This is a genomic window from Bacillus sp. NPDC094077 (genome assembly GCF_050279465.1).
Taxonomy (GTDB): domain Bacteria; phylum Bacillota; class Bacilli; order Bacillales; family Bacillaceae_G; genus Bacillus_A.
Window position 1 is genome coordinate 646501 of sequence record NZ_JBNNUF010000002.1, and the last position, 57671, is coordinate 704171.

Here is a 57671-nt window from a genome sequence, read left to right on the forward strand (position 1 = left end):
ATTTTACACGAACAACACATTCAAACTATTATGGACGAAGTAAAAGAGCGTCAATCCTCTTATTACAATCGTCTTTTCTAAATAACTTATAAAGGGGTAATATCTAATGAAATTTAAAGTATTCTTTTTAACGATTACCATTCAAAAAAATAAATTATCTAAGGCTGAAATGCTTCATGAACGACAAATTAATCAGGCTATGGATTATGTAAAAGAAAGACAAAGTCATTATTGTAGTCATCTGTAATATCTATTTGAAAGGAGGAACTCACATATGAAACTTCACCTTTTCTTTTTAACGATTACAATTCAAAAAGAAACGATATCTCAAAATGAAATAGAACAAGAGCAACAATATAAACAAATGATTGATGAAATTCGTGATCGTAGAAGTAAGTACTACACTCACCTATAATCGTTTAAATATAAAAGATTGAAAGGAGTCGATTATGATGTTGATGGCACGATGTAAAGAAATGATTTGGATAGTTCAGAGGGATTCCACATAGGTTTTATAAAGCATATGTCACACAAGTTTATCGTTAAATTTAATATATATAACATACAATAATATCGTATTAATACACTTTTCAATGTTATTTAACAAACAAAAGATACACCACTTAAAAAGAGGTGTATCTTTCTCAACATATACTATTTCCGACTACTTCGTTTCGTCTTAAACAATCTTACTAAGTTTGAAACGACAGTTTTTGTTACTGCATACACTGGCACTGCTAAAATCATTCCGATAATTCCCGCAAAGTTACCTACCCCTAAAATTAAGATAATAATTGTTAATGGGTGGATGTTTAATTTTGAGCTCATAATACGCGGTGAAATAATGTTACTTTCAAACTGTTGGACAATTGTTACGATGATAATTACGTACACAGCTTGCATTGGAGATACGAACAGACCTACAATAACAGCTGGTGCCGCACCAATAAATGGCCCTAAATTAGGAATGATGTTTGTAAATGCTGCAATAATTCCTAAAACGAATGCATACGGTAAATCGATAATTAAATAACCGATGAAAGTAAAAGCACCTACAAATATACAAACGAGTGCTTGCCCTTGAATATATGCAGATAATGTTTCATTCGTTTCCTTAATGATGCGAAGCCCCTCTTCACGGTAAGACTCCGGTAATAAGCTAACCGCTTTTCCTGGAAAGGCATGGCCATCTTTAAACATATAAAATAATATGAACGGTACTGTAAATATAACTAACGCAACGTTCGTAATGATACCAAATAAAGCCGTTGCACTCGACGTAACTGTGTTTGGTATATCCTTTAAATATTCAATTACATTTTTTTCAATTGTTTCAATGGAAACGTAGTTTTGTGTAGATAACCATTCAAACAACCTATGATGAGATAAATCTTGTATGTATACTTTTCCCTCTTTAATATAAGTCGGCATATTTTTCACTAAATCCATTAACTGTTGCGAGATGGTTGGAACGACTACTCCAATTGCAACTCCAGTCAATGTAATGATAAATAGGTATAGTAGTAAAATAGCTAAACCTCTAGGTACTTTTTTATTCTCCATAAAGACTAACACAGGGTTAAATATGAAGTATAAAAATAACGCAATTAAGATTGGGAAAAATAATGTTGATATGAAGATACCAATCGGTTGAAAAAGAAACGATATTTTTGTGCAAATAAATATAATTCCTACAACCATCAGCACTTCTAATGTCCAAAAGTGCACTTTCGATTTCAAAAAAACGGCCTCCTTTAAACTAGCACTTCTCTTCATTGTACCAAAATAAACATGAATTTTACATATTATTTTCCTTTACAATATTCCAAAATACCAATAAATACACTACAATGAAATTACATACAAATTTGCAGGTAAAGGTGATTAAAATGACACAATGCATCATTTGCAGAAAAGATACGACAGAACTAAGTGAACAATATGTCATCCCAGAGATATTATGTGGATATTATTTCACAAACTCAATTTGTGATACTTGCCATGAACAAATGACAACAAATGTTGATCGTCCTTTAATCAGGCATAAACTAAGTCAATATAAGATTGAGCAAATGAAAAAACAAATCGATTCCCCTCTCTATACGAATGAACATGGTGAGGAACTTGCGGCTGCTGAGACTGATGTTGTCGAAGTAAGCGATGAAATTCTTTATTCTAATGCATTAATTATGAAACTATGTAAAAAGCACGATATTTCCCTACATAATGAAATTTGGAAAGAAGAACGTGTAACGAAAGTAGCAAGTTCTATTCAACGTGAATTACTATTAGATAACCGTAAATATAAAATGAGTGTATTAAAAATGGCTTATACATTCGCTGTACAAGCAGTTGATGGCTACTTTGAAGATCAAGATGCAATTGATATTTCTACCATTCTTTCAAATGCGGATTTCGCCGAACTAAAAGAAAAAAGTATTGTTCGTGATTTAAGTAAAAGCTCTTTATGGAATACGTTAAATACAAGTAGTGAAAACCATTACTTTATTTTACTAAGCGATAAAGATGGCCTGTTCTGTTTCATTCGTCTGTTTGATATCTTTGACGTTGTCGTTCATTTATCAGAAAAAAGATATGATCTTTCATCGCCGATTGTCGGAGTAAATAATGTAAATAAACAGGAATTTTATATCCAAAGTTTAAAACAGTATATGGATGGGTTATTTAAAGAAACAGCACCTACTATTTAATCAGAACATACGGTCTCCTTTCTTGATGAAAAGACACTGTGTTATAATAAGTATGAAAAGAACAATACAATCACATAAACTAATTATAAATTGTATATAAATAAAAAAGACTAGTGTGCGGCTACACACTAGTCCACGTAACTTAGCAGATTGGATTGTTCATTTATCCTATTTGTTTCTTACAAACAAAACAACCCACATTCTATTGGCATAGGTGGGTTGTTATTTTTTGAGCTTGTCTATTAAAACGACGACGAACGTTAATAATGCAACGAGAAACAGTCCACCCTGCAGTAACAACGCTATTTCACTCATTTATTATCACCCCCCTCCTACTCGGAGAAGTGATAATTGAACAACCAACCGCACCTTAAGTTACCATTTAATTTTACCATATTTTCTGATAGTTTACGATGAAAACCCGCAAGCTAGTTACTTGCGGATTTTTTATTTCTCACTATTTTTTTAATGCATATGCATCAGCTATCATTTCACCTGATATTTCTTTCGGATAAGATTTTTTAAAACCGTCTAACCGAACGATTTCAACCCATTCCTTCACCTTATTTTTTTACATACTTATCTTTTAACGACAAATCTGCAACAATATTTTCTTCAACTGTTAACCACAGGAACAGGCGATGCTCTTGGAATATAAATCCTTGTTTCTTATTTGGTTTTGTTATGTGCCCCCCGTCAATAACAACTTCTTCTTCAAAATCATTATCTAACCCCGCAATGATTTTAAGTAGTATGCAATTGTGTAACTTCCTTTCGGGATAGTTAACTTTGTATCATGTGCGGTCATTGTAAATGAATACTGAACCTCGTAAAATAACACGATACTTTGCGATTGCTTTTCAAGTAATAAGTAATTGTGATCTACTATAGTCGAGTCGTACCTGATTTTTCTTTCTATAATTTCAATTTTGATGTACATAATTTATTCATTATTTTGTTTCCTCTTATGCTATTTCTATCCTTAATTATATCCGTTTATATAGTGATAAAGAAGTATGTAGCTATTTATTATGTTTATATAACGTTATCTACAATTACACAATAAAAACTCCTTCTTTTTTAGAAGGAGTTTTTTACTACGCGTGATGAAATTTTATTGCATTACTCACGTTTTAACCTCTCCGTAACCGCATCATAAAATTTCCGTTCCTCATCAACATTTAAATGTACACGGCTCACTGTTTTAGTAAATCCGTATAACAACTGCGCTTTTATCGGTTCTCTTAACGTTATTTCAATGGTAGCAGGTTCTTTTATAAATTCCATAACAGTTGCGTTAAGAACCTCTTTCTCTTCTTCTTTCGTTAAGGATTCACCTTTATAAAACACAATGTTATTAACTTGTGTAAATGGTATAGCAACTTTCTTTCCTAATCCAATTTGGATGATTACTTTTTCTTCTGTAACGATAATTGGATTTTTACGCATCGCTTGTATTTCCGCTAAAAAGTACAACATTGCATATACGTTTAAAATGAATAAAATCCAAGCTATTACTGGATTCCATTGATGAAGTAAATAATGAAAACCTATACTTTCAATTGCTGTCGCGTGAATAATCATGATATAAACACCTATTGCACCGGTCTTTTTGTGATAGGAATAGGTGAATTCTCCATCTGGTACTTTTACACGCCATGATAAAAACGCATAATAGATTAATTTGCACTCGGTCAGTATTACATCTACTACTTTATTTCTTTTCATAGTAGCATCAACCGCTGCATCAATTGCATAAGAAAATGACGAATACTCTCTTATATATTCTTTATACCTATCTACTATTTTAGGAAGCATCCTAACAATTTTATATAGAAGGAATAATTCTAAACCTACAAATACAATTTCTCCTGCAACTATAATATAAGAAACGAATGAAAAAGCTTGTAAATAGTTGCTTGGAATAATAAATCTTGCAAATAAATAACCAGCTATAATGACAGGAAAAATGTATGTTAACGAATATCTTTTTCGAATAATAAAGAAATACGTGATAACTGGAATAACGAATAAGAAGTCTAATAACGAACCGAGCACTACTTCTTTCGGAGCAGCTGGTACAATAGGAAGGGCATACAATAAATAGTTTGACAGCATAATGATAGCTACAATTCCGATCCAAATGCTCTTTCGCCTTCGGGATATGGATACATTCATACGTTCGTTCACTCCTCTATTTAAACACCTCATTTAAATGGTCTTTATAAAATGAAATCGCACGTTCAAATTCTTTTACTTCGTCTACTTTTACGACTGTTTCAAGCAATAATTTCATTGCTTCTTCATGATCGTTTACGTTATATTTCGCTATTGATAAAAATATTTTCATCGGATCGTTCTCTGGGAATTTTTTCACCCCAGCTTCTAATACCGCAATCGCCTTTTCATACTCCCCTATACAACGATATGTACTCCCTAAACCGATATAAGCACCGCAGAGGGATTCTCCATCAAGTCCATTTGCAATCGCCTGCTCATAATACGGAACTGCTTCTATTTCCAGCCCCATGACATCGTGTATCCAAGCACATTGATACAGTACTTCTGCATCCTTTGTAAAGTTTGTTAATCCAATCAATATTTCTTTCGCCTGCGTATATTTTTTTTCATTTCTCAATTTAATAGCTTGCTTTAATAATTGTTCCATAGGATCCACTCCTAACCGATTATTCGATATGAATATCCAATGGCATAATTTATTACATATTATGCGGCTGAATCTTCTTCTACAATCTTTAATTTACAAAACTGTTATTCGGCCGCACAATCGTTCTAACTTACTGACTATTTCTTTCGCTGTTTCATCTTTTCCAGTGCATAATTTCACATTACCGTCTTTTCCAATTACGTGATGAACTGCAGCTCTGGAGTATAAAGAATGTGGTGAGTTCGCTATCATAACATTCGCCTTAGCTTCTTTCATTCTTTTATGCGCTCGTTCAAATAACTCTTCATCACTTACATCACTTTCTAATTTAAAACCGACGATAATCGTTTCTGGATCCCACTCTTTTATTTGTTTTAATACTTTCGGTGCCTTTTGAAAATGTATAATCGGTGCAATATCACTAGAAATTTTCCCATTCATATCAAGAGCATTACCATCTTGATCACAAATCTTCTCAACAATCCAATCTGATCCAGCTGCTGCCATAATGACTGCATCGACCTTTTCATGTGTAATTATACTTTTCATTTTATCTTGCAAATCAACAATTCCTTCAAATGGATGTAATTCTAATTGACTATTTACATCATTCGGTTTCTCAGCGAAATAACCGTGTAAATATATGACGTGCGCCCCTTTAGCTATGAGCTCTTCCGCGATTATTCTTCCAATCGTACCTTTAGCCATATTCGTATGTCCACGTACTTGGTCCCATTTTTCTAAGCAACCACCGCTCGTAATTAATACCTTTTTCCCCTTCATTGTAACCATCCCTTACTGATTTTTCTTACGAAACCATTCTGTTCCAAAGTCAACTATATCACGTTGCTTCATAAGACGGCACGTTGCATTCCCTATTTTTCCGTTTGTTACAGTCCCTTTCCGCTCAAATTCTACACCAATTTCTACAAACGTATCAGATTCGTAGTCCATTTCAACAAACTCTTTCCATACTCTTTCACTGTTTTCTAAAATAGGTGCTCCTACTTTTATTAACTCACATGCACCAGAACGTACTTCAGATAAATGAACAGACGTATTGGAATCATATCCAACACCAATTAGTAATATGTATCCGTCTAAATCGTATATTTTTCTTAATGGTGATTCCTCTCCAAAACTCATTGATAGCGAATGATTCATTGTTATTTCCTTTGCATGTTTCCCCCATGCAGCAAAACTTCCTAATGGATGATTACTGCGTACTACATTTGGGTATGTACGAAAACATTCAACTATTTCCCCCATTCCTCTTGTTGGCGTAATGCGTGGATCAAATGGTGGGACGTTATCACGGATAATCTGCCACCATTCTTCAGGTACAGGAGGTCTTGACCAATGTTTCGGATCGGATAAATCTGAAGATTGTGTTGGCATAATAATTGTTCCTTCTTCTGTAACAACTCTCATTAACGCTTCTACTACCGCAACCGCCCCGCCAGAGATCCACCCGATAGAACTTAATGACGAATGAACGATAATTGTCATTCCTTTTTCGACTCCTAATGCCTTTAAATCGTTTGTAATTGTTTCAATTGTATTCGGAAATTGTGTACTTGCTACTATTTCATTCATTTTCATATCGGTTCCCCCACTAACCCCATATATTAAATTTTAACCTTATATACAAATATATTATCATATTTTTCTTAATTTTTAACTTAATTATCCACTCTATTGTAAAATGAACAAGTACAATAGTAAAACACAATAAGCAAAGCCCTAGAATAGCTGACTTTACAGCTCTATCCTAGGGCTCTCTATTACGATGTGTGAAATACTATTTGCAGGTCACATTCAACCTCATATTTTTTGCTGTGGAAGAGTCTATTTTAAAATGATTTATATAGTTTCTTTTAATATCTGTAAATTATTTAAGATATTTATTAAGAATTCACTATTTTTTCATCATCTACTTCATATTTTACTAGGCAATCATTTTCAATGATTAGTTCCTTAGCAACTAAGTTACCTGTGACACGGTCCACTATTTTTTTATAAACTTTATTTTCCCTGTATACTTTACCATCTACTTTTTTTGTAAAACGATGATCTTTATTATTTACTCATTTCAACAATTTTTATATTACCTAATTCCATACCGAGAAAATTCAAATTATTATTCCTTTAATGAAATAATAATTACCGTTTTACATGCACATTATCCTTCAATCGTAACCCCAGTAAACATCGATAAGTTTCCCGTTATTTTCTCACCTACACGTAAAAATAAACCCGCTGCCCTTCCACTTATACAGTGTGAACCAATTAGTAGTTTACCAGTATACGGACCATCCCATGTGTCAATGGTATAGTCAGGCATTTCTATGTATTGCTGGTATATTTTCCGTTGTTCAAAGTAATAGTCGGTTTTATCTTCAGCTAATAGTTCATCATTTTCGTATATAGATACTCCGCCACCTTCACGCCCGTATAGGGGTTTTGAAACATATGATTCATTTCTTTCTAAAAATGGCTTATTTGTAAAATATGTTGGTAGGAAATATTTATTAATAATGTTTCGCTCTTCTTCTTCAAAGAAAACCGCTTCTTCGTAAAGCTTCCAAATTAATGCGAGTACACTTTTATTTTGCATAACAAACGCGGCTGGTGGGTTAATAATTTTCACTCTTCCTTGCGCAATATGATCTAAAAATTGCAAACCAATCCTTTTTCCATTCTTATCAACGTCCGACACTAAATACTCTATTGGATAAAGTCTATATAAATATTTAATTATTTCTCCGCTCGGCGTATATATGCCATCATCCGCAACAACGATATCTTGAATTCCTACATACTCCGTGGCGTGATTTAAGCAATAACTTCTTAAAAATTGAACTGTTTGACGGTCTTCATCGTGCCAATCATAACTAGTAAAATATATCGTTTCTTCATTACTTATATTATAGTCATGTTTAATTTGTTCCCACGCCTGTACTATATGCTCTTCAATATGATTCGGGTGATTTACATCGTGAAAACGGCACAACACTTCATTTGCGACAGACGGTTCTAAATAACCTGTTGGAGTGTCACAATTTACTTCTATTAATTTAATATCATCACCATTTACGATAAAATCAAATCTTGTGAAATATGAAAACAAACCAGTATGTTTCATTCTTGCAATTTCCCACGTTTCAGCTGGGAATCCAAGTTTTTGAAAATCTTCTGTCGTATTTACAATATATTGATACGTTCTATATAACACATACATAATTTCTTCTGTCGCTTTCGAGATAGCGGTATAAGTGTTTATCGGCATACGATACATTCCTGTTGCCATATATTGATTCCATTCTTCATTCTCTAATAGACTTGACCACGTAAACCCATTTCGACCAGCCTCTTCCGCAAGTGAAAACCATACTTTCATATACTCTTTCTGTTCTTGTTCTGTATACATGACTCTATTATCCTTTCGCTTTATGATCCCGCTGGCGTTTTCGCGTTCCCAATGCCACTTGAACCAGAATTTACTTTCGGCGTTTGTGTCGTAGATGATTTTGGCGTATTTGTATCTGGCGTCACTTTATTTGATGGATTTGGCTGTTGCTTATTTAAATCAACTTTATTTGAAGAATTGTTGCTGCTAGTTCCACCGTAATAACCTCCACCACTGCTGCCGCCAGTTCTCCTCTCATCCTTTTCACGATAAGGAATAACATTGTTTGTGTATGGTTTCTTCATTACATTTTGTTTTACTGTATAATTCATATTTGAGGTTCTGTTTGCTAATAAATATCCTGCTACGAATGGAAGTATCGGTAAATGCGAGTTTTCATGATAAGATGAAAATGACGGATTATTCCCCTTACATAACTCATCTTTTTCTACGTTTTCCGTTGTTGGGGCTTTATCATCACAATTTAATGTTTCTTGTTCATTTTCTTGCTTCGTACCATCTGTTTTAACAGCGGTACTTTCTTGTTGTGCATTTTCTTCTTCATAATCACCACAGCCCGTTAATAAAAAAGATGACACTCCTATTGAAGTAGCGATTTTTATAAATTTACTTTTATCCATTCTCATGTGTTATACACCTAATTTCTTTCATCTATAATTTTCCAGATACCTTTATTATATAATGTAAATATTACTTTTTTCAAACTATATTCCATATGCACATTTGCATATTTTTATGCTATTTTTCCAAATAACAATGAAATCTTTCTATTCCCGGATATTTTTCTCCTAAACTTTTAATCTCAAAACCACTTTTCTTATAAAATTCTACTGCTTCACCGTCTGTCTCTGCTTCTACATACGTCAATTGATGCATTCTTACTACTTCTTTTATCATTTGCAACGCAATTCCTTGATGACGATATTTTGGCATAACAGCAATGTGACATATCCTCGCTTTCGTTCCTCCAATTACTTCAAAACCTATACAAGCCATTTCTTCATATTTATAGAATGTACCTTTATTACTTTGATAAAATAATACTGCTTTATTTAAACTTATTTCACTTGGACCAACCGCATATTGTAGTACATTTAAAATTGAAATTTTCTCAATTTGATCAACGCGTTGTAAGTTCATACTCCAATCCTTTCTATGAAATAAGACTAGCTCTTTATAAAAAAGAGCTAGTCTTATTACGCTGTTATCTTTTCTTCTTTTTTCACAACTACCGCCACATAACTATGTAGTATCATTCCGACAATAACAAGGCTCATTCCAATCCAAGATAAAGATGACGGAATTGGAGCAGATAGCCAAATGAGCTCTCCTACTAGCGCAAATAAAACTTCACCAGACTGAGTGGCTTCAACTGTTGCTAGTTTTTGCGGATCATCTTTCACAAGATCTGTCGCAAAGAAAAATAATACTGTCGCAATTAAACCCGAACTAACGGCTACAATAAAACATTGAAAAACTTGGCTACTTGATGGTAATCCATTTGCAGATACTTCGTAACCAGATAAAATAAACCAAAATGGTAAACTTGCTAATGTCATACCGAGAACCCGCTGAAATACATCTAATTCCCCTTTACAAACTTGCATCATTTTTCGATTTCCAAGAGGATACGCAAACGCTGCAATAAGGACAGGAACTACACATAAAACAGTTTCACGGATTCCTAATGAGGAAGCATGTTCTACTTGCATTAGCACAACTCCGAATAAAATAATGCTCGACATAACTAATTCCTTCATCGGAAGTTTTTTATGTAGTGGGTCTACCGCAAAAAATGGTGTTAACAAAATCCCTGCAACTATCGTAATTTGCCATGTTGAGGCAACAAGCCAACCTGGTCCGAACGCTCCAGCAAAACTAAGCGGTGCATAAAACAGACCAAATCCAACAATACTCCATACCAACCATTCTTTCGGATTGTTTTTCATAAATTGAAAGAGTTGCTTTAAGTTCCCTCTATACATGACAATGAGTAATAGCATTGGAACCATAAAATAATACCGTAATGATGCACTCCAAATCCAACTTCCACCTTCTAAGTCCATCGCACGGTTTAAAACGAAGGTAAAGGCAAAGAAGAATGATGCCAATATCCCTACTGCAATAGCTTTCATTATAAAACCCCTTGTTTAGTTTCTTCTTATACTATACAGCAAAGTGAATATAATTAAAATTCAAGATTTTCACCTTTGATGTGATCTAGCTCTATATAATTTTCTCAACCGACTAATATGAGCTTGATGATATCGATTATGATCAGCTATATGCCATATCCCCCATCTTATAGTCGCATTTTCTCCCTTTTCATAAACCACTTCCCGTGTTAAATCTTTTTCTGTTAGTTTCATACATTCTTTATAAAACATATTTTGCACTGCTTCATAAGCTTGCATTAATTCTTGCAACGTTTGTTTTTTTAAACTTGGCAGTTCTCCTACTTCATTCAACATAGGTCCATATTTAATTTTAAGTGTCCGTGGAACTTCTTCTTCCTTTAAACGGAACACCCAATGTAAATCGACAACTGCTAAATGTTGAAGTAGTTGCCCTATGCTATTTTCATTATTTTCAGACCCTTTAAAGGATAGTTCGTTTTCTTCAGTACCTTCTACTAAATTTTGCAATCTTTTAAAGGTATCAGTAACTGTTGCATACAAAATCGCTACTTGCGGGTTCATATCTTTTTCTAAATAAAGATCTTTCATGATAAACTCCCTCTCTTAAAGGAACAATACCATATGTTCATCGTCACTATACACACCATTCACCTTTATAGCCCTTTTTTCAATTCCATACGTTTTAAAGCCCACTGATTCATATAGTTTTTTTGCTGGTTCGTTTGTGGAAACAACACCTAAGGTCAATTGCTCCAAGTCCATTTCTCTTGCTCTTTCAATTGCCTTACGTATTAAATCACGCGCAAGACCACTTCTTCGATTACTTGCATCTACATACATCGCAACGATATGTCCTTTATGCTTATATGCTTCCTTTTCTTCTGTTAGTAGAGTAACAACTCCAACTAAACGATTTTCTTTATTAAAAGCACCAAATGTAAAACTACTGTTAGATGAAAGATTACTAGCAACGCGTTCAAGAGGGTTTTCTTGGCGTACTGCTTCTTCATATGTCGTTACAAATGCTTCTGGATTTACTTGCAGTGCTTGTAAACGTAGTTCCCAATATTGCTCTGCATCCACTTTTGTAAGTAATCGAATCATTTTATCTATCCCCTTTTTAATTGACATAATATTTTTATATGCTATTAATTTTCGATTCATACTCTTCTTTTAATATACTGTAACGATAGCGATGAATGAATTTACCATGACGATAGCGATCATTTCTCATAATTCCTTCACAAACAAATCCAGCCTTTTCGTAACTCCTTCTCGCTTGTACATTATCTTCATCTACACGTAGCCAAATTTTCTCCAATTTGAACTGAAAGAATCCTATTTGTAGCATACTATATAGAGCTGCCATTCCATACCCTTTTCCCCAATACTCTTTCTTTCCAATTGCAATGCCTAGTTCTGCATTTTTATTTGTTTTATCAAAGTTTTTAAGGTCTACCCACCCAATGTGTATAGCTTTATCTGTAACTATAGCTCTTTGTTCATAACCATTCTCTCGACTAATACATGCTTCAATCCATTTTCTCGTATCGTCACGAGTGAACGGAGGATATTGGTCTGGTACGACTAAATGTTTTGTTACTTCCGTATCTAATGACCATTGATAGCGATCTTCTACATCATCTAGTGTCAATTCTCTTAATTGAACGAATGGTACATTCATATTGCTATCCCCTTTTCATTTGCCAATAAAAAATCCTTCGAACACTCTTCCTCCATACTGTGTTAACGTCTTTTCTACAAAATTAGTTAATTCACTTTTCCCTCCTGTTTTATAAAAATGATCAAAAGCCGCTACAAATTGGTCTGCATATTGTTCATCATATCTTCTTAACACTCTTATAAACCATTTTGAATTTCCAAGCCATTGACCATTTACTCTTAATACATATTCATGTACTAATTCCGCTAATAAATTGGCAATGAATAATTCTTCTTCTCTCTTAGATGCACCAATAAAATCATCCAAAGTATCCGTAATAAAATACCTTTTCTGCTTCATCGTCTCTTCATTCCATTTTTCTGGACCTTTAGTTAATAGATTATTCGCTTCCTTTTTTAACATCTCAACAATTTCATGTTTTCCTTTTAATATAACCCCTTCGGAAACTAATTGAGGTAAAGAAGGTCTCCCGCGATCACAATCCATTTTAAAAAAGGTTTTATACGTTTCAAAATTATGTACGAATACTTCAACAGGCCATCCATTACTATAGAAGGATTCCCTATAACAAGATGACAAACTATTATCTACTATTACTATATCAAGATCAGATGTTTTTGTCGCTTCACCTCGTGCAACACTTCCTCCCAGTAAAGCAACATCACAATTTGGAAATTGTGATGTAATTATGCTTTGTGCCGCTTCAATTGGTTTCATACTCTTTTCCCCTTCTCTTATTTTACTTTCTTTTTTCGGCTCTTTCTCTCGCCTTTTTTATATATGCTTCAGCATCTGGTGTTTTACATGACGTTGCACCGTGATCAACCTTTACTTTTCCAATTTCACGAGCAATTTCAACTGCTTGTCGTTCTAAGTATTCATTACGAATTCCAATCGCGATTAAAGCGCTATTCATAGCTTCTTTTTTTCTATTTTTTTCATTATGTATATGGATTTTAATCTCTTTTAAATACGGTAAGAAGAAATCATCGTTTAACGTTTTATTTTTCATCGTAATATTTGCTAATAAAGACCATCCTGCTCTCCCGATCCATTCATCATTAGATTTCGTCCACTCCTCCATTCTTTCTATTGCAATTGGCGAAGTGCATATAGACGTCATAAGAACATCCATTAAACAATAATAATCAACATCCTGCACCCAACTATTAAGCTGATTTGACGTGAGTTTCTTCGGATCTAATATATATGTCGCTAAAGTCATTGCGTCCATATTTTTCGTTTTCCATAGCGAGATTGCTAAATCATGATCTTTTTTTATCTTCTTTTTTAACAATTTTAAATTCGCAAAGCTAACCCCGAATAGCGGCTCTTTCGCCCCGTGGTTTTTATACGTTTTTCGATTTTGCTCCGTTCCATATTCTTCTAATTGTTGCATTACTTCTTCAAGCATCATATGTCCACCTCTTTTCATGTTGACTTCACATGTGTATGTACGATATATTCTACATTATTTTTTGATTTTCCTATAATTATTTTTAAAGTACGGTATGTGAAGTTATCAATATTTCATTATAAAACAAAATACACTTTCTTTTTTTATTTTTCATTCATACTTTGTATGTAATACTCCGCTAACGCATTCAACGGATTGATTACCTTCCTTCCTATCCTATTTTCAACTTTTGTTGCAGCATCCACCATTGATAATTGTGCCACTGAAATCATTTCGTTTCTATCTTTCATTCTTTCATATAAGTACTTTTCTAATTTAGTATCATGCTCCTCTTTATGACCTTGCCTAATTAACTCAAATATATCATCTATCACTTCTACTTTTACATGTATAGATTTATTTTTCTGCTGGGCGTATTGTTTTAAACGTTTCATCGTCCCTGAAACAGTGCTAGCATTCGTAAAAAGTATTGTTTGTGGCTTTTCAATATGACAAATCAGTTCAAAAAATGGCTCGTCTATTTTCAAAATAGGAATGTTTATTTTGAAATTCTCATTTAATAACGTAATATAATCTGTACAAGTTATTAGGAGTGCATCTATATCACTTTCAGCTATATATTTTATAATATCTTTTAATTTATTTCGGGCAACTTCTCTTTCAAATTCACTCTCTATTTTTAGACTGTGTGCTATGATAGGATCTACAAAATGGAGTATTTCTATTTCAAAAGATTGTAGTATGTGTTCAATGTATTCAATATTTGAATAATGAGCATGTAAACAAGCTAATTTTTTCATACTTCCCCTCCCTTTTCAAAACAAACAAGCAAATTTAAACCGCTATTAATGCAATATATTTCATTCAATTCTTCTTTCATTTCTTCAAACCTGCAAAGACGCTAAAATCTTGCATATTTTTCATAAACTTTTTTGCGCTTGTAACAAAGTTTTTTTGCATTTACCTACCTATAATTGCTAATATAGTAGAGTAGAACTTTTATAGAGAGAAGGAAAATTATGCACAATGGAATTCGGATGACAACTTTAGTGAAAAGAGCTCTGTTGATTTGCGCTGGGGTATTATTTACATACGAAGCCGCTTACGGATCAACACATACTGCTCTAGCAAGTACAGAGGATAATGTAAAATCAGTTCAACTTGTAAGTGAGATTCAAACTTCTCTTGCACCGAAAGAAGCTCCAAAACAATATAATGGGCAGGTTAGAAAAGTAGCTTATTTAACATTTGATGACGGTCCTGGAAAATATACAGCTGAGCTTTTAGATATGTTAAAGAGAGAAAATGCAAAAGCAACATTCTTCCTAATCGGTTCAAATGTGAAAGCTTTCCCTGATCTTGTAAAACGCGAAAATGCTGAAGGCCACTATGTTGGGATGCACAGTATGACTCATAACTACAAGAAACTTTACACAGAAGGTCATTACGTTGATGAAATGAAAGAAGACCAAGGCTTAATCGCTGGCGTCCTAGGAAAATCACCCGTATTAACTCGTCCTGCTTACGGCTCAATGCCAGGCTTAAATGAAGCACTTCGCAACAAAGTTGTTGAAAATGGTTTAAAAGTTTGGGATTGGACAATTGATTCATTAGACTGGAAATACAACAAAATGCCGGTTGACGCTGCATCTGCTAAAATCGTAGAAAACGTTCTAAATGGTGCTAACAAGCCAACAGAAGTTATCCTTATGCACGATATTCATCCACAATCTGTTAAAGCAGTACCTGGAATTATTAAAGGACTGAAAGAAAAAGGATATGAATTAGAAAGTTATAGTGAGAACGAACACTTCCCGTTAAACTTCTGGCATGATAATCGTATGTAATAAAAAGACTTGATTTCCTCTAGTAGGTTATCAAGTCTTTTTTTATCGTTTTTGGAATCTCCTTTGTTGCTCCTCTACCGCACAAATTATGTGTTCTCTTTCCTCATTCGTCATATTGATTACGAATGAATACGCTTCTTCCTTACACCAAGAAGGTTTACTTTCATAAGATAAATGAATTCGTATATCAAATCCCCCTTCCTTTTCCCCGATATATTCAAAGGTTAAATTGGGTTCTGTAAAACTCAGTTCGTCATATGTAGGGTTTGGTAATGATCGAAACCATTTTATCATGTACTTTAGTTCGCCTGTTTCTAAACAAGGATCTATCGTTTCAAAAACTCTATTTTTTTCCACGAGTTTTATCCTTGCCATTAACCAACTCCTATCCCATTCGTCTTCTGCATCTTTAAATTGATATTTTACAACCCCTAAATACATTGATACTTTTTCATTTTGAAAAATCATGATTAACTCCCTTCTATCTTTAAATCGTCAATTTATAAAATTCCAAATATGTAATCTCTTATTTGTAAGAAAATTTCTTTTTCATCATCCAATAATTTTGATCCTTATTTATGATGTTTTTTGTTTTATTAATACATAAAATATTTTTAACGTATTACCCTTTATACATGAAATAAATTTGATTTGCGATATAATCTGAACTAAAGTGAAGTCCATTCCTTATCCACCACATGATGATACCTACCAAAGAGGCTGTTTTAATATCAACTGCAACATAATCATCAGGTAAATTCTTTTTCGTATTCTCTCTTCTCGTCTCTATTAATTGCTTTAAAAATAAAAATAATTGTTCCTCAAATTGATTCATTTTAAATAAAATAAATAAATAATTTCGGTGAATATATAAATAATCAAGTAATTGCGTTAGCTTTTGTTTTTCTGATAAATCTTTTTCATGTATTAAATCAGCAACTTTATTAGAAAGCTCCTTTAAAATCTCGCTTGTGATTTGGTCTAGTAAATCTTGAATATCTTGATAATGTAAGTAAAAGGTCGTTCGATTTAATCCTGCCTTTGTTGCTACTTTTTGAACCGTTAAGCTTGATATACTAGGATTCTCACATAAGAGAGAAAAAACAGCATTTTTAAACATGTCTCTTGAACGAACTGTACGAGGATCTTCTTTTTTAGATGTAGACATTTTTAAACTCCTTTATAGATTTTCTCTTTACTTACTCGACAGTGCATACCTTCTATGTCGAGTAATGAACATTTTCAAAAAAACTGTTCATGGTCAAGGGAAATTTATTTTGTTAGCATTAATTTTATCGACACAATGTCGATAAATCAAGAAAACACTGAAGGAGTTTACCAATGCAAAAGGAAATATCAGAAAGAAATAAAAAAATTATATTAGTTGTCCTCATTGCCGGCTGTTTTTTATCAACATTAAATCAGACTTTATTAAATGTGGCGATGAGTAATTTAATGGAGGTATTTGATGTTACGGCCGCAACAGTGCAATGGCTATCGACAGGCTTTATGCTCATAAATGGTGTTTTAGTGCCAATTACTGCATTTTTAATGAAAAGATTTACAACAAGGCAGCTATTTATTAGCTCGATGCTCTCTTTGTTTATTGGGACTGTTCTCTGTGCATGCGCCATGAATTTTAGCATTCTGTTAACAGGAAGAATGATTCAAGCAGTTGGAGCAGGCATTATTATACCACTAATGATGACTGTTATTTTATATTTGTACCCTAGTGAAAAACGTGGAAGTATTATGGGGACCATCGGCTTCGCCATAATTTTTGCGCCAGCCATCGCGCCAACATTATCTGGATTTATCATTGAATATGTATCTTGGAGATGGCTATTTATTGGATTAGCTCCATTTGTATTCATAGTTATTATTTTCGCACATAAATATTTAATGAATGTTGCTGATACAACAAAAACAAAATTAGATATCGTAAGTGTGATTTTATCAACTATCGGCTTTGGTTGTGTTATATTCGGATTTAGTAGTGCAGGAAGCAAAGGATGGGATCATTCAGTTGTTATTACAACAATTATTATCGGTATAATCGGTACAGCTTTATTCTGTTTACGTCAAATAAAGTCTAACGATCCATTATTGAATTTATCAGTATTTAAATATAAAGTTTTCACTCTTACATCAATCATTAACGTACTAATTACGATGATTATGTATGCTGATTTAATTCTCTTGCCGATTTACTTACAAAATGGACGAGGTTTTACCGCATTCGAATCCGGTCTACTTTTATTACCTGGAGCTGTCATTAATGCTTTCTTATCACCTATCACAGGGAAAATGTTTGATAAATACGGAGCGAAGCCTCTTTTTATTACAGGTTTAATATGTATCATTATTTCGATGTGGGGTGTAATGGATTTGACTGATTCCACAACTTATATGTATTTAATGGTTCGTACCATTATTCTACGAATTGGGTTAAGCTTCATTTCAATGCCTTTAAATACAGCAGGATTAAACGCTTTACCAAGAGAACTCGGTTCACATGGTTCAGCGGTAAATAATACCATTCGCCAATTAGCAGGTGCTATTGGAACAGCAGTTATCATCACAGTTTATACGATTCAGTCAACTTCATATACTTTACAGTTATCTAGTAAAAATGGAAACATATCAGCTATGCAAGTAACAAAATTAACTTCTATCTTCAGCTCAAGTGATGCATACGTATTTATGTTAGTCTTATCTTTTGTAGCTTTGATTATTGCATGTTTTATGCCTAAAAAAGTAGCACTCGAAAGATACGAAAGTAAATCTTAAAATAACCTACTCGTTTTTGAACTGTACCATATAATATCGACAGTTTAATAAAAAAGACCTTTAAAAATTAAGCACTTAAAAGATGGCTCAGGAATTGTACCAGAGTCATCTTTTTGAGTGTCCATTGTTAACAATCATAATTATAATCGTGTATATAATCCTCAATTACTATTTGAAAAGACTGATTATTTTCAACGCTATTATTCCCCTTATTATTCATTTGCACCATATACAAGAAGAATATCTTTGGAATTTTTAATACAGCATAACAGCTTAGCACATATTACTCTTAAGGAGTGATATGTATATGGATTTTCTTTCACCTGAATATTGGTCTGCCTTACTTGCGATTATTGTAATTGATTTAGTTTTAGCTGGTGATAATGCCATTGTAATTGGATTATCAGCAAGGCGATTACCAAAAGATCAACAAAAGAAAGTTATCATTTGGGGAACTGTTGGAGCAATCGCTATAAGAGCCGCTGCCACCTTAGTTGTTGTTTGGTTATTAAAAATACCAGGATTACTTCTAATTGGCGGTGTATTGCTCATTTGGATCGCTTACAAATTGATTGCTGAGGGCAAAAATCATGATATTAAGGCAGAAGAAGGATTTTGGTCTGCTATTAAAACCATTATTATAGCTGATGCGTTAATGGGAATTGATAACGTACTCGCTGTTGCCGGAGCTGCGCATGGTAATTTTTCTTTAGTAATCATTGGGCTATTAGTTTCAATTCCAGTAGTCGTATGGGGAAGTACATTAATTTTAAAATGGGTGGACCGTTTTCCTGTCATCATTACGATTGGAGCAGCTGTTTTAGCATATACTGCTGCAAAAATGATTGTAAGTGAAAAGTGGTTCGCCGGATTTTTCGAAGGAAACCTTTTAATTAAGTGGGGATTCATCATTATTATCATTGCCGGTGTAGTATTCTTTGGCAAGTCAAAACAGCAAATAAAAGATGGTTCTATATAATGACGATATAATTAAATTTACAAACAAAAGCGCTACTCATATGAGCAGCGCCTTTTAGTATTTATTTAGTTTCCCCGTCTTCAGTCGTCTTCACCTTCGTTTTATTTTTATCACGATGGTTATAGTTGTACTTAGAACGATCTACTGGAGTGAAGCCCTCTGGTGTGTAGAATCGTAATAAGTCGCCGTTAACAACTTGGTCAGAGTATTTAAGTGATTTTTGAACCATTTGTTCATTTTGTTTTATTTCATCTGTAAATTCTACAGGTTTCCCAGTCGCTGTATCATAATATTTGCCGTTAAGTGCTGTAACTGTTGGGCTTACGTAGTTACCGTTACGGAACGGAACGACTTGTTTATGCTCTGGTGATAATAAATCTGATCCGAATTGGACATAATTTTTTGTATCTGTACCTAGTAAGTGTAATAACGTTGGAAGAACGTCAATTTCTCCGCCGTATTGATGTTGTACGCCGCCCTTCATTCCGGGAACACGAATGATTAATGGTACACGTTGTAATTGGGCATTTTCAAATGAGTTCATTTCTTTACCCATTACTTGAGACATTGCTGCGCCATGATTATCTGAAATACCGTAATGGTCACCGTACATCACAATAATTGAGTTATCGTATAAACCAGATTGTTTCAAGTAATCCATAAAGCCTTTTACAGACTCATCTAAATAGCGTGCTGTTTGGAAGTACGTATCAACTGATGAGTCACCTGTTTTCGCTGGTTCAATCGTTGCTTCCGCTTTATCAATAGGATAAGGGAAATGATTCGATAACGTAATAAACTTCGTATAGAACGGTTGTTTTAACGTTTGTAATAACGGTATTGATTCATTAAAGAATGGTTTATCTTTTAAACCATAATTTACTACATCTTTTTCGTTCATATCATAGTATGACGCATCAAAGAATTTATTAAAACCAAATGATTTATAAATATCATCACGGTTCCAAAACGTTTTGTAGTTACCATGGAACACCGCTGATGTGTATCCTTGTTGACCTAAAATAGCTGGTGCTGATTGATACGTGTTATGAGCTTTATTTGTAAAAACAGATCCTTGCGGTAAACCAAACATTGAGTTCTCTAACATGAACTCTGCATCAGAAGTTTTACCTTGTCCTGTTTGATGGAAGAAGTTATCAAAGTATAACGTATTCGCATCTTTTGTAAACGAATTTAAGAACGGTGTAACTTCTTGACCATTTAATTTATAATCGATTAAAAAGTTTTGGAATGACTCTAAGTGAATATAAATTACGTTCATTCCTTTTCCTTTACCGAAGTACTCCGGATTCGGACTTGCATATGTTGATGTAAGATAGTTTCTAACCTCTGTCATATTATCTCCATCAGCTAATGCTCGTTCTGTTGATGCTTTCGCACTTTGAATGCCATCATAAATCGTATAGTTGTATGCCCCTAAATATTTCACAATATAATTGCGGTCAAATGTTCTTGTTAATAATTCAGGACGGTCAGATTCTGCAAGACCTAAGTTAACGCTAAAGAATAAAATACCTGCTACAAATACTAGAGATAATTTATGCTTTGCAACACGAATTGGTTTAGGATTTACAAATTTTGTTGCGACTAAAACAATTAAAATGATTGTATCTAAGAAATATAGTGGATCATATAAGTGTAGCAATGCAAAAATACTACCACCTAAATCTCCAAAGTTATTCGTTTGTGTTAATGTCGGGAACGTAATAAAATCGCTGAAAAAGCGGTAATATACTACGTTTGCGTATAAAAGTATAGACATTAGCAAATTAATAACAATTAACCAAATGTAAGCTCGTTTCCCCTTTGCGAATAATGCGAGCCCTAAAAATAAAACTGCTGAACTAAGCGGGTTGAAAAACAGTAAAAACTTTTGGATAGTGTTTGATATCCCTAAATTAAATTCTGTCACATATGCTGCGTATGTTTTTAACCAGAATAAAATAACGGCAAACACGAAAAATCCAAAGTGATTGCTTAACACTCGCTTACTCTTTAATAGTAATTGTTTCATCTCTCCACCTCTTTTGATCATCCAAGGCTTATTTTGATATAAGTCTGTCTCTCTATTCAATTTTTCTTCTTCAAATAGATTTTTTTATTTAACTATATGAAGAATATTAGTAATTATAATTTGTAGCCTTTATTTATTCAACTATTTCTTTTTAAACATTTTGACCTTGGTTTCTATTTAACTAAATTAATTTGTAACATTTCCTGTTTTCTCCCAAGATTCATCCACTAATTATGACTCCACATACTATAAACCTTTATTTATTCATTCGCAAACAAATCTATCTCCAATTTTGGCATATTCATGTAAACTACCCAATTTCATAAAATAAAAAGTGTAATATTTCTTCAGGTACAACATCAAAATCCCTTACCACCGTAAAAGTTATTCTTAAATAATTATTCATTTTAGTCATCCTTAATTTATATACAAAAATAGCCTCTCTATTCAACAAAACCCCCGCTCTCATAAAAGAAAGCGAGGGTTTTCATCATGTATTATTGACCTTTATACATTGCATCTACTTGTTTTTGAAGCTCATCATTTTCTAAGAACTCATCGTAAGAAGCCTCTTTATCGATTACACCGTTTGGCGTTACTTCGATAATGCGGTTTGCAATTGTCTGTACGAACTGATGGTCATGAGATGTAAATAAGATTGTACCTTTGAATGCGATTAAACCGTTGTTTAATGCAGTGATAGACTCAAGGTCTAAGTGGTTCGTTGGATCGTCAAGTGTGATTACGTTCGCACCACTTAACATCATTTTAGATAGCATACAACGAACTTTTTCTCCTCCAGATAATACAGAAACGTTCTTCTTAACTTCTTCACCTGAGAATAACATACGACCTAAGAAACCACGTAAGAAGCTTTCTGACTCATCTTGTGGAGAGAATTGGCGTAACCATTCAACTAGGTTGTAATCACTGTTCTCAAAGTACTTAGAGTTATCTCTTGGGAAGTATGATTGAGATGTTGTAACGCCCCATTTGAATGAACCGCTATCTGGCTCCATTTCACCCATTAGGATTTTAAATAATGTTGTCATTGCAATATCATTACGACCAATAAATGCAACTTTATCACCTTTGTTTAAAGTGAAGTACACATTATCTAACACTTTTTCACCATCAATTGTTTTAGAAAGACCTTCAACAGTTAATAAATCATTTCCTACCTCACGTTCTGGTGTGAAGCCAACGAATGGGTAACGGCGTGATGATGGCTTAATATCATCTAATGTAATTTTATCTAATAATTTTTTACGAGAAGTCGCTTGCTTCGCTTTAGATGCGTTTGAACTAAAGCGTGCAATGAAGTTTTGTAACTCTTTTACTTTCTCTTCTTTTTTCTTATTAGCATCTTGCGTTAATTTTAAAGCTAATTGGCTTGACTCGTACCAGAAGTCATAGTTACCAACATAAAGTTGAATTTTACCGAAATCAAGGTCAGCCATGTGCGTACATACTTTATTTAAGAAGTGACGGTCATGGGATACAACGATAACTGTATTTTCAAAGTTCATTAAGAAGTTTTCTAACCATTGGATCGCTTTTAAGTCCAAGTGGTTGGTAGGCTCATCTAGTAAAAGAATGTCAGGTTGGCCGAATAATGCTTGCGCAAGTAATACTTTTACTTTCTCTGCACCAGTTAATTCAGACATTTTCTTATCATGAAGATCTTCACCAATACCCAGACCTTTTAGTAGGATTGCAGCTTCTGATTCTGCTTCCCAACCGTTAAGCTCAGCAAACTCACCTTCAAGTTCAGCGGCACGCATACCATCTTCATCACTAAAATCTTCTTTCATGTAAATTGCATTTTTCTCTTGCATTACTTTGTATAGTTGTGTGTGACCCATAATTACTGTTTCTAATACTGGGAACTCTTCATATTCGAAGTGGTTCTGTTTTAATACTGCTAGACGCTCACCTGGCGTAATATGTATGTCACCTGTTGATGGTTCGATTTCCCCAGATAAAATCTTTAGAAATGTCGATTTACCAGCACCGTTTGCTCCGATTAAACCGTAGCAATTACCTGGCGTGAATTTTATGTTAACATCTTCAAATAATTTGCGATCCGCAAAACGCAAACTAACGTTACTTACTGTAATCATTTGTGTCCTCCTACTAATACCGCTGATACCAGCGTTTTCTCACCGATTGTCTTAAAAATCGCATATTACGACTCAATTATTGTAGACTATAGCTATTATATAGTAGAAGCTGGATGAATAGCAACGGTTGATTGACTTTCTATAATGAAATCGATAGTTTTTCATCCAAACTACTAGCCATTTCATGTATATCATCGAACTCTCTCTAATATACCCATCCCTTCCTCATTCCTTAATATATTTGATTAAGTTTTTATATACCGAAAAAACTGTAGAGAAAACATTTATCAAGACCTAATTTTATAAAATGTTTTAATATAAATCCCTTCAACATATTATATATGTCTAATATGTTCGGGAATTTTATTATTTACATTCGTTCTTCGTTATATGGGGTCCCATCACATCGCTATCTAGCTAAGATTGCGCCAGGAAAACTTCAGAAAAAAGCTCACTCCTTATCTATTTTTATATAAGGAGTGAGCTTTTTTTGCTATGGATAATGATTAGTTAGGTTAATTTTACATGTATACGAGATTTATCATTATTCATCATGAACTTTTATTGATGGTATTTTTATATATATTTATTCATAAGAATGGAACTAGCTTAGTATTTACTGGGGGGTATTAAGAATGAATAGGGATGAAACCTCATTACATCCTGATACGGGTGTTACGTCTGTAATGTTTGTTGAACGATCATTAAATGAAATTCGCTTTTGGTCTAGAATCATGAAGGAGCATTCTTTTTTTCTTCGATTGGGGTTTAGATGCGAGGATACCCAACTAATCGAAGAGGCTAATCAATTTTATCGATTGTTTGAACATATCGAACAAATAGCGTATTCCTATACAAATGAAACAGAACCTGGGCAAATAAAAAGATTTAATTCAGAAGTACAACAAGCCGCAACTAATATTTTTGGATTTAAACGAAAAATTCTAGGATTAATTCTAACATGTAAATTGCCAGGACAAAATAATTTTCCACTGTTAGTTGACCATACAAGTAGGGAAGCTAATTATTTTAGAAATCGTTTAATTGAATTAAATGAAGGTAAATTAGATGCCCTTCCTGATGCTATTATTAAAGAAAATGTTTTCTTTTTAAGGATTATGGCAGACCATGCTAAATTTATTGGTCATCTTCTTGACCCATCGGAAAGAAAGCTTGTAGATACAGCCCGGAATTTTAGCAATGATTTTGATGAATTGATGTATCAAGCAATTGACTTAGAATCTATGAAACCACAATCTCAAACAGTTCCTCTTTTAGATCAATTTTTAGATCAAAATCGTGTGTCAGTCACATCTCTTCGGGATTTTAAGAAAACAGCACGTGATTTAATTGAGCAGTGCAAAATAAAGAGTATCATTCATCCATTATTAGCAGACCATGTGTTTCGTGAAGCTGATAGATTTCTTGAAATAATTGATATGTTTGATGCTCATCTCACAAATATTAAATCACAATCTAGATAGTAGCAGATAAAGAAAGGTACTATTTTGCCTTAAGCTGAGAAGTTAACAATTTATTGTTAGCTTCTTTTCCTTGTGATGGATTCATACGTTATTTTATTAAATATTCCCAAAGGGATTTTTAACCCCTTTGTTTATAGTCTTTTGAATGTATAATTTCTTTTTATAAATTGAAGATATTAGGAGAATTGATGGGAAGGCAATGGTTTCGGGAATTTGAAAGTAAACTAATAATAAAAAGTTTGCTTTCATGGATGATAAAGGAGTTTAATTATTTAAAGGGGATTTTATAGCTATTTCCAGAATGAATATAATACATTTTTATATTAAGTTATGGGGATGTTGGTTGTTATAAAACGAATTATAAAAAAGGTATTATGATAGGTTTATTATGTGTATTTGTTTTTTCGTTAGGTGGTTGTGACTTTTGGGATGGATTTAAAGATGGAATCAGTTCTAAGACTGAAAAAGTAGAAAATCAGGAGAAAAAATAAACCTTTATAGATGTTTTGAAGAAAAAAAGACGACCTATTTTATGTCGTCTTTCGTTTTTCTTTTAGAACTATGCTTTAATAAAAATGTTTTATACATTTACGCATATTTAGAGGTTAACCCTTTGCTTCGCTTCTCCCAATCTTTGCCTCACACCCAAAAATAAGGGAGCAGATCCCCTGCTCTACAGGTTGACTACGAATTCGTCGATTCATGGTAACCCAAGTGGCTGTAAACAATATCATTAATAGTATTACAATGATATACAATCCGGTTTGAGGTATCATGATACCAATCATTACGCCCATTAATCCTCTCATTGCTCCTGTTACAATCCCATTTAATATGGGGATCATATCTTGAAATGGAAAACTGATAATACCACTAACAAAAACACCAATCAGGAGTCCTAAAACATAGGCCGTACTTAGATGGTGACTCATAACGGCTCCAATAACTACACAAACTGTCATTGTAGAAAGCATTCCTAAGGACATCGGAAGTGAATGGACAATTATATTAGATTGTTCATTGAATTTGGATAAACGATTTCGTTGCTTCCAGAGTGTAAAAATAATATGACAAATGAGCAGTGCACAAATAAATAAAATAACAACGGCAAAGGGCCACGATATACCCACAGTATTCATATGATTCATTTCATGTCCCAATTATATTTCCCTCCCACTTGGTATTTCAGGCAATATTCGGGTTTTTTGGGGTCTTTCTGCCCTATTAAATATATATGTAAAACATTTTCGGGAACTGCTTTACAATTGCAATCGTTATTGTGTCCGCCATTTGTAAGGCTTCCGCTTCAATTTTTTCAAAAACAGTAATACTGGATTTAAAATCACCTTGGAGCATAAGTACTGCCTCCATTTTAGTAAGTGCCAAATGCTCGAAAAACATTTTTTGAAATTCCTCTCTTGAAATAAAAGGATTTATTCTATTTAGAAATTGGGAAATTTCTGCTCCATTTACGTACCACCTTCTCTCGGCAGCCGTTGCAGTCTCTTGATTTCCAGCTTTTGCAGCTTTGACAAGTTCCGCAGCAATTACCAGGTGTTCCCTTATTAAGTTGTTGTACATTGAAGCTATTTCATTTCCATAATAAGGTTTTAGCAAATCTCCCATATCTACAGCATTGCGAAGAAGACGAGCGGTAACAACATCTATATCTGGTAAACCAAAAACTATGCTAATGATTGTCATCCTAGTCCAATATACATGTTGTTCCCAAGCTGAACGCATAGATTTACTTAAATTAACTTTCTGTTGTGTATAAACAAGGTTTCCGCCCCCATGACATTGATGGTTATGGTCACACCTACAATTTTCTCCACACTGACAATAGGGATTCAAACAAGCTGAATTGGAACAATTACGTTGATAATAAGGATAACCACCGGAATATCCTTGTTCATTTTGCCACATCTTTATTCCCCCGAAAAACTTTCATTTTCATAAAAATATAGGCATTTATAATCATCATCATATGTAATTTTCAGCTGATTTAGAATTGCAAGAAGAAGATAAAACGACGTCGAAAGAAATCAGGAGAATGTAGATTTAGGATATTCAGATATTGGTATGAGTCTTAGGAGGCATTGTATTGATATCTTAAAGTCCATGCAAGAGTAGATAAAATTCAGAGAAAATATAGCTTATCCAGACCTAAATTGAAAAAAGATAGATAAAAGACATAACATATTGGTCGTATAAAATATGTTATGTCTTTTCTTTTTCAGCTTATCCACCTGTTAACTTAATAAAAAAACATTAAGTTTTTTCTAAAATTGATTTAACGAAAGCAGGTTTCTCTTCTACGTATTTATTTTTATTATTTTTATTTAACTTTGCTAAATTAAGTTTGAGCTGTTCATAATCAATTCTTGCCCCATCATTTAAAGACTCTTTTCATACTCTACTTTGTTAGTTCAAGAAGAAATTGAACATAATATCCTCTTCTTAGTGTAGTCTATTTAAAAACATTCTCTACAGTTTTTTATTTCGTATTTACTATTTTCTCTTTATAACTCTTCAATTTATTCGTCAATCCTATTAAAGCAGGTAACAATATTGGCATCACAATTAAGGCTAATAGTAAAAGAGCCACGCCCACAACTGATGCTACTTGTATTAGCGTCAGTACTCCGGATGGAATTAATGCTGCAAATGTACCGCCTAAAATAAGTGCCGCTGATAATACGACTCCTCCTATATGACGAGATGCATTTACAATTTTCGTTACGGAATCCCCTTCTAGCTCATTGTAGCGCATCATTAAGAAAATGCTATAATCCACTCCTAGGGCAACAATCATAATAAAGCTAAAGAATGGGACATTCCAGCTTAATGACTCAACGTTTAATACATGTGTACTAATTAGTTCACTTATACCAAGTGATGCGAAGTACGCTAATATTAATGATCCAATAATAAAGATTGAATTTAAGAATGAACGGGTAATCACGATTAATACAATCGCAATTCCAATTAACATAATCGTAGCTGTACGTAAGAAATCTTGTTGCGTGACTTCTTTTAAATCAACGTTTCTAGCTGTTGTTCCGCCTATTGCTTTTTTCGCCGATTTTAATTCTGTACCATTTAACGTACCATCTATCGTTTTATTAATTTCTTGAATGATTGGCATCGCTTCTTTTGAATACGGGTTTACATCTAAAATGATTGTCATTTTAGCAGTCTTTCTATCATCTGACATGTACGTATTCAATGCTTTTTGGAAATCTTCTCCCTCTAACACTTCTTTTGGAATATAAAATTTCTCTGAGCTTTTCGATTCATTAAGTTCACCTAAATATTTTTGAGCATCCCCTAGGCCATTACTTACTTTTCCAAGCCCTTCTGTACTTTTAGATAAGCCTGATTGTAATTGCCCCATCTTATCTTGTAGATCTTTCAGTCCAGTTAAAAGCTGACCTTGCCCATCATTTATTTTCGTTAATCCGGATTGTAACTCAGCTGATTTGTTCGCAATTTGTTTTGAACCTGTAGCTCCTTTGTTCAATCCATTTTTCAGCTCAGCGGCTCCTTTTTGTAACTTGGTAACTCCATTATTCATTTCCTTTAAGCCGTTATCTACTTTCAGTAACGATTGATTCGCTTCTTTAAATGAAGTCATCGCCGCTTTATGCTGTACCACTAATTGGTTTAATTCACTTGCAAGTCTATTTAATTGTTTCTGAGCTTCTTTCGCAATTCCTAATGTTTGCTGCACATTAGGATCGTTTGCTAATTCTGGTTTCGTTTGACTAAAATTGGTCATTAACATTTCAATTTGTTCATATCCTTTTTTCGCACCATCGATTGCTTGAGAAACACTTCCAAAGTATTCATCGTAAGAACTTAAACCTTTTTCTAACTGTGCATAACCCGCATGCAGCTGCGACGTTGCATTAGATAGGACATTTATATTTTCGTTTACTGAAGTTAACCCACTCTCAACTTGCTGTGCTCCTTGTGCACCGTCGTTTATGCCACTTGATAATTGATTTAAAGCTGTTCCTAATGCTGATACCCCATTCTTTGCCTCGTTCGTTCCATCAATTAACTTTTGAACATTCGCAAGACTATTTGAGTCATTACTACCCATTTTATCTTTTGCATCAGTTAATCCATCATTAATTTCTTTTATGCCACCATTGGCATCACCTAAGCCTGTGTTCAATTCTCCTGCTTGTTTATTTAAATATAATTCTTTTATCTTATCACCGGTTGGACGCGTCGGTGAATATACTTCTGAAACACCTTTAACTTTCGAAACTTTTTCAGTTAATTCATCTAAAGTTTGTAGAGAAGTTTCACCATCTAACTTTTTATCAGATTGAATGACTAACGTACTTGGTGAAGAGAAACCAGGCGGAAAATGATCTTCTATTACGTTAATCCCCATCTTCGATTCATACTTATTATCCACTTCAAATAAATCATTGTAATTAAGCGTGTTAGAGTATTTTAATACGAAAGGAATCGATATCACGAATACAATGATTAAAGCGATAAATGGTCTTGCTACTGAGTTTTTCGCAAAGAATCCCCATAATCGACTATCCTCATGCCCTTTAAATGTTTTAGCTGGATAAAACATTCCTTTTCCTAAAAGCACCATAAAAAATGGATTTAAAGTAGTTAATACAAGTAATAATACTGCGACACCAATTGCTACTGCTGAAGTAGATTGATATAATTTAAAACTCGCTAAAGCAAGTGATGCAAAACCAATTAGCACTGCTATCCCGCTATATAAAACGGTTTTACCTGCCGATTTAAACGTCTCTTTCGTAGCTAAAAATACATTTTCTTGTTTACTTAATTCTTCTTTAAACCTCGTATATAATAAAATGTTGTAGTCTGTTCCCACTCCAAACAGGACGACAACTACAAACACTTGTGTAAAGTTTGAAAACGGAAAATTAAATTGATCTACAAGATGGGCAATAATACCCATTGAAATTAAATACGATACACCGACTGTAAGAAGTGAAACAATCGGAACAATTGGTGAACGAAATACAATGATTAATACTACAAGAATGAAAATGATTGAAATAACTTCTGTCTTTTTCACTCCCTCTTGAGAGGATTTAAGAAAATCATCTCCGATTAAGTCACTTCCTGTTAAATATGTTTTTACTCCTTTCGGTTTAATTTTATTATGAAGCTCATCTGCAACTTTTGATATTTCACCATGTTTTTTATCTACAGCTATTTGCGTTAAAATAGTCGTATTGTCTTTAGAAATTAATTGTTTTTCCAAGTCTTTATTATCTAAATGTGAAACAACTTCCTTAATTCCTAATTTCTCTTTTTCATTTTGTAAAGCATTTATTGTTTTCTCTATTTCTTCTTTCTGTTCATTCGTTAAAGCGTTTTTATCTCCACTATTAAAAACCGCTATAATTTCATACTTTTCAACCCCTTCTTTATCCATCTCTTTTATCATCTTGTCAGCAATACTACTTTGTTCTGTATTAGGAATCGTAATTTGCCCTTTTTCTTTCACTAATTTATCCATATTAGGCATCGTTACGATCATTGTTATAGTAATAACTATCCATAATAGAGCGGATAAACTTCTCCAACTTTTTAGCTTGCTCATATGAATCATCTCCCGTTACTTGAGTTTCATGTTGCAAACAGAATGAATATTCATTCCTATTCTTTTAAAATTAATCTTTTTCGGAATGAACGTTCATTCCTATCATTCTATTATATTATTTATTAACCCTATTAATCTAATCTTATAGGAATGAATATTCATTCCTATCATTCCAAAGCTAAAGAATCAATTGATCCTTATAGCATTCCAACAACTCTCTTCCAATTCTTTTACCAATTCTTCTGTATACTCTAATTGCCCTGTTGCCATTACTTTAATTAATTTTTCAATTGGTTGATATACAATAATAATTAAAGCAATTGGTGGCAATGGACGAAGAAAACCTTTTTCGATTCCATCTTCTATCAAGTTCATGAAGAAGCCCATAAAGTCATCGAATATTTCATTACTATGTTCATCGAGAAAATAACTATCACAGTGAGAATTTGTAAAAAGAAAAGCATCCGCATTTTGTCTCGCAAATTCAAATAAACGTTTATACGTATGGCTAAACTGTTCACGAATATTTGCATCGACTGGAAAATCGGTTTTTATTAATTCCGATAGTTGTAAAACACATTTTGAAAATAAAGAATTAACAAGTGCCTCTTTATTTTCAAAATAACGGTAAATAGTACCTGCACCAACTTTTGCTTTTTCAGCAATCATCGGAATTGTTGTACCATCGTAACCTCGCTCTGCAAAAAGTTGTATTGCAGCATCAAAAATGTCCTCTTGTTTATTTTTAGCCATTTTTTCACCTCAATTTCCAGGAATGAAAATTCATTCCGTTTTTTATTATAAATTACATCGATTAAAAGTCAAGTGTTTCATAAAGTACTTTAGGGAACTATTTATAAACGGTGTAAAATTATTTTAACGATTTTCATCAAAGATTATCGTATCAATAGTGAAATAATGAAGTTAAGCTATCTGTTAGACAGCTCCCTTCATTATTATGTCCTACCTAATTAAAAGAAATCATAAATAAACGGTTCTTGTACCGGTACTAACTTCTCAAATGTTCTTATCTCTTCTTCACTTCCGTTTATTACCTCTAGTTCATGTAATTCTAACGGACGTTTGTAGCCAAACATTATTGTAGATAACGCATTAATATCTAATCTAATTCCTTTATTTAATGTCTCTTCTTTTATAAATGATATTTCATTGTTTGTAAGCCTCACTGTTACGTTATTCCACGGAGCAAATGAATCTGTAATATGTAACATTACTTCTTGCTGCGCATCGTTCCAGTTAAACTCATATTGATTAATGAACTGCTGCACATCTACTATTCTTCCCATGAAATATGGAGTTACTTCCGCTTTTACTCGTGGCTCTTGTAACGTGTAAAGTAACGGTTCTTTTTCACTTAATATCATTTCTAGCTCTTTAATCATAGAATCGTGCTGACATATAAAATTCCAAAGACCATTTCTTGCTTCGTTATGTAACGGAACAAATTCTTCTACTGTCATTTTATAATTTTCTATTTTATATAAAATGTAACCAGATGCCGTTTTATTTTCATCATAGTAAACCGCTAATGTTAAGTCATGATAGACCGCTTGTAACCACCATTTTTCTCCGCGAACTAACATGCCTGTAAAACGTTCTGCAAACGTTTCATAAATTTTCTCAACTTCTTCTGGATGATTTTCTTTATCGAAACGTTTTACAGTACCTTTCATTTGTTTTTTCATTACTAAATCGCTCTTCTCTATATGACATACAAGGCGATTCGCACAAAGTTCCCAGCCGTATTTGCGGTAAAATGAAACTGCAAATGGATGTAGCATCGATACAGTGTATCCATCTTTTTTCATCGTTTGAAGTGCGTGTTTAAGTAGCTCTTTTACATACCCGCTTCTTCTATACTCTGGATACGTCGCTACCCCTGCAACACCGCCCATTTTAAATTTTTCTTTGCCTATGTAAATATGAAACGGAATAAGATGTAGTTTTGCCGCTAAGTCTTCATCTTCCATAATGCCGTATATTTCATGACTTTCCTTCATTCGTGTAAGTTGCTGCTGCAATCGCTCCTCATTTACTTTATATTGAAAAGCGTATTCTGATAAACGTAATGCTTCTCTGAACTTATCTTCTTTTAATTGTATGACGGTCATATAATTCTCCTCCATTCCTTGTTTGAATTGTACCATAATTCTTAATATTATAGTTCGGTAAGTGAAATTATACGTACGTTTGAACAAAAGATATCGATTTAACAGCAACCTAACATAAAAAGCAGATACATTACGTATCTGCTTCTCATCATTTTATTTAGCTAACTTTTGAAGTTCTTCGAAGAATGTAGGATATGATACGCCTACTGCTTCTGCGTCTTCAATTGTTGTTTTTCCTTCTGCTAGACAGCCAGCAATCGCAAGCATCATTCCGATGCGGTGATCACCGTAACTATTTACTGTATTGCCTTTTAGGGCTGATTTTCCGTAAATGATCATGCCGTCATCAGTTGCTTCTATGCGAGCTCCTAGTTTCGTTAACTCAGCAACGACCGTATCAATACGGTTTGTTTCTTTTACTTTTAATTCGTGTGCATCTTTAATAACTGTAATGCCTTCCGCTTGCGTTGCCGCTAATGCGATTACAGGAATTTCATCGATTAATCTTGGGATAATATCCCCGCCAATTTCGATTCCTTTTAATGAAGATGTTTCAATCGTAATGTTTGCAGCTGGTTCTGATGCGCCTTCATGAATTGGCTCTACATTGAACGTAGCACCCATTTTCTCTAAAACATCAATAATACCTGTACGAGTTGGATTCATCCCTACATTTAGTAATACTAGTTTACTTTTTGGAATAATTGCACCTGCTACTAAGAAAAATGCTGCTGATGATACGTCACCTGGCACTTGAACGTCTGTTGCTGTTAACTTTTGTCCGCCTGCTAGTTTAACTGTTTTTCCTTCACGAATTACCTTAACTCCAAATGCTTCAAGCATTCTTTCTGTATGGTCGCGTGAAATATGCGGTTCTGTAACAGCTGTTACACCTGCTGCACGAAGACCTGCAAGTAAAATAGCTGACTTTACTTGTGCACTTGCTACAGGTGAAGTGTACTGGATTGCTTTTAAATCTCCGCCACGTATTGTAAGCGGCGTAAACGTTCCTTCTTCTCGGCCATCAATTTTTGCGCCCATTTGTTTTAATGGATTTGTTACACGTTTCATCGGTCTTTTTGCGATAGACGCATCACCTTGTACGCAAGAGAAAAATGGTGTGTTTGCTAATATTCCTGACATTAATCGTATCGTTGTACCAGAGTTACCGACATCTAATACCGCTTTCGGTTCTTGTAAACCTTCTAATCCTTTACCAACTACAGTGACTTCATCGCCATTTTGCGTAATGTCTACTCCCATTTCTTTAAAGCAAGAAATCGTACTTAAACAATCTGCACCAGGTAGGAAACCTTTAATTGTTGTTTTTCCTTCTGCAATTGCGCCGAACATAACAGCGCGGTGTGAAATGGATTTATCACCTGGGATTGTAATGTTGCCACTCAATCCGCTATTTACAGTTTGTATCGTTCTTTCTTTCACGTTTTCACCTTCTCATTTAAATTGTTTCATAAGTTTGGTATTCTTCTTGTCCAAGCGCTAGCTTTGCTTTCATACGATCTTCTTCTCTTTGGAAGCTAATACGTAATACCCCAAGCAATCCTTCTCGCGCTTCTAATATTTGCAAGTTCGTAATACTAATTTCTTCTCGCGCTAAAATACTCGTAATATGAGCCAATGCCCCTACTTTATCTAAAACATCAACATATAAGTCGTGATAGGCAGGAATTGCACCGCTCTTTCGTACTGGTAAAGAATCACGGTATTCTTTCGCGTCTGCAAAATAGTTTTGAATCTCGCCTGCGTCTCCAGTAGAAACTGTATGATATAATTCTTCCATTTCAGAGATCCACTCTTTTAATAATACCATTAAATGCTCACGATTTTGCTTTACAATATCACTCCACATTTTCGGGCTACTAGATGCGATGCGTGTAATGTCTTTAAACCCACCAGCAGCTAGTTGATGAATGAGCGGATTATCTCCTGCATGTTTCTCAACTTGCTTTACTAATCCTGCCGCGATAAGATGCGGAAAATGACTAACTATCCCTGTTACATAATCATGTTCTTCTGTATTTAAAACAAGAAAATGTGATCCTGTTCCTTTTAACCAACCTTTTAACTCTTCCACTTGTTCATTTGGCACATGATTCATCGGTGTTAAAATGTAAAATGCATTTTCAAATAAATGTGCTTTTGCACTTTCAACGCCAGTTTTATGAGAACCTGCCATTGGATGTCCACCAATAAAAGAAACTTCCTTTGAAAATAAAGCTTCCGCTTCATTCATAATCGTTCCTTTTGTACTACCAACATCGGTCACTATAACATCTTCTCGTAAACGAAATGACGCTAATTTGTGTAATAGCTTCTTCGTTTCTTCAACTGGAGAAGCAAAAACAATTAAATGTGCCTCTTCACATACACGCTGTAAATCTACTGCTACTTCATCTACTACATGTAATTCTTTCGCGCGTTCTACTTGTTCTTGAAAAATATCATAACCTGTTATCGTTACATCGTGCTCTTTCTTAATTGCTAATGCGAGAGACCCTCCTATTAAACCTGTTCCAATTAATACTACCTTTTTACACATTTGCCTCATCTCGAGACTTACTTTTTTTATTTTCAAAGTGTTGTTTTAACACTGAAATCACTCCTTCATTTTGCTCCCTTGTTCCGACTGTAATACGGACACCATTCGGGAACGGACGAATAATAAATCCTGCGTGTGCACAAGCTTCATAAATCTCTCCAGCATCATCTATCGGCAAGAAGATGAAATTTGTTTGTGACGGATAAAATGGAATTTCGTTTTCCTTACAAAAACTTTCATATTGTTGTAGTCCCTCTGTATTAACACGAACTATTTTTTCAATAAACCCGTCATCACCAAAAGCAATCGTCGCTGCTTTTTGCGCTAATGAAGATACGTTAAATGGCAAACGTACGACATTCAATTTCTCGACTAACTCTTCGTGTCCAATCGCATATCCAACGCGGAAAGAAGCTAATCCGTACGCTTTAGAAAACGTTCTAAGTACAAGAATGTTTTTATGTTTTTCTAAAAGCGGGAATGTCACAGGGAAATCTTTTGCTGTTACGTATTCATAGTACGCTTCATCAATGACAATTAACGTATTTTCACTAATCCCCTCAATAAATTGAGTTAATTTCCGCTCATTTACATATGTGCCTGTCGGATTGTTCGGATTGCAAATCCAAACGATTTTTGTATTGTGATCCACTGCTGACGAAATTTCGTCTAAGTCGTATACACCGTTATTTAAAGCAACTTCTTTCACTTCACAGCCTTCAATAATTGCATGGTGACGGTACTGCGGGAATGTTGCACCAGCCGTTACAATGTTATCTCCAGCTCGTAATACGGCGCGGCTTATTATTTGAATGACTTCATCTAGACCACTACCACAAAGTACTTGTTCCATTTGAACATGTAACTTATCTGCGATTGTTTGACGTAGCATTGTAGCACCTCCGTCAGGATATAAAGCATGTTCCAACCACGATTTTTGCAATTCTTCTAAAACACGTGGTGAACAGCCGAATGGATTTTCATTCGATGCTAATTTCACAAATGCATGATCTCCGTACACTTCTTTCATTTGTTCAGGTGATTTACCTGGTTTATATGGTTGTAATGATGATAGTTGATCTTTTACTTGCATGTTAAACCCACCCTTTTATTAAAATTCTTTTGCGTATTTATTATGTTGCATAATATTTTGCTGAATTAGTTCCATACGATCTTTTCCGAATTGTTCGACTAGTGCATCTGCAAGTTCCCATGCTACAACAGATTCAGCTACAACACCTGCTGCTGGCACTGCGCAACTATCAGACCTTTCAATGCTCGCTTGGAATGCTTCTTTCGTATCAATATCAACACTTGCTAACGGTTTATATAATGTAGGAATTGGCTTCATCACGCCTCTTACGACAATTGGCATTCCCGTTGTCATACCGCCTTCTAAACCGCCGGCATTATTCGTTTTTCTCGTGTATCCTTTTTCTTCGTCCCATAAAATTTCATCGTGCACTTTACTTCCTTGCTGTCTTGCCGCTTCAAAACCAATGCCAATTTCAGCACCTTTAAATGCATTAATACTCATAATCGCACCAGCAAGTTTTGCATCTAATTTACGATCATAATGAACGTAGCTACCAACTCCAATTGGCATACCTTCTGCAATTACCTCAACAATACCACCGATTGAATCTCCGCTACTTTTCGCATCATCAATCGCATCCATCATTTCTTGTTCTACTTCCTTATCTAAACATCGAACTGGTGAGCTTTCAGTAATCGTTTGAATTTCTTCAATCGGTAAGTGAGTAATATGCTTCGCTTTTACTCCACCAATTTCAAGGACATGCCCTGCAATTTCCACACCTAATTCTTTCAAAATTTGTTTCGCAACTGCACCAGCTGCAACTCTAACTGTCGTTTCTCTTGCAGAAGAGCGCTCTAACACGTTTCTTATATCACGATGGCCGTATTTAATTGCACCGTTTAAATCCGCATGTCCTGGACGTGGTTTCGTTATAGTACGTTTCATTTCTTTACTTTCTTGTTCTGTAATCGGTTCTGCGCCCATTACTTTCGTCCAATGTTTAAAATCATCATTTTTTACGATTAACGTAATCGGTGAGCCGAGCGTCATCCCGTGACGAACACCACTTACAATTTCAACAGTATCTGTTTCAATTTGCATGCGTCTTCCGCGACCATGCCCTTTTTGTCTTCTTAATAATTCTTTATTAATATGTTCCGCTGTTAATGTTAAACCTGCTGGTACACCTTCTAAAATAACGGTTAACTGCGGCCCATGTGATTCTCCAGCTGTAATGTATCTCATTTCTCTTGCCCCTTTACTATTTTTTTGTACAAAAAAGTCCCTACTGAGCGCTCAGTAGGGACGATGTTTATCGCGGTACCACCCTAGTTGTAGACAACCGTCGTCTACCTCTCTTCTTCTTTAACGATCGTTTGACCGTCTCCCTCCAATGAGCGGCGGGAAAGATGCTCCAAGGCTGTAATTCATGCTTCTCTTTGTACTGATTCACACCGACCATCAGCTCTCTGTAACAGTGAGATAAGCACTACTGTTTCCTCTTCAGCGCATATATGATATGAAATTAAGATAATTTATTTTTGAAACCTTTTAACTCATCCATGAATCTATGGAATTCTGGAATGTCCATTTGTTGTGCAGAATCTGATAATGCAACAGCTGGATCTGGATGTACTTCAGCCATAACTGCATCCGCTCCAATTGCAAGTGCCGCTTTCGCTGTTGGTAATAATAAATCTCTACGTCCTGTTGAATGCGTTACGTCAACAACTACTGGTAAATGTGTTTCTTTCTTTAAAATCGGTACTGCTGAAATGTCTAATGTGTTACGTGTTGCTCTTTCGTATGTGCGGATACCGCGCTCACAAAGAATAATTTGGTCGTTACCTTGCGCAATAATATATTCCGCTGCGTTAATGAACTCATCAATTGTTGCTGCTAATCCACGTTTTAATAATACTGGCTTATTAACTTTACCTACAGCTCGTAGTAAGTCGAAGTTTTGCATGTTACGTGCGCCAACTTGAATTACATCAACGTATTCTAATGCCATTTCAACATCGTTCGGATTTAAAATTTCACTAATAATCGCTAAGTCGAACTCATCTGCTACTTGGCGTAAAATTTGTAATCCTTCTACTCCTAAACCTTGGAAATCGTATGGAGATGTTCTCGGTTTGAAAGCACCACCGCGCATTAATTTTAAGCCTTGGTCTTTCATCGCTTGCCCTACTTGGCGAACTTGCTCTAAGCTTTCTACCGCACAAGGTCCCATAATGAACGTTTGTGTTCCGTTTCCAATCAATTCACCTTTCACATTAACGATTGTATTTTCTTGTTTCTTTTTACGTGATACTAATAACGCCTTACGGTTATCATCTTCTTGTAATTCTAAGCTAGCTTTGAAGATCGTTTTGAAAATATGTTGAACTGTTGATGTTTCGAATGGTCCTTCGTTATTTTCTGCGATCATATCAAGCACTTCACGCTCACGTACTGGATCAAAGCGTTTCGTACCTTGTACTTGCTTTTGCTCCCCAATTTTTTGAACGATTTCACCACGTTTGTTTAAGAGGTGTAATAGTTGTAAGTTAATTTCATCTACCTGTTTACGTAATTGATCTAATTCATGATTTGCCATTTGGAAATCCTCCTCTAATGTTTAAAAGTATAGTAAGAGAATGAAAAATTCTCTATTTTCTGAACTGGTTAATTATACAAATTTAAAGTGGAATCGATACCTCTTCTTATTGTAAACTAATAATTACCATAAAGACACTATCTACTAGTTAAAAACCCACTTTTTTTGTACAAAAAATCCCTACTGATTCAATCAGTAGGGACGATATTTATCGCGGTACCACCCTAGTTGTAGACTTCTTTTGCCTACCTCTCTTCATTGTTAACGATCAATGTGACCGTCTTTCCCTTCATAAAGATACATATCTTTACTACGAAAAAGATGCTCCAGGACTGTAATTCGCTCTTGTTTTTGTACTGGTTCACACCAACCACCAGCTCTCTGTTACAGGGAAACAACAACTACTGCTTTTCCTTTCAATGCATGACTATTTTATTTTCAAGTTGGACCACTAAAATACAAAAAGTCCCTACTGAATAAATCAGTAGGGACGATATTTATCGCGGTACCACCCTAGTTGTAGACTCACTTTCCGTCTACCTCTCTTCACTGTTAACGATCAACTGACCGCCTTTCCTTCATAAAGATGCAAATATCTTTACTACGAAAAAGATGCTCCAAGACTGTAATTCATGATTATCCCTGTACTGGTTCGCACCAACCACCAGCTCTCTGTTACAGTAAGACTAACCACTACTGTGATCTCTTCATTGCACTTTGTTTATTCAAATGTTTTTGAAATTGAATAAGTATGATTCGTATTATAGAACGCATTTCAAAACACTGTCAACAACTTTTTATATATTTTTTCAAATTCCGCTTTTTCCCTATAATTCTTCTTGTACATTCGCCATTACAATTCCGATGCGAATTATCTCATTTTCTATTAAATTTAATACATGTTTTTCTATTCCAAACTGGGCTAACAGATCATTAATTTGTATGATTTCATTTTCAAGAAAATCTGCTTCCTGCCGTGTTTGTAGTAAAGTGAAAAACACGTTTGCATACATTTCTTTATACGCTTTCATACTCTCTTTCTTTTCAAGCATTTCAATAAATAACTGCTTCATTTCCTCCCCCCTACATTTCCCATTTACATCTAAAAATGTACGAGACATAATACATAATCCTTTTTCTATAATCTCATCCATGTATAAAATAATACGTAAAATCATTACATATTCTCTCGTTGTTATCTCACCCATTTTGGGTCTTTCTCGTAAAAATATACTGAGCCAAGCTGTCCAAAATTTTTGTTGTTCTTTTACACTTAATGTTTTGACGTAATAGCATAAATGCTGCATAAATTTAATTTTATTTTCTTCATTTTCTTGTATGAGTAGAGGGTATAACCAATCTGTTTTTTGCTCCCAATACAGTACACATTTAATAAATACAAAACTAAGCCACTTTAAGAAAGCTTCCCTCGTATGCGGATGTAAAACTTCCAAATGTTCTACTGCATACTTAATAAATCTCTTCATTTCTGTAAATAAAGGTAAATTAATTTGCGTATAACATAAACCGGCCCACGCATATTTTGTAATCTCATTTTCTTTCTTTAAATCTAAGTACGGTAACAAATATTTTCGGCACCATTGCTTCTCGATATGATATAAAAATGTAATATCCGCTATTAAACGTGCAAACATAAAGTTTGTCTGTTCTGAACTACTTCTTACTTGTTCTTCAAATAAAAATAAATATTCATATACATTGCGATCGTATAAATGATCGTATGCTAACAATTTTAATAATACAGCTGTCATTTTTCCAACAGGATGCTGAATCGATTCATTGTAAAAGTCTTGTTTACCAAGGTTAAAATCCGTTTCCCCTTTCATCACTTGAGGAAATACTGAAAAAGCAAAACGTTTTACAATCCGTATACTATTCTCCTCTAACTCTTCTAATCGATTACTAATTTCATATAGAAAACTACTAATTAACCAATGAAAGGCAGTATTTCTCACAAATTTCTGCAATAGTGGAATAATTTTTTGGATTTGCTCATTTGTCAAACCTCGGTTATTTCTCCACTCTCTAATACAAACAAACCATACCTCATTACTTATTTCTTGTACACCTACTAACTGGTATGCAAATGAAATACTCCACTCTATATTCAATTTACATGCTTTTGATAACATCTCTAAAAAATGACGTTGTTCAAAAACACCGTCTTGAGAAAATTGCCGAACTTGTTTCATAATTTCATCGTCTTTCTGCTGCAATAATCCATCAGCCGTTACATTACAAGTAATACTTTGTTCTGTGGGCTCTTTCTTTTGTACACTATATCGATCAGAATGAAAGTGTGGATGTTTCTGTTTCATTAACTCGTATCCTTTTGCTGTAGATGGACTATTCGAATCACATGTGAATAATAAGTCTAAAACAAGACATACATCAAACGCCCTTTCCTCTGTAAGATGCTTCATTACAGCTTGAATGACTTCCTCTTTTGTTTCTTCTAAAGAATGTGCATAATGTCTTTTTAAAAGTTGAAAAACTTCGTGTTTATAAGTGAAATTTAACAGAAGCCCTTCATGTAACAACCATTTCATTTTGTCATCTACACTAACGAATATATTTTTATTCATCGCATCAATTGCGATTTGCTTTTGAAGTACACTATTTGTTTCTATCATTTCTGTAATATAATAATTCACTTTTTTCTCATTATTTTCACATAAATAAGTTAAACACTCTTTTACAATTTGAATTAAAAATGCAAGGTCATTTTGGTGAAACTCTTTCTCCTCATTTTCCTTATCTCTTTTTTTCAGTGCTGTTTGTCTTAATGACAACAGTCGCATCTTCTCTAATCCCATCATCATAATTGGAACAGCGTAATACGAAATATACGGTCTCATCTTTTCATTCCAAATTTGATCCACATGAGAAAACGTAGACACTGGTAAACGACTCGATTCTTCGAGTTCTATTGATTCTTGCGTATCATTCCCCCATTTTCTTACACGCTTCAACTTAAGTTTTCCGTCTAAAATAAACGTTAGCAACAATAAAGCAATCTCTTTATGCTCAGGAAAAGAACATTTTTGCAGTAAGTAAGAAATTTTTTCTATAGAGCTACTATCTTTTTCAGCTGTTTCTATCAATAGGAGTGTCCACCTTGCAAACAACACCGGATCCATCTTAATCTTCGTTTCGTTTAAGTAGCTACAAATTGTTCTCCATAATAACGGGGATATTTTAGAATAATTTTTAAACATCAATTGAAATAATTCTTTTTGATGACTAAACAGAAATTGCTCCACTAGCCATTCCGCAAGCAATTCATCTACTTCATCATAGTTTGGCGTAAGCAAAAATAAATTTCGTAATTTCCCTTCTGTTTCAAGCCATTCTACCCATTCGTAATCTCGGGCAAATTCAACAAAATATCGAACAGTTTCAATTTTTTTAATTGACTGCTTTATGTATGATAACTGTTCTTGCTCTACTGATGGTGGCACAGTTACAATATCCCGGATGCGCATTCTTTTTGTAATATAATTGTCACCCATTAACTCTGCCCAACGCTTCACCGCTTTGACGAGGGATTGATGATTATTTGCTTTATTCGGATACACAATTGGTCTTATCCCTAAATGCTCCCAATGATATGTATTTTCTCCTTGTGCGACAAAAGCATACCGCCTTGTACTTGGTGGTAAACCAGTTGCTAAATATTTCATTACTGGGTCATTATGGCTATATCCAACGAATAAAACGGTGTAATTCGAGAATAAATCAACTAAAAACCTTCTCGCCCATCCTTCCGTTAAGTAAGCCCTTCCAAAATCACCGTCTGTCAAAATTAAAGCCTCTTTCTCTTGTTCTACATTGCCGTGTATATAAGCGAGTCCTTTAAAAGCCCTCCCAGTCGGTAAAGCTGGAGCGTAATAAACATTAATTTCTCTATTTATTTCTTTAATTGCAGTTGTAAAATGTTGATCAAAGTTTGTTGTTACAATGCGGACATCTGTATCTAAAGGAAATAACCTTGGAATTGCATAATGCAGTGGATTCGGTTTTGATTTTTCTATATGAACAAGATCCCTTGCAACTTGATGTACATCTTTTGTTTTCGCAATTTTACCAAGATAATAATCATGCGGTTCTGTTATTTCACGTTTTTCGACATATAACGTTTTCGCAATTTCATCAACTAAATCATCAAAATTCGGTAAGTTTGATTTCCCTTTCATAGAAACTCCCGCTCCAACAAATAACACTAACTTTCCTTGCTCAAGGTGATCGATTAACTCATCTGGAATTTCTACTTCTGAAGTAATCCACATTTGGATCCCCCCTTACCTAAAAATGTCATATACTCTCATTTTACTATAACATTCTTTCGTTGTTTTTATAATATTTAGACAAAACTTCAAACATGAAAAAGTTTTATCTAAATACATCCGTTACAATGTATGAACTCCTGAATTTATTGAAAAACTATGTATAAATTGGAGGTGTAAATATTGAATGATTTCACAGTAGTGCTTATCAAATTTATATCGTGCATTATCGCATTTAGTATTGGACTCGCTTTATTTTTCCCTGCAACGTTCGTCCAAATTATTTCATTCAGTCTCTTCGTTACAATCGTATCTTATATGTTCGTTGATAAAATTATTTTAAATCGAATTGGCAATACTGGTGCCATTATGACAGATTTCTTACTAGCGTATTTAAGCGTTTGGATTTTCGGTAATATTTTATTAGACAACTATATGCAAATTGCATGGGGCAGTATCCTTTCTGCGATTGTCTTCACATTATCAGAAGTAATCGTTCATCGCTTCTCTAACTCCCACACAAGGCACAACAACGATAATATTCGTATTAATCGCCGCTTTGCATATGGTACGGAGTTTGCTGAAGAACAGAATGTATTGGATAAAGATAAGAAGAAATAACGTTTTGGTGAAGGAGCCCCCTTTTGATCATGTGGTGCTCCTTTTTCTGTATTGTAAATTCGGTACATGAAATTACATCGGCGATTTTTTAAATATATCGATTTACCGACTTATTTCGACAACTGTCCACGGACATGAAACTCTAAACTATATAGACAAGAAAGTGGATATTACATGAGTCACTTTTGTTAGAAATCCAAAATATTATCACGTTTTAAAGATACTGTTTTTTTATAATCTACTTTTGTTTTCAAATAATCACGCATTTCTTCAGCAATTGCATCCTAACTCCGTTCGCCATTTTCATATTAATGTACAGTTTTCCATTTAAACGCCTCTATATACTTTTGAAATATTGTTACATTTTTCCTCATAAAAATATCCCCTCCAAGTACAGTGTAAAAAACTACATTAAAAATGTAGTTTTTTACACTATCTCCTTTAAGGGGATAAGCAACCTTTATGAGTTATTGACTAAATCATACTTCTTATTTATCAACTTGTTCATGCTTTTTTCTGGGCTTAAAACAAAACCATTTTAATTTTCACGATGCGTCTTCGAACTGACTATTGTATAGATCCGCATAGAATCCTTTTTCTGCAATTAACTCTTCATGATTACCACTTTCAATAATATCTCCGTCTTTCATAACCAAAATCACATCGGCGTTTCTAATTGTTGAAAGTCTATGTGCAATAACAAATGATGTTTTACCCACCATCAACTTATCCATTGCTTCTTGAATAAGCGCTTCAGTACGGGTATCAACGGAACTAGTAGCCTCATCTAAGATAAGTAACGGTGCTTTTTTTACCATTGCCCTTGCAATAGTAAGAAGCTGTTTTTGCCCTACAGATAAACTCGCTTTATCATTTAATGCTGTATCGTAACCTTTCGGCAAAGTTCTAATAAAGTGATCCAAACCTACTGCCTTACAAGCTGCAACTACTTCTTCATCAGTTACATCTTCTTTGTTATAAATGATATTTTCCTTAATCGTACCTTCGAATAACCAAGTATCTTGTAACACCATACAAAATAGGTCGTGAACATTTTTACGGGTAATCGACTTAGTCGGCACATCCTCAATCTTGATTTCTCCGCCATCTACTTCATAGAAACGCATGAGGAGATTAACAAGCGTTGTTTTCCCAGCACCAGTAGGTCCGACAATTGCAACTTTTTGGCCGGCTTTTATATGAGCAGAGAAATCTTTAATAATAAGCTTCTCTTTCGTATATCCAAACTTAACGTTTTTAAATTCCACATTGCCTTTGACATCATTGGCATCTAAAATAGCTTCTTTATCACTTTCGTCTTCAAGTTCATCTTCGTCTAAGAATTCAAATACACGTTCGCTTGCTGCAGCAGTTGACTGCAAACTTGTAGCTGCCTGTGCTAACTGGGACAATGGCTGCGTAAATAAGCGAATATAAACCATAAATGAAACGATAACACCAAATGTAATGGTACCATTCATCGCTAGTGTAGCACCTACTACACAAACAACAACATAGCCTAAATTTCCAATAAAGATCATAAGGGGCATCATCATCCCCGACATAAACTGTGATTTCCACGCACTTTTAAAAAGACTTTCATTGATTTTATTAAATTGTTGCTTCGCTTCTTTATCACCATTATAAACCTTCACTACATCATGCCCTGAATAGATTTCTTCAATATGACCGTTCATTCTACCGAGGTCTTTCTGCTGGCGTATGAAATATTTTTGAGATTTGGATATGATGAAAATCATTAATACAAACCCAACGGCTGTTGCAGCAATAGCAGAAAGTGTCATCGTAACATTAATAGAGAACATCATAATTAAAGACCCTAAGAACATAACGACCGCTGTCACTAACGAACCAACACTTTGGTTTAAAGTCTGACCAATCATATCCACATCATTCGTGACACGACTTAACACATCTCCATAGGTTGTAGAGTCAAAGTATTTTAATGGTAATTTATCGATTTTGTCCGCAATATCCGCACGTAACCGTTTGGATACTCGCTGAGTAATAGTAGCCATAATAAACGACTGAATATAGCTGAAAATAAAACTCAATCCGTACAAAATAGCAAGAAGCAGAGCAATATTTCCTATAGCCGTAATATCAATCTTACCTGCAATACCCTCCGTAATTAAATCGGTTATCTCACTAAGCATATTAGGTCCAATGATAGTGAAAATGGTTCCTACAGCTGCCAAAACAAGCGCAAAGATAATCGCTGGTAAATATGGTTTACAATAGGCAATTAACTTTCCCCACGGCTTTTTAAAGTTCTTTGGCTTTTCTCCAGGAGCTACCATTCCTCCAGGACCACCGGTACCTTTTCGAGGACTATTTGTTTGATTATTACGCATTTCCCAGCTCCTCCTTCGATAGTTGTGAATAGGCAATTTCCTGATAAGTCTTACAAGTTTCTAACAATTCACTATGTGCTCCCATACCAACGATTTTACCTTCATCAAGTACGATGATTTTATCAGCATCTTTAATCGTTCCAATTCGCTGTGCTACAATCAAAGTGGTTGCATCTTTCGTTTCTTTTTTCAAGGTAGAACGAAGTTGACGGTCTGTTTTATAATCTAGGGCAGAGAACGAATCATCAAAAATAAGGATTTCAGGATTTCTGCTCACTGCTCTTGCAATAGAAAGGCGTTGTTTTTGTCCTCCAGAGAGGTTCGTACCGCCTTGGGCAATATCAGCATTATATTCGCCATCCATTTTCTCTACAAATTCTTTTCCTTGGGCAATTTCCACCGCTTTTTTGATATCCTCATCTGTTGGCGAGATCTGGCCGTTATCCCCGTAGGCAACATTTGATTTTACTGTACCTGAAAATAATACGGCTTTTTGAGAAACGTAACCAAACTTATTATGCAGTGCTTCTTGTTTATATTCTTTCACATTGATTCCGTCGACTATAACCTCTCCCTCAGTAGCATCGTAAAACCTTGGGATTAAATTAATCAGCGTACTTTTACCACTACCAGTAGAGCCAATAAAAGCGACCGTTTCACCTTTATGTGCCGTAAAGCTAATATCTTTTAAAACATATTCTCCTGCATCAGGATATTTAAAGCTAACATTACGCAGTTCGATTTCACCTTCGATTCCCTTAGGTGACGATTGCATTTCTCCATCTGTAATTGTCTGAGGCGTATCTAGTACTTCATTAATACGTGCTGCAGATACTGATGCTCTCGGTAGCATAATGAACGTCATCGCTAATAACATAAACGCCATAACCACCTGCATTGCATAAGATGAAAATACTACCATATCACTGAACAAACCGATTCTATCCATTCCACCTGCGTTCATAATCAAATGAGCCCCAATCCAGTAGATAGAAAGAGTTAAACCCGACATAATTAGACTCATGCCCGGCTGCATAATGGCCATCAGACGGTTCACCAAAAGATTTGTATCTGTTAAATCTTTATTTGCTTTTTCAAATTTTTCCTCCTGATACTCTTGTGCGTTATAGGCATGAACAACACGAATACCAGTTAAACCTTCTCTTGTTACTCGGTTCAGATTATCTGTCATTTTTTGAACTACTTTAAATTTTGGTAGTACAAAAATGATAATGCTGCCTATCATAATAAGCAAAGCAACGACAGCTACTCCTGTTGCCGCTGACCATTCCCAACTTTTCCCTGTGATTTTCAAAATGGCCCAAACTGCAAGGATAGGAGCTTTAATCATAACTTGAAGACCCATTGCAACAGTCTGCTGTATTTGCGTTATATCATTAGTAGAACGAGTAATAAGACTTGCCGTTGAAAAACCATTAATTTCTTCCATAGAGAAAGATAACGTTTTGTCAAATACTCCTTTTCTCAATTCTTTTGAAAGAGATGTTGCTACTCTTGCCGCAAAATAGCCAACAACAACTGACAATATCATACTGCCGAGAGCACATAAAAGCATCTTTCCCCCTGCTGCCCATATCTCGCTCGTTTCGCTACCCTTTGTCTGTACAAGGGTCGTAATTTCAGACATAAAATCTGGTAGCTTCAAGTCTAACCAAACTTGGCCTGCAATGAACACGATACTGGCAACAATAAGTATCCATTCTTTTTGTTTTAAGTACTTAAATATTTTTAACATATTTACATTTCTCCTCATTTTTCGTTAATATGCCAATGATATAGTAAAAACAATTCAAAATAGAATCATCTTCACGTCGTTTAATAATAAAAAATCACCTTTTAAATCTTTTACTTTTTATAGATATTATTTATCCACCCTTTTATAGAGCCCTTTTTTAAGTAACGAAAGTTCTAAAGTATAGTTTTTCACCGACTCATCGAAGGATATCTCCTTCGCGAAATTTTGAATAAGATTGTGAAACGTCACCGCCGTGATAATCTTCATGACATGAAATATTTCTCGTTCATCTGCAATGTTTAATTTTTCTTTATTTATTAAGATCATGATTTCGGACAAGCGATTTTTATGATCATCCTCATTCATATTTCGAGTCAATGTATTTTCAACTTTATAATTCATATTCAAAAAGGCATTTCTAAAAAAGTTTCGATTTTCTAAGTTTTGAAACTTTTTTAGAAGGTATTGGTATAGTTCGAAATATGCATCAAATAAATCACCATCATTTTCTTTTAATATCGAAATCAATTTTTCATTGTCCTTTTTAGTGTGATCATTTAATAAAAAGAAGAAAACATCTTCTTTATCCTCAAAGTATTGATAAAAACTTCCTCTAGGTATTCCAGCATCTTTAATAATGTTGGAAATCGATGCTTCGAATAATGGAACTCTTGAAAATTCTTTCATCGCTGCCTGAATTAATACTTCTTTTTTTTCCCTTTCTAAATTAAAAAATGTTTGTTTAGGCACCCTTCTTCCTCCTATCAAATATGTGACAACATGTCATATATTTTTATAAATATAGCTCTTTTTCATTAGTACTACTCTATAAAAGCAAGAGATGATTTACGTTCTATTAATGAATAATCTTCATTATTCTATTCAAATTTTAATAATTCTATTGCATCCAGTTTTGTAGATAAATTAACAAAATTTGTTTAAGAACATCATTCCCTCTAATCCAACCAACATGTGACAACGTGTCACAAATAGGTATACATCATTATCACATGACAACATGTCATACGTCAACGGAAAAATATGACACGTTGTCATACTCATTTAACTATTATTTATTAGGAATCGACCCAGCTTTTTGGGTTTCTTGATACATAGAGTACCGAATGATAAAGAAGCATATCCTAAAAACATGATATCTGACACTACGAAGATTTAATGTGTAAATCAATGTAATGTTCCATTTCTAGCTTAGTTTTGCTTCAAAAACTCTAATATTTGTGTAATAAACCTTTAGACGTATTAAACATAAATCAACAACTTGTCTTTAAATAAAGTGAAACCTTAATCAGTGGGGGTTTTGTCTATCCCCACTGATTATTAGCCCACACCAATCGGGCTTTTACGGGCAGTTGATCTCCCACCTAACTCCCTCGCATTCGCCGAATTTTGAGGTGGGAGTCTTACTGCCCGCAAATAGCGGGATAAAAAAGAGGCCCCTCATATAGAGACAGCCTATTTCCCATTTACGCTTCCACCTTCAAACCTTTTAATGTAACAACATCAGCAAACGCTCTAAACACTACGTTATGATGTTTCACAATATCTTCAGCACGTAATACTTCTGTATCAAACGTACTATGCGCATCACTCACTAACGTTACTTTATATCCTTCACTAAATGCTCTGCGCGTAGTCGTATCCACACAGTACTGCGTTTGCATTCCTGAAATAATAACGTGCTCAATTCCTTTTTCTTGTAACATTTCGTTTAAGTTTGTTTTATGGAATGAATCTGGCGTCGTCTTTTCAACGATACGGTCTCCTTCTTGCGGAGCAATCGCCGCATGGATTTTCCAGCCATCTGTACCTTTTTCTAACGGATGATCTTCTGGCCCGTTATGTTGGACATAAATAACCGGAATATCATTTGAACGGCATTCCCCAATGAGCTCTTGTAATGTTTGTAAAAACTTTTCCCCATTATGTACTGGCACTCCTGCTGTATACATACCCGCTTGCACATCAATTACTATTAATGCTTTTTTCATTTCACACAACTCCCTTTGTTTGTATAAGCCTTTTTATATTCATTATAATTGTTTATATTCCACCATCCAACAATCTTCTAACTTCCCTTCATGCAGTTCATGTTCCTTTAAAATCTTCACCTTTTTAAATCCGCATTTTTCATAACACTTTATCGCACGTAGATTATTTACTTTAGGATCCATTGCGATTCCTTCCGCTCCCACTTTTTCCATAATGTATGTAATTGCTGCTTGAACGATTTTTGTTCCAATTCCCTTTCCCCAATAAGTCGGTTCACCGATAAATTGGTCCATTCCCCATACATTTTGTAATTCTTTATAGCCATATAACGCTTTCCATTCGGAATCAACTGGGTACATTTGTATGTAACCGATTGGCACGGCATCAAATTCTATTAAACATCTTTTTTCGTAACCGTTTGGATTATGTATAAAATGATCGAGTACCTTTTCTACAGATTGCGGATTATCTCTTCCTTCGTAATACTGTAAAACTTCAGGATCTGTTAACCATTTGGAAATGATCGGTGCATCGTTTTCTATTACGTACCTAACTGATAAACTTTCTTTTTGAAATAGCATGTCGTACCTCTTATTAATTATTTATATTTTTCTTAAGATTAAGTCTTTAATTGCGCCTATTAATGCATATGGTAGTAATGTTATCGCAAAAAACGCTGTAAATACATTAAATTGCGGGATATTATATGGTGTGAACCATTCTGTGAAAAATTGAGAATTTAATATTCTATTTAAAAATTCTCCTCCAGGTCTAAAGTTTGGTGCCCAGGCAATAACTTCACAAGTAATAAATAGTACTTAAACAATTAAAAATGCCCCTAGATAGTGGAACCATGTCCATTTCCATATAGGCTGTGCTTTTTACTGTATCTCTCCTCTTCTTCATCATTCTATTATATTGATTATACACTTTATTTTGTTTGATTATTTAAAAATTCAATTATATATTTTAAAATTAAATTCCACGCAAAAGTCAGCTATAAATACCGATTTTCCAACAGAAGAAACCCAAACATATTAAAGGGTGTTCCATATGTTTGGGTTATTTATTGTTAGTTAATAATTTCATTAATAAGTTGATAAACCTTAATTTAATTGGGTATTATAAAAATTCTCATTCATAGTGTTATGAATTCTTGGTGACCATTTAAAATTCCATTTTACACATTATTTATTTAATTATCTCTAATCCACCCATATACGGACGCAATACTTCCGGGATTATAACTGAACCATCTTCTTGTTGGTAGTTCTCTAAAATAGCCGCTACTGTACGCCCAATAGCTAATCCTGAACCATTTAGTGTGTGTACAAATTCTGGTTTTGCACCTCCTGTACGGCGGAAACGAATACTTGCACGACGCGCTTGGAAATCTTCACAGTTTGAGCAAGAAGAAATTTCACGATATACTCCATAGCTAGGTAACCAAACTTCAATATCATATGTTTTTGCAGCTGGAAATGCCATATCAGCAGTACATAATACGATAACCCGATAAGGTAATTGCAACAATTGCAGTACTCTTTCCGCATTAGCTGTTAATTTTTCTAACTCATCGTATGAATCTTCAGGTTTTGTATATTTAACCATTTCCACTTTGCTAAATTGATGCTGGCGAATTAGCCCTCTCGTATCACGTCCTGCACTACCGGCTTCAGAACGGAAACACGGAGTGTGTGCCGTAAAATTGACAGGCAGATCTTCACTATTTAAAATTTCATCACGATAATAGTTTGCTAGTGGTACTTCAGCCGTTGGAATTAAAGAGTAATCTGTGCCTTCTAATGTAAATACATCTTCTTTAAATTTCGGAAATTGTCCTGTTCCTAATAAACTATCGCTATTTACGATAAATGGTGGAATTACCTCTGTATACCCATGTTCTTCAACATGTAAATCTAACATAAAATTAGCTACTGCTCGCTCTAAACGTGCTCCTAATCCATTGTAATAGACGAAGCGACTTCCCGTTACTTTTGCTGCACGCTCAAAATCTAGTAATCCTAATTTTTCAGCAACTTCCCAATGTGGTTTTGCTTCAAATAAAAATTCATTTATTTCTCCCCACTTACGTATTTCTACATTATCATCTTCTGATGTTCCAACAGGCACCGTTTCATTAGGTATGTTTGGTAACGCTAGTAATATTGTATTTAACTCTTCTTCTACATAACGTAACTCTTCATCTAACGTTTTAATATTTTCTCCTACTTCACGCATTTCACTTATAAGTTCATTAGCATCTTGTTTTTCACGCTTTAAATTTGCAATACGTTCAGATACTTCATTACGTTTACTTTTTAACTCTTCAACTCCTACTAACAATTCACGACGCTTTTGATCTAATTCCTCAAATTTATTTAATTCAAGAAACTCTCCACCACGATTAATCAATTTTTTCTTTACTTCTTCTAAATTTGCACGTAATACTTTTACATCTAACATATCTTATCTCCCCTTTAATTAAATAAATAATCTTTTCAAAATTAGGTTGTTTACTAAATAAAATACAAAAAACTCCCGTCCCTATAAAAGGGACGAGAGTTAACCCGCGTTGCCACCCTAGTTGAAAGCATAGAAAATATACGCTCTCCACTTAAATTATTAACGGCTTTTAGCCGGAAACGATTACTAACTTCGCATTGAAGTGTTCCACATTTCACTCAAGGACGGATTCACAAGTTCTTTCTATCGGTTTACACCACCCACCGACTCTCTAAAAGAAAAAATACTTGTTACTATTTCCTTTCATCACTTTCAAATAATATACATTTCAATTATCATTACTTTACAATAATTCTGTTTACTTATCAAGGAATTATTGCATTTTAAAATAAATAGTCCATATAATCAAACAAAAATAAAATCGGGTATATATAAAATGTCTCACAACACTTTAAAAGCAATAACTTCTAAAAACTGGCGAGAATCTCTTACTTTGTCTGTCTCTCTCCTCATCAACAAAGGTTTGTTTCTGAAATTACTCCTACTGCTGCGATTGTTCTTGCTAAAGCATTCATTAGACCAGATGGTAAAATAATTGAGCATTATGGGATTTACTACAACGAGACAATGGTTGCATTCTTTAATTTACATTATGAAGATAAGAATAAAACAGACTTTTGGATTTTTCATTTTTTCATAGATTGAAAGTACCAAAAACAAGGATTCGGAGCTATTGCTATCGGGGAATTAAAAAATCAATTAGTAAACTCATATCCATCTTGTCAGCGGATTCGTTTAACAGTTCACCCCGACAACATAGCTGGACAAAAATTTTATAAAAAAATGGTATTTGTCGATGAGAATCTTTTAACTTACAATAAGTTTACATATTCATTGTATCTTCACAAATAGATCTGAACTATTCAACCTAGAACAAATCCCCTAAACTATTACTTAACCAACTAAGAGATTGTCCCACATAAAGCGATTAAAAAACTAATACAATTTGGAGATGAGAATTTGAAATCGACATTAATCATTCTTCGAGGAAACTCCGCAAGTGGCAAGACAACAATCGCAAAGGAATTACAAGAACATTTCGGACAAGGTACACTTTTAGTCTCACAAGATGTTGTGCGTAGAGATATGCTAAAAGTACAAGACACGATGGGTAACTTATCTCATGATTTACTATTTGAAATTACGAAGTACGGAAAAGGAAAATGTGAATTTGTTATTTTAGAAGGCATTTTAAACAGTCGTAGATACGGTGATATGCTGAAAGAATTAATACATTATTTTGAAGGAAACGCTTATACATATTACTTCGATTTATCACTCGAAGAAACAATTCGACGACATAATACAAGAGAAAAACGCCATGAATTTGGTGAGGATGCATTACAGAAATGGTATAATCCGCACGATACAATTATAGTGAATAGAGAAACTGTTTTTACAGATGATTTTACGCAAAAAGATATATTTCATGCGATTCTTAATGATGTTACGATGCAAAAATAAGACTGACAGAATGAGTCAGTCTTATTTTTATTATGTACTTTGTATTTCAGTTTTCATTACAGAGCTAACAGAATTTTTACTCATAATTTTTTATTTATATGGCAAACTATATTTAAGCCGTTTGAACTAGCGGCTTCACTCTTCTGGTAATGGGACAGCAATTTTTTGTAATTGACTAACTCATTCCGCCCACTGGCACCGGCAGACGACAAAAATTGTTGTCTGCCGTTTTCATGTATACTTTTCTCACTTCATTTCAAACCATATAGGAATAGTGCGCTTTTCTGATTTTGAAAAGAATGGAAATTGTTTTTTTAAGTAGAAAGGATAAGGTTCTGTCTAATTTTGTATAAAACTTTTTCTTTTCACATATACTATGTTTGAACCTGGTTACCAATACGTGTCCTATTGGTGTCTTGAATTCCTCCTAAGCATCTTTATTCTTTAGATTTTCACGGGATCTGAAGTTTAAAAACCAAACGTACTTTCTAGTTATTCGTAGTTTTTATCCAGAATAAATTCCTCCTAAAAAGGGCGGCAGATACGACTGCATGCCCTTTTTATTTATATTGCTGTCCTATATCCAATAAGGTAGATAAAAACTAATAAATGCAATATTACATATTCTTTTTAGTCCAGATTATGTTAGAATTTCTTATGTTGTTTATTTCATAATCGAATAATGGTTTCGTATCTTATTCAGCAACATGTGAGCTGTATACTAAAAGAAAAGACACCTTTCGGGTGTCTTTTCTTTTTTAATCTAATCAAAAATATTTTTATATTTCTCTAATCTATATTTTTTATTAAAGTAATTTGATTAAGGGCCTCAAGAGTTCTCATCTATATCAACAAATTAATATTTCAATTTCAACCCAAAATTCCAGTACTATATTTCTTCTCTTAAAACTCTTCTATTTTGTTCTTAAATTTGTCAAAACCGACATAAAGTTATACAAACAATATATGATATTATGTTTTTAAGAAACTATGCGTTCCCTTAATCCTGTATCCGGCCCTGTATTTTTACAGGGTCTTTGCTTATTTTATTTGCTTTTATTCATCTTATAATTAAAAACACTTTTCTTTACTATTTTTGTTGCTTTACCTAATCTAATAACGCCCACAATTAAAAGGAGCAAAGGTATTAATACTAAGAGATGCCCTATTCCTGGAGCAAATAATGTTACTGTAGAAAAAGGACCAAATAATTTAGAAAATCCAATTAAAATAATCAATGGTAGCAACCAGTTAAATACTAATATAGACAACGTATTTAGAATCCTACGGAATGCTGTTACTTTATGATTTACCGGTTTGAAAATTCTGTAAATTGACCATGTAATTAAAACAACTATTACCAGTAAAATCACATCAATCATTACATATTTCATAAACGGATTACTATCAGATGTAGAAGGTTCTTCATTATGTACCAGCTTGTTTATCCCCTTTAGGATGGCATCATATTCATTAAGATTAAAATAGTCCATTGCATTGATCTGTAGGCTTATGCCATGCTCCCCATCTAACACAATTTTTGAGTATGTATTGAGTATGTATTTTCTGTCCATCCATTATGGGAGATTCCTTCCTTATTCACTTCCCATCCCATCGCATAGTAGGTATCATTCCCCATCAATGCTGATAGATGATGCATTGTATTCACAGCATTCACTGATAAAATACTTCTCCCCTTAAATTCCCCTTGATTCAATTGTACAATCATGTAATTAGCCATGTCTCTCGCACTGGAAATAAGGTATCCTGAAGAAACAGTTCCTTCATGGATTAATTGCTTTGTCGGTACCTTTAATCCAAATACAGTTTGATATCCCACCGCTATCACATTATTTGCATCATCTTTTGGGCTAACAAAACTATTATTCATTTCAAGCGGCTTGAATATAGATTCATTGATATAATCTTTATAAGATTTATTCGAAACTTCCTCGATAACTAAACCTAAAATGTTATAATTTAAATTCGAGTATTGATATTTTTCACCCACAGGATATGTCAATTCCGTATTCGCCAAGCTCTTAATATGTTCTTTTAATGTTTTATTTCCTTGTGATATAGATACTTGACCATCATTTGTAGAAAGACCACTTGTATGATTCAATAAATGCTGAATGGTGATTTTTTTAGATGCCCCTTCATCTGCAATTTGAAACCAAGGTATGTATGATTGTACTGGTTCTTTTAAGGAGATTTCCCCTTGTTCTACCAACTGCATAATAGCAAGAGCTGTGAACGATTTAGTAGTTGACCAAGAACAATTGGCGTTTGTGGTGTCATTTTTGTCCCATCTGGATGTGAAACACCATATCCTTGTATATATTCCACTTGATCTCCCTTTACGATGGCCAATGAAGCACCAGGAATATTCAGTCTCTCTATCTCATTTTCCATAAACTTGTCAATCTTAGAAATATCCAGACTATCGTTTGTAGACTCGTTTTCATTTGCAAATACAAATTTATTAATACCTACCATTAACATTAGTATAGAGATTATGATTTTACCGATTACAATCTGTTTTTTTCGCATACTCCCACTTTCCTTCACCTGTAAATTTTGTCGTTCGACTTTTTCATCTTTCACATAAAATATTGTTAATCGCTTATTTTTTGTATCCTTCCGTACTATTTTTATGAGGGTTATTTCATTACTTGATCATGCAAAAGTGTCGATATAATTTACATTTTTTCACAAAATATACCTAATATTAACATAAACATTTAAACGCATTCACAATTCCCATTCCATAAACGCCCAATTTTCTGAATAGATTTTCCATTTAATATTTAACAATCCCCACTTGAAAAGCTTTGGTCAGATCAACAAAGTTTTTCAATGAGCTACACAAGCTCAAAAAATAAAAGCCAGTCTCAATCAAGAGAACTGACTTCTATTTGGATCACCATAATTATTATAGAACTTTTACTTTAACAGTTTGTCTTCCCCAATTCATAGCTTTACTTTTCGAACCTACTAAAACATCAATACGATTACCTTTAATTGCACTTCCAGTATCACCAGCGATTGCTTCACCATAATTTTCTACCCATACTTTTGATCCTAATGGAATTACTTTTGGGTCTACTGCAATAATTCTCATATTCGGATTTTCCGTTAAATCATGCCCCATCGCAGTTAAAACGCGTCCACCATACGTACCATTTTCACTTGGATCTGCAGTATACGCTGTCGCTACTACCGTTAATTCACGTTTAGCAGACTGTGTGTGATTTTTAGATACTTCTTGTGTCTTTGCTGCTTCCTTCGCTTTTGCTATTTCCTGCGCTTTCGCTATTTCCTGCGCTTTCGCTTCTTCCTTCGCTTTTGCTATTTCC

Annotated in this window: 52 protein-coding genes, 4 pseudogenes and 4 other annotated features (1 of these 60 running past the window's edge); of the genes and pseudogenes, 11 read left to right on the forward strand and 45 right to left on the reverse strand. The window is 34.1% G+C overall.

Annotation, left to right across the window (positions count from 1 at the left end):
• Genes ACQKNR_RS08235 through ACQKNR_RS08245 form a run of 3 tightly spaced genes read left to right on the forward strand, consistent with a single transcriptional unit; the run spans position 1 to position 415 of the window.
• Positions 1 to 81 carry a YrzI family small protein gene (locus tag ACQKNR_RS08235; protein ID WP_427317028.1) on the forward strand — a complete coding sequence of 27 codons (81 nt, stop codon included), beginning with the start codon at positions 1 to 3 and terminating at the stop codon, positions 79 to 81.
• Between the two features lie 25 nt (positions 82 to 106).
• Positions 107 to 247, forward strand: a complete 141-nt coding sequence (locus tag ACQKNR_RS08240; protein WP_427316848.1) for a YrzI family small protein — start codon at positions 107 to 109, stop codon at positions 245 to 247.
• Between the two features lie 27 nt (positions 248 to 274).
• On the forward strand, positions 275 to 415 hold the full coding sequence (locus ACQKNR_RS08245) for a YrzI family small protein (RefSeq protein ID WP_427316849.1): 141 nt from the start codon (positions 275 to 277) through the stop codon (positions 413 to 415).
• Positions 416 to 654: 239 nt separating this feature from the next.
• Here ACQKNR_RS08245 and ACQKNR_RS08250 read toward each other — a convergent pair whose 3' ends face one another.
• The gene (locus tag ACQKNR_RS08250) at positions 655 to 1740 is read right to left on the reverse strand and encodes an AI-2E family transporter (protein ID WP_427316851.1); all 1086 of its coding nucleotides are present in this window, start codon (positions 1738 to 1740) and stop codon (positions 655 to 657) included.
• A 110-nt stretch (positions 1741 to 1850) separates the two neighbouring features.
• Between ACQKNR_RS08250 and ACQKNR_RS08255 the strand changes: the two genes are divergently transcribed.
• Positions 1851 to 2711: an HNH endonuclease gene (locus ACQKNR_RS08255; RefSeq protein ID WP_427316853.1), complete on the forward strand. Its 861-nt coding sequence runs from the start codon at positions 1851 to 1853 to the stop codon at positions 2709 to 2711.
• Positions 2712 to 2933: 222 nt separating this feature from the next.
• On the opposite strand, the gene ACQKNR_RS08260 is transcribed toward ACQKNR_RS08255, so the two are convergent.
• The 18 genes and pseudogenes from ACQKNR_RS08260 to ACQKNR_RS08345 all read right to left on the reverse strand — a co-directional run bounded on the left by ACQKNR_RS08260 (position 2934) and on the right by ACQKNR_RS08345 (position 14848).
• A complete protein-coding gene (locus ACQKNR_RS08260) occupies positions 2934 to 3026 on the reverse strand; it encodes a putative holin-like toxin (protein WP_001289320.1) in 93 nt (30 codons plus the stop codon).
• 172 nt (positions 3027 to 3198) lie between these two features.
• Positions 3199 to 3463: pseudogene (locus ACQKNR_RS08265) on the reverse strand (ATP-binding cassette domain-containing protein); the annotation flags it as partial.
• Positions 3454 to 3662: pseudogene (locus ACQKNR_RS08270) on the reverse strand (DUF402 domain-containing protein); the annotation flags it as partial. The pseudogenes ACQKNR_RS08265 and ACQKNR_RS08270, both read right to left, overlap by 10 nt.
• A gap of 171 nt (positions 3663 to 3833) precedes the next feature.
• Entirely contained in the window at positions 3834 to 4889 is a 1056-nt protein-coding gene (locus ACQKNR_RS08275; protein ID WP_427316855.1) for a hypothetical protein, read from the reverse strand.
• Between the two features lie 16 nt (positions 4890 to 4905).
• Entirely contained in the window at positions 4906 to 5379 is a 474-nt protein-coding gene (locus tag ACQKNR_RS08280; protein WP_427316857.1) for a tetratricopeptide repeat protein, read from the reverse strand.
• A 93-nt stretch (positions 5380 to 5472) separates the two neighbouring features.
• Positions 5473 to 6171, reverse strand: coding sequence for a phosphopantothenoylcysteine decarboxylase (locus ACQKNR_RS08285; protein WP_427316859.1), 699 nt, complete (start codon positions 6169 to 6171; stop codon positions 5473 to 5475).
• Between the two features lie 3 nt (positions 6172 to 6174).
• Positions 6175 to 6975: an aminoglycoside N(3)-acetyltransferase gene (locus tag ACQKNR_RS08290; RefSeq protein WP_427317030.1), complete on the reverse strand. Its 801-nt coding sequence runs from the start codon at positions 6973 to 6975 to the stop codon at positions 6175 to 6177.
• 311 nt (positions 6976 to 7286) lie between these two features.
• Positions 7287 to 7457 (reverse strand): annotated as a pseudogene (locus ACQKNR_RS08295) (VanW family protein); the annotation flags it as partial.
• Positions 7458 to 7561: 104 nt separating this feature from the next.
• Positions 7562 to 8809 (reverse strand): glutathionylspermidine synthase family protein, encoded by a 1248-nt coding sequence (locus tag ACQKNR_RS08300; protein ID WP_427316861.1) that lies wholly within the window; start codon positions 8807 to 8809, stop codon positions 7562 to 7564.
• Positions 8810 to 8829: 20 nt separating this feature from the next.
• Positions 8830 to 9435 (reverse strand): hypothetical protein, encoded by a 606-nt coding sequence (locus ACQKNR_RS08305; protein ID WP_427316863.1) that lies wholly within the window; start codon positions 9433 to 9435, stop codon positions 8830 to 8832.
• A 112-nt stretch (positions 9436 to 9547) separates the two neighbouring features.
• Positions 9548 to 9949, reverse strand: a complete 402-nt coding sequence (locus ACQKNR_RS08310) for a GNAT family N-acetyltransferase (protein ID WP_427316865.1) — start codon at positions 9947 to 9949, stop codon at positions 9548 to 9550.
• A gap of 56 nt (positions 9950 to 10005) precedes the next feature.
• Positions 10006 to 10944 carry a DMT family transporter gene (locus tag ACQKNR_RS08315; protein WP_427316867.1) on the reverse strand — a complete coding sequence of 313 codons (939 nt, stop codon included), beginning with the start codon at positions 10942 to 10944 and terminating at the stop codon, positions 10006 to 10008.
• Between the two features lie 69 nt (positions 10945 to 11013).
• A complete protein-coding gene (locus tag ACQKNR_RS08320; RefSeq protein ID WP_427316869.1) occupies positions 11014 to 11535 on the reverse strand; it encodes a DinB family protein in 522 nt (173 codons plus the stop codon).
• A 15-nt stretch (positions 11536 to 11550) separates the two neighbouring features.
• A complete protein-coding gene (locus tag ACQKNR_RS08325; RefSeq protein ID WP_427316871.1) occupies positions 11551 to 12051 on the reverse strand; it encodes a GNAT family N-acetyltransferase in 501 nt (166 codons plus the stop codon).
• 34 nt (positions 12052 to 12085) lie between these two features.
• Positions 12086 to 12631 (reverse strand): GNAT family N-acetyltransferase, encoded by a 546-nt coding sequence (locus ACQKNR_RS08330; protein WP_427316873.1) that lies wholly within the window; start codon positions 12629 to 12631, stop codon positions 12086 to 12088.
• Positions 12632 to 12646: 15 nt separating this feature from the next.
• Positions 12647 to 13348, reverse strand: a complete 702-nt coding sequence (locus ACQKNR_RS08335; RefSeq protein ID WP_427316875.1) for a nucleotidyltransferase domain-containing protein — start codon at positions 13346 to 13348, stop codon at positions 12647 to 12649.
• A 22-nt stretch (positions 13349 to 13370) separates the two neighbouring features.
• Positions 13371 to 14048 carry a DNA alkylation repair protein gene (locus ACQKNR_RS08340; protein WP_427316877.1) on the reverse strand — a complete coding sequence of 226 codons (678 nt, stop codon included), beginning with the start codon at positions 14046 to 14048 and terminating at the stop codon, positions 13371 to 13373.
• Positions 14049 to 14191: 143 nt separating this feature from the next.
• A complete protein-coding gene (locus tag ACQKNR_RS08345; protein ID WP_427316879.1) occupies positions 14192 to 14848 on the reverse strand; it encodes a hypothetical protein in 657 nt (218 codons plus the stop codon).
• A gap of 219 nt (positions 14849 to 15067) precedes the next feature.
• On the opposite strand from ACQKNR_RS08345, the gene ACQKNR_RS08350 reads away from it, so the two are divergent.
• On the forward strand, positions 15068 to 15895 hold the full coding sequence (locus ACQKNR_RS08350; protein ID WP_427316881.1) for a peptidoglycan-N-acetylglucosamine deacetylase: 828 nt from the start codon (positions 15068 to 15070) through the stop codon (positions 15893 to 15895).
• 42 nt (positions 15896 to 15937) lie between these two features.
• Here the strand turns inward: ACQKNR_RS08350 and ACQKNR_RS08355 are convergent, their stop codons facing one another.
• Positions 15938 to 16363 (reverse strand): WapI family immunity protein, encoded by a 426-nt coding sequence (locus ACQKNR_RS08355; protein WP_427316883.1) that lies wholly within the window; start codon positions 16361 to 16363, stop codon positions 15938 to 15940.
• A 154-nt stretch (positions 16364 to 16517) separates the two neighbouring features.
• Positions 16518 to 17063: a TetR/AcrR family transcriptional regulator gene (locus ACQKNR_RS08360; RefSeq protein ID WP_427316885.1), complete on the reverse strand. Its 546-nt coding sequence runs from the start codon at positions 17061 to 17063 to the stop codon at positions 16518 to 16520.
• 173 nt (positions 17064 to 17236) lie between these two features.
• On the opposite strand from ACQKNR_RS08360, the gene ACQKNR_RS08365 reads away from it, so the two are divergent.
• Both ACQKNR_RS08365 and ACQKNR_RS08370 read left to right on the forward strand, forming a co-directional pair.
• Positions 17237 to 18685: a DHA2 family efflux MFS transporter permease subunit gene (locus ACQKNR_RS08365; protein ID WP_427316887.1), complete on the forward strand. Its 1449-nt coding sequence runs from the start codon at positions 17237 to 17239 to the stop codon at positions 18683 to 18685.
• A gap of 307 nt (positions 18686 to 18992) precedes the next feature.
• Positions 18993 to 19664, forward strand: coding sequence for a TerC family protein (locus ACQKNR_RS08370; protein ID WP_427316889.1), 672 nt, complete (start codon positions 18993 to 18995; stop codon positions 19662 to 19664).
• A gap of 61 nt (positions 19665 to 19725) precedes the next feature.
• Here the strand turns inward: ACQKNR_RS08370 and ACQKNR_RS08375 are convergent, their stop codons facing one another.
• Complete coding sequence (locus ACQKNR_RS08375) at positions 19726 to 21699, reverse strand: LTA synthase family protein (RefSeq protein WP_427316891.1); 1974 nt, start codon at positions 21697 to 21699, stop codon at positions 19726 to 19728.
• A gap of 497 nt (positions 21700 to 22196) precedes the next feature.
• Positions 22197 to 23822, reverse strand: coding sequence for an ABC-F family ATP-binding cassette domain-containing protein (locus tag ACQKNR_RS08380; protein ID WP_427316893.1), 1626 nt, complete (start codon positions 23820 to 23822; stop codon positions 22197 to 22199).
• Between the two features lie 635 nt (positions 23823 to 24457).
• Here ACQKNR_RS08380 and ACQKNR_RS08385 point away from each other — a divergent pair.
• Positions 24458 to 25306, forward strand: coding sequence for a DUF2935 domain-containing protein (locus ACQKNR_RS08385; RefSeq protein WP_427316895.1), 849 nt, complete (start codon positions 24458 to 24460; stop codon positions 25304 to 25306).
• Positions 25307 to 25911: 605 nt separating this feature from the next.
• Here ACQKNR_RS08385 and ACQKNR_RS08390 read toward each other — a convergent pair.
• From ACQKNR_RS08390 to ACQKNR_RS08440, 11 genes are all read right to left on the reverse strand, one after another.
• The gene (locus ACQKNR_RS08390; protein WP_427316897.1) at positions 25912 to 26466 is read right to left on the reverse strand and encodes a hypothetical protein; all 555 of its coding nucleotides are present in this window, start codon (positions 26464 to 26466) and stop codon (positions 25912 to 25914) included.
• A gap of 64 nt (positions 26467 to 26530) precedes the next feature.
• Positions 26531 to 27232, reverse strand: coding sequence for an acetylglutamate kinase (locus ACQKNR_RS08395; RefSeq protein ID WP_427316899.1), 702 nt, complete (start codon positions 27230 to 27232; stop codon positions 26531 to 26533).
• Positions 27233 to 27803: 571 nt separating this feature from the next.
• The gene (locus tag ACQKNR_RS08400; RefSeq protein WP_427316901.1) at positions 27804 to 30920 is read right to left on the reverse strand and encodes an MMPL family transporter; all 3117 of its coding nucleotides are present in this window, start codon (positions 30918 to 30920) and stop codon (positions 27804 to 27806) included.
• Positions 30921 to 31106: 186 nt separating this feature from the next.
• Positions 31107 to 31673 (reverse strand): TetR/AcrR family transcriptional regulator, encoded by a 567-nt coding sequence (locus ACQKNR_RS08405; protein WP_427316903.1) that lies wholly within the window; start codon positions 31671 to 31673, stop codon positions 31107 to 31109.
• Positions 31674 to 31891: 218 nt separating this feature from the next.
• Entirely contained in the window at positions 31892 to 33067 is a 1176-nt protein-coding gene (locus tag ACQKNR_RS08410; protein ID WP_427317032.1) for a GNAT family N-acetyltransferase, read from the reverse strand.
• Between the two features lie 138 nt (positions 33068 to 33205).
• A complete protein-coding gene (gene aroA, locus ACQKNR_RS08415; protein WP_427316905.1) occupies positions 33206 to 34495 on the reverse strand; it encodes a 3-phosphoshikimate 1-carboxyvinyltransferase in 1290 nt (429 codons plus the stop codon).
• A gap of 16 nt (positions 34496 to 34511) precedes the next feature.
• Complete coding sequence (gene tyrA, locus ACQKNR_RS08420; protein WP_427316906.1) at positions 34512 to 35612, reverse strand: prephenate dehydrogenase; 1101 nt, start codon at positions 35610 to 35612, stop codon at positions 34512 to 34514.
• Positions 35605 to 36705 (reverse strand): histidinol-phosphate transaminase, encoded by a 1101-nt coding sequence (gene hisC / locus ACQKNR_RS08425; protein WP_427316908.1) that lies wholly within the window; start codon positions 36703 to 36705, stop codon positions 35605 to 35607. Before hisC ends, tyrA begins: the two co-directional genes overlap by 8 nt.
• Before the next feature lie 18 nt (positions 36706 to 36723).
• The gene (aroC, locus tag ACQKNR_RS08430; RefSeq protein WP_427316910.1) at positions 36724 to 37896 is read right to left on the reverse strand and encodes a chorismate synthase; all 1173 of its coding nucleotides are present in this window, start codon (positions 37894 to 37896) and stop codon (positions 36724 to 36726) included.
• 53 nt (positions 37897 to 37949) lie between these two features.
• Positions 37950 to 38167: a binding site (T-box leader), on the reverse strand.
• 9 nt (positions 38168 to 38176) lie between these two features.
• Positions 38177 to 39253: a bifunctional 3-deoxy-7-phosphoheptulonate synthase/chorismate mutase gene (locus ACQKNR_RS08435; RefSeq protein ID WP_427316912.1), complete on the reverse strand. Its 1077-nt coding sequence runs from the start codon at positions 39251 to 39253 to the stop codon at positions 38177 to 38179.
• A gap of 194 nt (positions 39254 to 39447) precedes the next feature.
• Positions 39448 to 39682: a binding site (T-box leader), on the reverse strand.
• Positions 39683 to 39736: 54 nt separating this feature from the next.
• Positions 39737 to 39973 (reverse strand) — a binding site (T-box leader).
• 107 nt (positions 39974 to 40080) lie between these two features.
• Positions 40081 to 43563 (reverse strand): DUF4020 domain-containing protein, encoded by a 3483-nt coding sequence (locus ACQKNR_RS08440; RefSeq protein WP_427316914.1) that lies wholly within the window; start codon positions 43561 to 43563, stop codon positions 40081 to 40083.
• Positions 43564 to 43743: 180 nt separating this feature from the next.
• On the opposite strand from ACQKNR_RS08440, the gene ACQKNR_RS08445 reads away from it, so the two are divergent.
• A complete protein-coding gene (locus tag ACQKNR_RS08445) occupies positions 43744 to 44181 on the forward strand; it encodes a YndM family protein (RefSeq protein WP_427316916.1) in 438 nt (145 codons plus the stop codon).
• A 545-nt stretch (positions 44182 to 44726) separates the two neighbouring features.
• Here the strand turns inward: ACQKNR_RS08445 and ACQKNR_RS08450 are convergent.
• The 7 genes and pseudogenes from ACQKNR_RS08450 to serS all read right to left on the reverse strand — a co-directional run bounded on the left by ACQKNR_RS08450 (position 44727) and on the right by serS (position 52788).
• Positions 44727 to 46556 (reverse strand): ABC transporter ATP-binding protein, encoded by a 1830-nt coding sequence (locus tag ACQKNR_RS08450; protein ID WP_427316918.1) that lies wholly within the window; start codon positions 46554 to 46556, stop codon positions 44727 to 44729.
• Positions 46549 to 48312: an ABC transporter ATP-binding protein gene (locus ACQKNR_RS08455; protein WP_427316920.1), complete on the reverse strand. Its 1764-nt coding sequence runs from the start codon at positions 48310 to 48312 to the stop codon at positions 46549 to 46551. Before ACQKNR_RS08455 ends, ACQKNR_RS08450 begins: the two co-directional genes overlap by 8 nt.
• A gap of 126 nt (positions 48313 to 48438) precedes the next feature.
• Complete coding sequence (locus ACQKNR_RS08460; protein WP_427316922.1) at positions 48439 to 49062, reverse strand: TetR/AcrR family transcriptional regulator; 624 nt, start codon at positions 49060 to 49062, stop codon at positions 48439 to 48441.
• A gap of 734 nt (positions 49063 to 49796) precedes the next feature.
• Entirely contained in the window at positions 49797 to 50321 is a 525-nt protein-coding gene (locus tag ACQKNR_RS08465; protein WP_427316924.1) for a cysteine hydrolase family protein, read from the reverse strand.
• Positions 50322 to 50363: 42 nt separating this feature from the next.
• A complete protein-coding gene (locus ACQKNR_RS08470) occupies positions 50364 to 50903 on the reverse strand; it encodes a GNAT family N-acetyltransferase (protein WP_427316926.1) in 540 nt (179 codons plus the stop codon).
• A gap of 21 nt (positions 50904 to 50924) precedes the next feature.
• A pseudogene (locus ACQKNR_RS08475) lies at positions 50925 to 51191 on the reverse strand (YfzA family protein).
• 322 nt (positions 51192 to 51513) lie between these two features.
• Entirely contained in the window at positions 51514 to 52788 is a 1275-nt protein-coding gene (gene serS / locus ACQKNR_RS08480) for a serine--tRNA ligase (protein ID WP_427316928.1), read from the reverse strand.
• An 85-nt stretch (positions 52789 to 52873) separates the two neighbouring features.
• Positions 52874 to 53104: a binding site (T-box leader), on the reverse strand.
• Between the two features lie 422 nt (positions 53105 to 53526).
• Between serS and ACQKNR_RS08485 the strand changes: the two genes are divergently transcribed.
• Together ACQKNR_RS08485 and ACQKNR_RS08490 are read left to right on the forward strand one after the other, a co-directional pair.
• On the forward strand, positions 53527 to 53700 hold the full coding sequence (locus ACQKNR_RS08485) for a hypothetical protein (RefSeq protein ID WP_427317034.1): 174 nt from the start codon (positions 53527 to 53529) through the stop codon (positions 53698 to 53700).
• A 108-nt stretch (positions 53701 to 53808) separates the two neighbouring features.
• Positions 53809 to 54312, forward strand: coding sequence for a kinase (locus ACQKNR_RS08490; protein ID WP_427316930.1), 504 nt, complete (start codon positions 53809 to 53811; stop codon positions 54310 to 54312).
• 1046 nt (positions 54313 to 55358) lie between these two features.
• Here ACQKNR_RS08490 and ACQKNR_RS08495 read toward each other — a convergent pair.
• The 4 genes from ACQKNR_RS08495 to ACQKNR_RS08510 all read right to left on the reverse strand — a co-directional run.
• The gene (locus ACQKNR_RS08495; RefSeq protein ID WP_427316932.1) at positions 55359 to 55886 is read right to left on the reverse strand and encodes a hypothetical protein; all 528 of its coding nucleotides are present in this window, start codon (positions 55884 to 55886) and stop codon (positions 55359 to 55361) included.
• Positions 55841 to 56551, reverse strand: a complete 711-nt coding sequence (locus ACQKNR_RS08500; RefSeq protein WP_427316934.1) for a serine hydrolase domain-containing protein — start codon at positions 56549 to 56551, stop codon at positions 55841 to 55843. The genes ACQKNR_RS08495 and ACQKNR_RS08500 overlap by 46 nt, the downstream gene beginning before the upstream one ends.
• Positions 56539 to 56865 (reverse strand): hypothetical protein, encoded by a 327-nt coding sequence (locus ACQKNR_RS08505; protein ID WP_427316936.1) that lies wholly within the window; start codon positions 56863 to 56865, stop codon positions 56539 to 56541. The genes ACQKNR_RS08500 and ACQKNR_RS08505 overlap by 13 nt, the downstream gene beginning before the upstream one ends.
• A 382-nt stretch (positions 56866 to 57247) precedes the next feature.
• Positions 57248 to 57671: the 3' end of an SH3 domain-containing protein gene (locus ACQKNR_RS08510; RefSeq protein ID WP_427316938.1), read on the reverse strand. It continues 1007 nt past the right edge of the window; 424 of the gene's 1431 nt are visible here — the last part of the coding sequence; its start codon lies off the right edge, out of view; its stop codon occupies positions 57248 to 57250.

Excerpts from the sequence above, each read along its gene's own strand:
- serS (WP_427316928.1), bottom strand. The coding sequence starts at position 52,788 with ATGTTAGATGTAAAAGTATTACGTGCAAATTTAGAAGAAGTAAAGAAA.
- ACQKNR_RS08410 (WP_427317032.1), bottom strand. The coding sequence starts at position 33,067 with ATGGAGGAGAATTATATGACCGTCATACAATTAAAAGAAGATAAGTTC.
- ACQKNR_RS08325 (WP_427316871.1), bottom strand. The coding sequence starts at position 12,051 with ATGATTCGATTACTTACAAAAGTGGATGCAGAGCAATATTGGGAACTA.
- hisC (WP_427316908.1), bottom strand. The coding sequence starts at position 36,705 with ATGCAAGTAAAAGATCAACTATCATCATTACAACCATATAAACCAGGT.
- ACQKNR_RS08285 (WP_427316859.1), bottom strand. The coding sequence starts at position 6,171 with ATGGTTACAATGAAGGGGAAAAAGGTATTAATTACGAGCGGTGGTTGC.
- ACQKNR_RS08315 (WP_427316867.1), bottom strand. The coding sequence starts at position 10,944 with ATGAAAGCTATTGCAGTAGGGATATTGGCATCATTCTTCTTTGCCTTT.
- ACQKNR_RS08365 (WP_427316887.1), top strand. The coding sequence starts at position 17,237 with ATGCAAAAGGAAATATCAGAAAGAAATAAAAAAATTATATTAGTTGTC.
- ACQKNR_RS08280 (WP_427316857.1), bottom strand. The coding sequence starts at position 5,379 with ATGGAACAATTATTAAAGCAAGCTATTAAATTGAGAAATGAAAAAAAA.
- ACQKNR_RS08350 (WP_427316881.1), top strand. The coding sequence starts at position 15,068 with ATGCACAATGGAATTCGGATGACAACTTTAGTGAAAAGAGCTCTGTTG.
- ACQKNR_RS08255 (WP_427316853.1), top strand. The coding sequence starts at position 1,851 with ATGAAATTACATACAAATTTGCAGGTAAAGGTGATTAAAATGACACAA.
- ACQKNR_RS08240 (WP_427316848.1), top strand. The coding sequence starts at position 107 with ATGAAATTTAAAGTATTCTTTTTAACGATTACCATTCAAAAAAATAAA.
- ACQKNR_RS08395 (WP_427316899.1), bottom strand. The coding sequence starts at position 27,232 with ATGTGGCAAAATGAACAAGGATATTCCGGTGGTTATCCTTATTATCAA.
- ACQKNR_RS08335 (WP_427316875.1), bottom strand. The coding sequence starts at position 13,348 with ATGAAACCAATTGAAGCGGCACAAAGCATAATTACATCACAATTTCCA.
- ACQKNR_RS08465 (WP_427316924.1), bottom strand. The coding sequence starts at position 50,321 with ATGAAAAAAGCATTAATAGTAATTGATGTGCAAGCGGGTATGTATACA.
- ACQKNR_RS08275 (WP_427316855.1), bottom strand. The coding sequence starts at position 4,889 with ATGAATGTATCCATATCCCGAAGGCGAAAGAGCATTTGGATCGGAATT.
- ACQKNR_RS08400 (WP_427316901.1), bottom strand. The coding sequence starts at position 30,920 with ATGAGCAAGCTAAAAAGTTGGAGAAGTTTATCCGCTCTATTATGGATA.
- ACQKNR_RS08345 (WP_427316879.1), bottom strand. The coding sequence starts at position 14,848 with ATGAAAAAATTAGCTTGTTTACATGCTCATTATTCAAATATTGAATAC.
- ACQKNR_RS08470 (WP_427316926.1), bottom strand. The coding sequence starts at position 50,903 with ATGCTATTTCAAAAAGAAAGTTTATCAGTTAGGTACGTAATAGAAAAC.
- ACQKNR_RS08300 (WP_427316861.1), bottom strand. The coding sequence starts at position 8,809 with ATGTATACAGAACAAGAACAGAAAGAGTATATGAAAGTATGGTTTTCA.
- ACQKNR_RS08405 (WP_427316903.1), bottom strand. The coding sequence starts at position 31,673 with ATGGCTAAAAATAAACAAGAGGACATTTTTGATGCTGCAATACAACTT.
- tyrA (WP_427316906.1), bottom strand. The coding sequence starts at position 35,612 with ATGTGTAAAAAGGTAGTATTAATTGGAACAGGTTTAATAGGAGGGTCT.
- ACQKNR_RS08330 (WP_427316873.1), bottom strand. The coding sequence starts at position 12,631 with ATGAATGTACCATTCGTTCAATTAAGAGAATTGACACTAGATGATGTA.
- ACQKNR_RS08260 (WP_001289320.1), bottom strand. The coding sequence starts at position 3,026 with ATGAGTGAAATAGCGTTGTTACTGCAGGGTGGACTGTTTCTCGTTGCA.
- ACQKNR_RS08370 (WP_427316889.1), top strand. The coding sequence starts at position 18,993 with ATGGATTTTCTTTCACCTGAATATTGGTCTGCCTTACTTGCGATTATT.
- ACQKNR_RS08360 (WP_427316885.1), bottom strand. The coding sequence starts at position 17,063 with ATGTCTACATCTAAAAAAGAAGATCCTCGTACAGTTCGTTCAAGAGAC.
- ACQKNR_RS08290 (WP_427317030.1), bottom strand. The coding sequence starts at position 6,975 with ATGAATGAAATAGTAGCAAGTACACAATTTCCGAATACAATTGAAACA.
- ACQKNR_RS08320 (WP_427316869.1), bottom strand. The coding sequence starts at position 11,535 with ATGAAAGATCTTTATTTAGAAAAAGATATGAACCCGCAAGTAGCGATT.
- ACQKNR_RS08440 (WP_427316914.1), bottom strand. The coding sequence starts at position 43,563 with ATGTGGATTACTTCAGAAGTAGAAATTCCAGATGAGTTAATCGATCAC.
- ACQKNR_RS08355 (WP_427316883.1), bottom strand. The coding sequence starts at position 16,363 with ATGATTTTTCAAAATGAAAAAGTATCAATGTATTTAGGGGTTGTAAAA.
- ACQKNR_RS08500 (WP_427316934.1), bottom strand. The coding sequence starts at position 56,551 with ATGCAGTTGGTAGAACAAGGGGAAATCTCCTTAAAAGAACCAGTACAA.
- ACQKNR_RS08380 (WP_427316893.1), bottom strand. The coding sequence starts at position 23,822 with ATGATTACAGTAAGTAACGTTAGTTTGCGTTTTGCGGATCGCAAATTA.
- ACQKNR_RS08245 (WP_427316849.1), top strand. The coding sequence starts at position 275 with ATGAAACTTCACCTTTTCTTTTTAACGATTACAATTCAAAAAGAAACG.
- ACQKNR_RS08310 (WP_427316865.1), bottom strand. The coding sequence starts at position 9,949 with ATGAACTTACAACGCGTTGATCAAATTGAGAAAATTTCAATTTTAAAT.
- ACQKNR_RS08450 (WP_427316918.1), bottom strand. The coding sequence starts at position 46,556 with ATGCGTAATAATCAAACAAATAGTCCTCGAAAAGGTACCGGTGGTCCT.
- ACQKNR_RS08305 (WP_427316863.1), bottom strand. The coding sequence starts at position 9,435 with ATGAGAATGGATAAAAGTAAATTTATAAAAATCGCTACTTCAATAGGA.
- ACQKNR_RS08495 (WP_427316932.1), bottom strand. The coding sequence starts at position 55,886 with ATGGACAGAAAATACATACTCAATACATACTCAAAAATTGTGTTAGAT.
- ACQKNR_RS08455 (WP_427316920.1), bottom strand. The coding sequence starts at position 48,312 with ATGTTAAAAATATTTAAGTACTTAAAACAAAAAGAATGGATACTTATT.
- ACQKNR_RS08385 (WP_427316895.1), top strand. The coding sequence starts at position 24,458 with ATGAATAGGGATGAAACCTCATTACATCCTGATACGGGTGTTACGTCT.
- ACQKNR_RS08340 (WP_427316877.1), bottom strand. The coding sequence starts at position 14,048 with ATGATGCTTGAAGAAGTAATGCAACAATTAGAAGAATATGGAACGGAG.
- aroC (WP_427316910.1), bottom strand. The coding sequence starts at position 37,896 with ATGAGATACATTACAGCTGGAGAATCACATGGGCCGCAGTTAACCGTT.
- ACQKNR_RS08375 (WP_427316891.1), bottom strand. The coding sequence starts at position 21,699 with ATGAAACAATTACTATTAAAGAGTAAGCGAGTGTTAAGCAATCACTTT.
- ACQKNR_RS08505 (WP_427316936.1), bottom strand. The coding sequence starts at position 56,865 with ATGCGAAAAAAACAGATTGTAATCGGTAAAATCATAATCTCTATACTA.
- ACQKNR_RS08435 (WP_427316912.1), bottom strand. The coding sequence starts at position 39,253 with ATGGCAAATCATGAATTAGATCAATTACGTAAACAGGTAGATGAAATT.